Here is a 54,649-nt window from a genome sequence, read left to right on the forward strand (position 1 = left end):
TGTTTTAAGGCTTCTTGAGCTTTTCTGTACGCTTGAAAGGTCGTGCTTGGTGCGCCGACATAAACAGCGTGCAATTCCTCAACCAACGAATCACGCTCTTCTTGCAATGCCTCTAGAGGCTTCTCTCCAATAGCTAAGTCTGTAATCAAAGACAGGTATTTCTCTCGAATGAGCCATATGTCATTTGCGGATTGTTTATGCTTCTGTGCAAGTTCGCCTAGGTCATAATTCTTCGTATATGCATTTAATACAAGAAGACTCGTTGACACTAACACCCCGAACCCTGCACCAACTTCGCCCGCACCAAAAAATGCGGATACAAATCCGCCGGTTGTTATTGCTGATAAAACTATTTGCCATATTTTGATCGTAGAAAGGCGATCAAGAAGGATGTCTGCGCACTTCTCATGCGTTTTGTGTGAGTATACAACTTTACCAAATGACTCTCTGAGCTGGCCTTCAAGCACTCTTCGAGACTCTGGGGAGTCATTAGTCTGGGAATGACGTTCCAAAGATTTCTCTCCATTTCTGTTTCGCAGACCACTCCTTTTTAGGAGTGGCCGTTTCATAACCTATAGCATCGACTGAGATGTTGTAGCAACGTTTTGCTTTATACTGAAACAACCCCTTCCCATATACATACTGACTACTGCCCGGCGCCTTCCAATAAACTTGTTCGGCGCTTTGTTCAGACATCCATTTGAAAAAGTCTCTACACATAAAATCGTAGTACAAATACGATTTATCCCGGTGTTCGTAATTCTCTATAAACTGATAAGCGAGTGTATCTAAAAGTAGCCCGCCAATTGGCACTTCCCATTTTCGCTTCCATGCCCGCATCATTCGACAGAGTGGAATTAGATTTCTGTTGCATAAAATATTTCGGTTCTTTATTGCTTGGATCTCTGGCTTCGGATTTGTGGTTTTCCATGTACCGCCGCCATTTGAATCAGGGTATGTGTAACTACCTGCCTGATTGGTAAATACCGGTACCACCTCAAAAGTAATGCCATCTTGGAAGCTTACTACAACAACCTGCCCATCCCCACCGATGTTTGAAGTAGAGTAGGTTTTTTGCATTGACGTTCTGACTGCTTGAAGCAACGCAGATTGCCCGTTTCCGCTGTACGCATTGTATTGATGATAAAGAGCAGAAGGCAGCTCAAACACTATATCGAGATCGCTAAATCCACGAATCGCAGTGTTTCGGCCATAAGACCCAACATACAAGCTGTGCGATGTATCCGATGTAGTACTCCAAAAGTCGGTATTTAAACGGCGTGAGATCGCCTTATACCGAGTGGATATGGTGCCTCCGTCCTGAATCGTCAGGTTTGAGCAGAACCCACTAAACCAATCCGCTAATCCCACGTTTTCTCCTTATATGGCTAACGCCCAAGCTCACCGGCGCGCGCCTTTGGCGCGTCCGGTGTAGCGCCGTGTTAGGCGCAGATTCTTAATCATATGGACTATATATGTCTAGGCCTAGAGTTATGCCCCTTTTGCCTAGTGCTAGCATAGACCCAGGCGAAAGCTCCATTCCTTCATTGTAGCTCTCCATAGATAATGTACATATTATGTCTATATTGTATTGCTCTCTTAACATGTTCCAAACTTCAATGTCACTTGATACTCTATTAATGATGTAATAAACTTGCTTGTCTAGATTTTCTGGAGATTCGTCTTTCGCATCAAATCTCCACATTCCCTGCCTATAAATACTGCGTATCTCTTTGTTTTTTGTATGTCTAGTATCGCCTTTCCTACACGAAAACGTCGGATTGCACCCAAGCTGTTTTGTAATCTCGTCTGGTTGGACAGACTCACCAATGATCCTAAGGGCTGCCGTCGATTTACTTATTTGTGGCATAGCTATCTTCTGCGCCTAACGTTCAGGTTAACCGGCCCCGGACAGGCGGCGCGGATGAAGCGAAGCGGAACCGCGCCGCCTGGCCGGGGTCCGGTTGAACCTGCTGTTGGGCCAGGAGCCCAGGGGTAGACCGCGACTACTTCGGGTAGCCTCCCGGCGACTACGACGGGCGATCAACGCGCGTGCGGGCGCACGCCCGCGCGGTAGTCGTCGTCTTTGTCTTCTGTCTATAACCGTGTCTATTGTGGTGGGCCAGAATGGCCCTCCCCTCCCTGGGCCAAAACAGCCCACCCCCCCAGGGCCAAAACAGCCCAGGGCCGGAATAGCCCGCCCCGCGCTTCGCCGTCAACGGAGTGGGCGGGAGGGTAGTGCGAAGACGAGCACTACCCTGGGTAGCGGGAGGAACGAGCGCTACCCAGGGTAGTGGGAGGATGAACACTACCCGGAGCCCGCGGAGTAGGCGAGGCGCTCCCGGCGCATGGATGCGCCGCAGGGAAGGACCACGAAGGGGCGCATGGACGCGGCCCGGCCATCCGCCACAAATGAGCCCGGCGCGGGCTTTGCCGAGCGCCTGAGCTGCCCGCTGCTGAGGTGCTGATGCAAAGCCCGTGACGGGCGGACCCTGCTACAGCGACGAACGCCGGACTCTTCCGGGCCTTCCGCCACTTCCGGCCCCTCCACTGGCGCGGCGATTGCCGGGCGGGCGCTGGCCGTCTTTTGGCCTGCGCTCGACCTGCAAGCGACGTGACAGCATCACCGCCCCCTGAATCTCCCGCCCTCGATCTCCACTCCCGCCCCGGTGCGATCTCCACCACACAACCCGTACACAAGGGATTCTGACACTCCGGGTTGTTTTCTCGGTACTCCCGGTACTTAAACCCTCCCGAGTAACGAGCGTGAACCGAGGCCTCCAAGTGGGGGCCGTCACACACGGCACCCTAATCAACCAAAATACGGCGGCGACTGCGGGATCAAAGCCCGGCCAAATGACGCGCTGAGAAGCCGCTGAGCGCGTTTGGATGGCTACCCGGTAGTCAGGCATTCCCTAGCCCCTGATCCGCGCTCAGGTGGCGAGCCTGGGTGTGCCAGCCCAACGCCCCAAATGAGAGGTTTGAGAACCGCCCTGACAGCGGGCAACTCTGTTTGAGCTACCACAAGACCTTGACCGGAAGTACTTTGATAGCATTGCCACGCGGTTCTCAAATCCTTCTCCATTTGGATTGTTATCACGGCTTCTCTTTCCCCGTTATTTGTATCTTCTCACACAATAAACTTTGCTACGTTGACTTCATGCTTCAATTTTTCTAATTTATGAGTGATACCAAGAAGGTCAAAACGTTCTTTATACACGATTATTCAATATCCATGAGATAGGAGCGATAGGCAATTGAAAAGATTTCTTGTGAAACACGGTATCCTTTTTCCTTTTCGACAAAATTTTTATCATATTCATTGGCCTCATTTTCGTCAATATGATACACATCGCTCTCCTGATATATCCATGTATGTTCTGCTAAGATCCCGTCTTGTAACTCAAGAGCAAGCATCCCATAGGGATAATATCCCCTACTATCAGCAATATTGAAATCCTTTGCACTCTTAAATCCATGTTTACAATAATTATGGGGATCACCAAGTATGACGATGGCATGTCGCCCCTGTTCCCTTGCAAGCTCTTTGGAATGCTGAATTAAGGCACTTCCGACACCTTTTCTCTGATACGCGGGCAAGACGCTAATGGGGCCAAAGCTGACAATCTCTAATTGTTCTCCGCGTTCATTGTGCAACCACGCTTGGGTATACATGATATTGCCAACAATTGTCCCATTCTCTTCTGCAACAATATCCAGTTCTCGAATGAAATCTTGGTGATGCCGCATTTTGTGAACCAGATAGTGTTCAGTACAGCCAGGACAGTATAAATTCCAAAATGCTTCTCGTGTCAGATCTTCAACGATTTGATAATCCTTTTCTTCTTCGTTTCTCAAAATGATATTCATATTTTCCTCTTCCTGCTCGGTGATTTGATAGAGATGTGATAACAGTGAAATAGACTGACATCTTCCAGTATTGTGCTAGACTGCAATCAGTCTAGCATAGAATTTCGAGAGTATGACTAATTTCCACAAAACCTCGCCGACCACGCTTCCGGAACGCAGAGAAACGGGTCGGCCATCGAGTTGGGATCGGTATCTGTCGGTGCTGGAGGCGCAACGCATCCCTGAGAATCAGCGTCGCTGGTATATGGTGCGGGCAGAGGCCTTTGTGGCCTTCGTCAAACCGGCGCGGATGACGGAGGTGGAATCGGAACAGGTGGTGGCATTTTTCCATCGGCATTCCCTCGAACAGTCGTTGTCTGATTGGCAGTTTCGCCAAATGGTGGAGGCGGTGCAACTGTTGGTGATTGATTTGGCCGACAACAGGGCCTGTCGTTCGCTGGATTGGGATTATTGGAAGGAAGCGGGGCAGGCATTGGCGGTCGATCACCCCACGATGGCTCAGGCGGTGCACCCCGAGGCACTTGTTTCTGCTTTGCCCCGGTATCAGGCTTCTGCGGATCAACACGAACCGTTAAAAACGTTGGCCCATTCGTTGCGGGCGCGTCGCTATTCCCTTCGCACCGAGCAAACCTACGTCGATTGGTGCCATCGCTTTATCCTGTTTGTACGTCCAAAGAGGATGCAGGAGTCTTCGGCTCAGGATGTCGAGGCGTTTCTGGCGCATTTGGCGGTGGAACGACAGGTGGCGGCCAGTACCCAGAACCAGGCATTGAATGCACTGGTGTATCTATTTAAGGAGGTACTGGGGCGGCCCTTGGCGGATTTGCAGTTTGGCCGGGCCAAGCGTCCACCTCGGTTGCCGGTGGTGCTGAGTCGTGATGAGGTGCGCGCCCTGCTTGCAGAACTTTCAGGTGTCTATGGGCTGATGGCACGGTTGATGTACGGCACGGGAATGCGTTTGATGGAGTGCGTACGCCTGCGTGTTGGCGATGTGGATTTTGGCAATGGTCGAATTGTGGTGCGCGATGGCAAGGGTGGCAAGGATCGGGTCGTGCCTTTGCCGGAACGCTTGGTCGAGGACTTGAAGCGGCATCTGCAGGACGTGCGTGGGCTGCATGAGGGAGATCTAGCGGTTGGCGCGGGGACGGTTTATTTACCCGATGCCCTGGCGAGAAAGTACCCCAACGCGCCCCAGGAGTGGATTTGGCAGTATGTATTCCCCAGTTCACGGCTGTCCACAGACCCCAAGTTGGGCAAGCTGCGTCGCCATCACCTACATGAATCGGGTCTGCAGCGGGTGATCAAGGCGGCGGCTATGCAGGCGGGTATCGCCAAGCGGGTGAACAGCCACGCCTTGCGCCACTCGTTTGCGACCCATCTGTTGGAGGCCGGTTACGATATCCGTACCGTGCAGGAATTGTTGGGCCATGCCGATGTATCCACCACCATGATCTATACCCATGTGCTGAATCGGGGTGGGGTGCCGCCGGTGCGTAGCCCGGTGGATGAACTCTAGGAGCCCAAAAAAAGGCCCTCTCGCGAGGGCCTTCGATGATAGCGACGGGCGTTAAGGCTGTCGTTACTTGTTGGCGAGGTCATCCAGCTTCTTGGCGCGGATGATCTGGCCGTCGAGGGCGCTGTCTTTGGCGTTGCGGCCGAAGGCTACGTCCATCAGCTGGGCGTAATAGACCACCGGCATGTCGAACTTGGTGCCATAGGTCGCGTTGATCTGGTCTTGGTAGATCTCCACGTTGGCCTGACACAGGGGGCAGGGGGTGGCGATCATGTCGGCACCGTGGTCGTAGGCGGCCTCAATGATGCCCTTGATCATTTCCTGTGACTTTTGCGCCTCGGAGAAGGCCAGGGCGCCGCCGCAGCATTGCACCTTTTTTTCATAGGTGGGGATGGAGTCACCACCCAGGCTATCCACCAGGTGGTCCAGGTAGAGGGGGTTTTCGTAGGACTCGCCGGCGATGCCGAAGGGGCGGTTGGTCTGGCAGCCAACGTAGCCGGCGACCTTGATGCCGCTGAGCGGTTTCTTGACCTTGGCCTTGATGGCATCGTAGCCGATGTCTTCCACCAGAACCTCGGCCATGTGTTTGATCGGGGTCTGGTTGGTCAGCTTGAGGCCGGCCTCGGCCAGGGCGGTGTTGGCCTCGGCGAACAGGCTTTGATCGTCGTTTAGGCGTTCGTGCGCCTCACGGGTGGAGAGCCAGCAGGCGGCGCAGGTGGCGACTATGTCCTGACCGGCGTTGTGCTGCTCGGACAGGGCGATGTTACGCGCCGACAGGGTCAGGCGGGGCAACACACCCCCGCCGCCGTAGCCGATGGAGGCGGCGCAGCAGTTCCAGTCCGGGATCTCGTTGAGCTGGACGTCGAGTTCCTCGCACATGGTCTTGACCGAGACCATGAGGTTGGAGGAGGAGGCACCTGTCTGGGAGGAGCAACCGGGATAAAAAGAGTATTCACGCTTAGCCATTTGCTACCTCACTTGCCGTTTTTAAGGCGCGCTTCTTCCAGTTCCTGCGCCTTCTGGATCATTTTCTGGAAACCGCCAACGTCCTTGAGGCTGTGACCACCTAGGATTTCCATGGGGCTCATGCGCTTGGCCTTCATCATGTTCTGGCCCAGCTTCTGGTTGGCCAGGGCGTTTTTCACCCCTTGGCCGAAGCCGTCCTTGAAGTACAGGGACAGGCCCAGCTTGAGCTCGTTGACTCGGCCCTTTTTCATCATGTTGTCCCAGAACATCTGCGAGAACTGCTGGGTCGGCTGGCCCTTGGGCGAGAGGCCCAGGCGCTTGGCGTAGTGGGCCAGGCCGTGCATGATGTGGGTGATGGGCACCTCACGCGGGCAGCGCACGATGCAGTTGTAGCAGGAGGTACACATCCACATGGAGTCGGAGCCGAGCACCTCGTCACGCTGGCCGGCGCGGATCATCATGAAGATCTCCTGCGGCGGGTGCGACCAGTGCTTGCCCAGGGGGCAGGAGCCGGAGCAGACGCCGCACTGCATGCACATCTTCACCCATTCGCCTTCTTCCACGTTCGCTTCGACTTCCTTGAGAAAGTCGTTGCGGTACTTGTCGATCATTGCGGAATTCATGTCGCTCATGTCGATTCCCCCTTAGAACTTGAATGGACTTTGGCCGATCTTTTCGATCGTCGCGGCCATGTCGTTGATCAGTTGCGGTGCCCGCTGGATGTCGGTGATGGCGACATCGTAGTGGACCACGCGCTCGGGTTCGAGGTTGAGCGAGGAGAGGGTGTCGCCCACCTTGCTCATGCGCTCGGCGGCCATGGCGGAACCACGCACGAAGTGACACTGGTAGTCGTCATCGCGGCGGCAGCCCATGAGCACCACGCCATCGTAGCCCGAGTTCATCGAGTCGGTGATCCAGGACAGGCTTACCGAGCCCAGGCAGCGCACCGGGATGACGCGGGCCCAGGGGGTGATCTCGGTACCGGACAGGGCGGCCTGGTCCAGCGCCGGGTAGGCGTCGTTCTCGCAGGCGAGCACCAGGATGCGCGGCTTTTCGTCGAACTCGTCGGGGATTTCACAGTTCTTGATCTGCTGGTTGACCGTCTCCACCGAGTAGTTCTCGAAGGAGATGACGCGCACCGGGCAGGCCCCCATGCAGGTGCCGCAGCGACGGCAGCGGGCCTCGTTATACACCGGGAAGCCCTTTTCATCCTCGTTGATGGCACCGAAGGGGCATTCCACGGTACAGCGCTTGCACTGGGTGCAGCCCTCCTTGCGGAAGGTGGGGAAGCTGAGATCCCCGGAGCGCGGATGGGCAGCGCGACCCTGGGCGGCGTTTTCCGCCGCCTGAATCGCCTTCATGGCGGCACCCATGGCGTCATCCTTGGCCTGCTGTATGTCCATGGGACGACGCACGGGACCGGCGGCATAGATGCCGGTGCGGCGGCTCTCATAGGGGAAGCAGATGAAGTGCGAGTCGTTGAAACCATGCCTCAGGTGGGGCAGGTCGGTGCCCTGCCGGTACTGTAGATTGAGAATGGACGGCGGTGCCACTTCCAGGGCCTTGCGCAGGGTTTCCTTTTCCTCAGAGCCTTCCTCGGCTTCATCGAAGGCCAGCTGGGCGTAGGGATCGGGGCCGGAGTTGGCCACCATGCCGGTGGCCAGGACCACCAGATCGGCCTCCAGGCTGTCGTCCTGATCCAGGATCAGGTCGCGGATCTTGACCTTGTTGCCCTCCAAGCCGGACACCGTCGCCTTGCGGAAGGTGACCATCTTTTGCTGGCCGGCGCGGTAGAAGTCTTCACCGGCGGCACCTGGGGTGCGCAGGTCATCGAACAGTATGGTGGTCTCGCAATCCGGGTTCTGATCCTTGAAGTAGATCGCCTGTTTGATGCTGGTGGTACAGCAGAAGCCGGAGCAATAGGGCAGCTTGCCCTTTTCGCTGGAACGCTGACCGGCGCACTGGACGAAGGCTACGCTACTGACGGCCTTGCCGTCGGAGGGGCGCTTGATCGGGCCGCCCTCGGCCTGTTTGGCCAGGCGTTCAAGCTCCAGATTGGTGATTACGTCCGGGCTCTTGCCGTAGCCCAGTTCCGGCAGTTGGTTGGCGTCATAGGGGGTGAAGCCGGTGGCCTGAACAATAGCGCCAAACTCGGCGCTGCTGGTGGAGCCGGACTCGGTGGCGATCTCCACCTTGAAGCGACCGGGGGCACCGTCGGTGCTGGCCAGGGTGCTGTTCAGATGCACGCTGATCTGGTCGTTGGCCTCCACCTGGGCGATCAGTTCGGCCACGTCGTTGTCGATGGGCTGCGGCAGATCGGCAGTGCGGCTGTTGCTGGTGCCCAGGGGGGCGGCCCGGTAGGGTGTGCGCTTGTGCAACTGGGCCATGTGGCCGCCGAGGGTGCCGGATTTCTCCACGATGGTGGTGGGATAGCCCGCCGCCGCCGCCTCCAGGGCAGCAGTCATGCCAGCCACGCCGCCGCCGACCACCAGGATGTTTTTATTCAGGGATTGCTCGCCGGAGGGCTGGGGGATGTTCATCGCCTTTAGCTCGGCGCAGGCCATGCGGATGTAGTCATCGGCCATGTCCTGTGTGGTCTCGCGGTTTTCGTCGCTATCCGGTCGCAGCCAGATGACGCCTTCACGCAGGTTGGCGCGGGTCATGGCGACATCGGCAAAGCTGAAGGCCTCCACCTTGGCGCGGCGCGAGCAGGCACCAATCATGATGTGGGTGGCACCCTCGCCGATGTCATCCTGGATCATCTTCACGCCTTCGGCGTTGCACAGCATGGGGTGCTGCTTGGCCTCTTGCAGCTTGCCATCACGCTTGGCGGTGGTCTCCAGCTGAGCGGCATCCAGGCGCTCGCCGATGCCACAGCCGGTGCAGATATAACCTACTAGTTTTTTGTCAGCCATGGATTAACCCTCCATTCCAGCAACGCGGTTGACGACTTGTACGGCGCGCAGGGCGGCACCGGTGGCGTGTTGCACCGAACGGTTCACGTCCAGGGCATCCGAGGCGCAACCGGCGGCGAACACGCCGCCGTTTTCCGCCACCGGCTCGATGAAGCCCTCGCGGTTGAGGACGATCTCCACCGGGAAGCTGTCGGCACTCACGCTGGGTTCCATGCCGACCGCCAGCACCACCAGATCGTGGGCATTGGCGTAGCGCTTATAGCCCTCGGTATCCACGCCGTTGAGCACGGGGTTGCCGTCCTTGTCCTGGGTGACCGAGGCCACCTTGGACTTGATGAAGGTGACGTTGTCCTTGGCCTTGACCCTTTCGTAGAAGTCCTCGAAGCGGTCGATGGCGCGGATGTCGATGTAGTAGATGCTGACGGCGGCATCTTCATAGGCATCGGTGACGTAGTGGGTCTGCTTCAGCGAGGCCATGCAGCAGATGCGTGAGCAGTGGTAGAGATGATTGCGGTCACGGGAACCGGCGCACTGGATGAAGGCGACGTTCTTCGCCTCCTTGCCATCGCTTGGGCGAATCAGCTTGCCGCCGGTCGGCCCGGTGGGGTCGGCCATGCGCTCGAACTCGACGTTGGTGATGACGTTGGCGAAGCGGTCATAGCCATAGGGCTGAATCTTGGCAGCGTCATAGGGCTGCCAGCCGGTGGCCCAGACCACGGCCCCACAGGGGATGGTCAGTTCCTCTTCCTGCATGTCCAGCTCGATGGCGTCGTATTTGCAGGCGGCCTTGGCCTTGTCCGCATCCGGCGTGCCGATCATCTGCGGGTCGATGACATAGCGCATGGGGTGGGCCATCTTGTGCGGCAGATAGGCCCCCTTGTGCTTGCCCAGGCCGTAGTTGAATTCGTCATCGAATTCGGCCTCCACGGCGCGCTCGCAATCACCGCAGCCGGTGCAGTTGTCGTTGACGTAACGCGGGCTGAGCCGGATGGTGGCGCTGTAGTTACCGGCCTCACCGCTGAGGTTGGTCACCTCGGCCAGGGTCAGGATGGTCAGATTGGGGTTCATCTTGGCGCGACGCTGGTTGATCTCCAGTCCGCAAGTGGGGAAGCACAGCTTGGGAAAGTACTTGTGCAGTTGGCTAACACGGCCACCCAGATAGGGGCGCTTTTCAACCAGGACGACCTGCTTTCCGGTTTCAGCGGCTTCCAGAGCAGCGGTCATACCGCTGATGCCACCACCGACCACCAGAATGGTCTGATTGGTTGCGACTATATCCGTCATGGTGATCCTCCGTCGCGGATTATGGGATTCAAGGCTTGCGTTCCGGCGGCGGGGGAGTACAATCCCGACTAACTTGCTAAGTTATTATCCGCAGGGCCGCAAACGAACGGCTATTTCAAGAGCGGGCAAAGATACACGCCTTCGGGGTCCGCTGCCATAGCCAATTAGGGCTAGTGCCTATCGAATTTACCAATATGCGGATAGATGGGCCGTATTGCCAAATGCGGCTGGATCGTCTTTTTGTCTCTGTCAGAGGCCTCCCGGCGCGTCCCCTGCGACAAGCTCGGGATGGCACTCGGGCTTGCGCAGGACAGCCAAAGTCCATTTGATCAAGTAGAATAAGGTGTCTGATGACTGAACACGCTACCGCCTTTTCACCTGAATCCCACCTTATAGATGATGAGCCCTACTACGAGCCCCTGGCCAATGAGTTGGAGGTGTTCCAGGCGGCCTATGATAACCGCCTGCCGATCCTGCTCAAGGGCCCTACCGGCTGCGGCAAGACCCGCTTTGTGGAACACATGGCCTGGCGCTTGCGGCGGGCCCTGATCAGCGTCTCCTGCCATGATGATCTGACCTCTTCCGATCTGGTTGGCCGCTATCTGGTCAAGGGTGGCGAGACGGTGTGGATCGACGGCCCCCTGGCTAGTGCCGTGCGTCATGGCGGCATCTGCTATCTGGACGAGGTGGTGGAGGCGCGCAAGGACACCACGGTGGTGATCCACCCCCTGGCGGACGACCGCCGCGTGCTGCCGATTGAAAAGCTCGGTCAGGTGCTCAGGGCCGGGCCTGAGTTTTGCCTGGTGATGTCCTACAACCCCGGCTATCAGAGCGTGCTCAAGGACCTCAAGCAGTCCACCCGCCAACGCTTTGTCGCCCTGGAGTTCGACTACCCCAATGCCGAGCTGGAGCAGCGTATCGTCGAGAAGGAATCCGGCGTCGATGCCCAGACCGCCCGCCAGCTGGTCAAGTTCGCCCAGATGACGCGCAACCTGCGCGGCTCCGGCCTGGACGAGGGTGCCAGTACCCGCCTGCTGGTACACGCCGCCAAGCTCATCGCCAGCGACGTCGATCCGGTCAGCGCCTGTGCCAGCTGCATCGCCCAGGCGCTCACCGACGATGCGGAGATGCTCAGCGCGGTCAATGAGCTGTCGGCATCCCTGTTCTGAACAGCTTCAGGGCTCCCTGACCCGATTCAACCCAGGTAGAACGCACCGCGCCCGGCCTTTGCCCCAGGCCGGATTGGCCGCCTGCTTTGTTGCCTGATTAGGCGTTGACACACTCCTGAAACCTGCGTATAGTTCGCGCCTCTTGATCGACGCCAAATGTCGGCAGAGGCGTGCGCAGCGCCGTAATCATAAAGATTTTCCTGAGTGCTTGGCTTCCCAACGCGCTTTAGCAAGTTGGGTAGGGTCCTGCACTCTCTGTTTTTTATAGCATGTGGAAGCGTCCCTGGAGACGATTTAGATGGCAACAATCAATCAGCTGGTGCGCAAACCCCGCCAGCGCAAAATTGAAAAGAGCAACGTACCTGCCCTGGAGGCATGTCCGCAAAAGCGTGGCGTTTGCACCCGTGTTTACACCACTACGCCGAAAAAGCCCAACTCGGCCCTGCGTAAGGTGGCCCGAGTGCGCCTGACCAACGGCTATGAAGTGACCAGCTACATCGGTGGTGAGGGGCACAACCTGCAGGAGCACTCGGTGGTGCTGATCCGTGGCGGTCGCGTCAAGGACCTGCCCGGCGTGCGCTACCACACGGTACGCGGCACCCTGGATACCTCGGGTGTGGAAAAACGCCGCCAGGCACGCTCCAAGTACGGTGCCAAGCGCCCAAAGAGCTGATACCTATTAGGTTGATTGGATAAAGATTCAGATAGGCCCAGAGCAATGCCCAGAAGAAGAGTTGCACAAAAACGCGAAGTACTGCCCGATCCCAAGTTCGGCAGTCTGCAGGTGACCAAGTTCGTCAACATGGTCATGGTGGACGGCAAGAAATCCGTAGCCGAACACATTATCTATGGTGCCCTGAACAAGCTGACGCAGAAGTCCGGTGGCGACCCGCTGGAACTGCTGGAGCAGGCGCTGGAAAACGTGCGCCCCCTGGTAGAGGTCAAGTCCCGCCGGGTCGGTGGTGCCACCTATCAGGTGCCGGTCGAGGTGCGCATCAAGCGGCGCGACTCCCTGGCCATGCGCTGGCTGATCGACGCGGCGCGCAAACGCAGCGAAAAATCCATGGATCAGCGCCTGGCCGGTGAACTGATCGATGCCGTGGACTCCAAGGGCTCGGCGGTGAAGAAGAAGGAAGACACCCACCGCATGGCCGAGGCCAACAAGGCCTTCGCTCATTATCGCTGGTAGTTGGGCTGCGGGTCATTGGGAGAGATGAAATGGCTCGCGCCACACCCATCGAGCGTTATCGCAATATCGGCATCATGGCCCACATCGATGCCGGCAAGACGACCACCACGGAGCGGGTGCTGTACTACACCGGTGTATCCCACAAGATAGGTGAGGTACACGATGGGGCCGCCACCATGGACTGGATGGAGCAGGAGCAGGAGCGTGGCATCACCATCACCTCCGCCGCCACCACCGCCTTCTGGCGCGGCATGGCGCAACAGTTTGAAGATCACCGTATCAACATCATTGATACGCCCGGGCATGTGGACTTCACCATCGAGGTGGAGCGCTCCCTGAGGGTACTGGATGGCGCTGTCTTTGTACTCTGCGCCGTGGGTGGGGTGGAGCCCCAGTCAGAGACGGTCTGGCGGCAGGCAAACAAGTACCATGTGCCGAGGATGGCCTTCGTCAACAAGATGGACCGTATGGGGGCCGACTTCCTGCGCGTTGTCGAGCAACTCAAGACCCGGCTGGGGGCAACTCCGGTACCGATCCAGCTGCCGGTAGGCGCGGAGGAGGCATTCGGTGGGGTCATCGACCTGATCAAGATGAAGTCCATCGTCTGGTCGAACGAGAACATGGGCATAGACTTCCACTACGAGGAAGTGCCCAGCCAGATGCTGGAGACCTGTCAGCAACTGCGCGAAGAGATGGTCGAAGCGGCCGCCGAGGCCAACGAAGAATTGATGGACAGCTACCTGGAATCGGGCCAGCTGTCCGAGGCGCAGATCATCCAGGGGCTGCGCAAGCGCACCCTGGAGCTGGAAATAGTCCCGGTTACCTGCGGCTCCGCGTTCAAGAACAAGGGTGTGCAGGCCCTGCTGGACAAGGTGGTCGAGCTGATGCCCTCGCCGCTGGATGTGCCCTCCATCAAGGGCCACCTGCTGGATGCCGAGGAGACCCTGGCCGAGCGTCACCCGGCCGATGACGAGCCCTTTGCGGCGCTGGCGTTCAAGATTGCCACCGACCCCTACGTCGGCACACTGACCTTCTTTCGGGTCTATTCGGGGGTGATGAAGTCGGGCGATACGGTACTCAATCCGATCAAGGGCAAGAAGGAACGCATTGGCCGCATCCTGCAGATGCACGCCAACCATCGGGAAGAGATAAAAGAGGTACGGGCCGGCGAGATCGCCGCTGCGGTCGGCCTCAAGGACGTGGTCACGGGCGAGACCCTGTGCGCCATCGACCGGCCCATAGTGCTGGAGAAAATGGACTTCCCCGAGCCCGTGATCTCGGTCGCGGTAGAGCCCAGGACCCAGGCGGATCAGGAAAAGATGGGCCTGGCGCTCTCCAAGCTGGCGCAGGAAGACCCCTCGTTCCGGGTACATACCGACGAGGAATCGGGGCAGACCATCATCTCCGGCATGGGAGAGCTGCATCTGGACATCATCGTTGACCGGATGAAGCGTGAATTCAAGGTAGAGGCCAACGTGGGCGCGCCCCAGGTGTCCTATCGCGAGACCATCCGCAGCAGGGTGGAGAGTGAGGGAAAGTTTGTGCGCCAGTCCGGTGGACGCGGTCAATACGGCCATGTCTGGCTGCGCATCGAGCCTCTGGAAGACGCGGAAAAGGGCTACGAATTCGTCAACGCCATCGTCGGGGGGGCAGTGCCTCGGGAGTTTATTCCGGCGGTGGACAAGGGCATACAGGAGACCATGACCAGCGGCGTGCTGGCGGGGTATCCGGTGCAGGGGGTCAAAGTCACCCTGTTCGATGGCTCCTATCACGAGGTGGACTCATCCGAGCAGGCGTTCAAGATCGCCGGCTCCATGGGCTTCAGAAGCGGCGCAAAAGAGGCGCGGCCGGTCTTGCTGGAGCCGATGATGAAGGTGGAGGTAACCACCCCGGAGGAAAACATGGGCGACGTGGTGGGTGATCTCAACCGCCGTCGCGGCATGGTGCTGGGCATGGACGAAGGCCCGGCAGGCAAGGTAGTACGCGCCCAGGTGCCCCTGGCCGAGATGTTCGGCTACGCCACCGACCTGCGCGGGGCGACCCAGGGGCGGGCCGTCTATAGCATGGAATTCGAGAAATATACTGAGGTACCTGCGGCCGTAGCCGAGGCGATCATTAAGAAACAGTAAGTCATCCACGAGGGTAGAAGTCGTGTCCAAAGAAAAGTTTGAACGTAAGAAACCGCACGTAAACGTCGGCACCATAGGTCACGTTGACCACGGCAAGACCACCTTGACCGCGGCCATCACTACCCATCAGGCGAGCAAGTTCGGTGGCGAATCACGCGCCTACGACCAGATCGACAACGCCCCGGAAGAACGTGAGCGTGGCATCACCATCGCCACCGCCCACGTCGAATACGAAACCGACATGCGCCACTACGCCCATGTGGACTGCCCCGGACACGCCGACTATGTAAAGAACATGATCACCGGCGCGGCGCAGATGGACGGTGCCATCCTGGTGGTCTCCGCCGCCGACGGCCCCATGCCGCAGACCCGTGAGCACATCCTGCTGTCGCGTCAGGTGGGCGTGCCCTACATCATCGTCTATATGAACAAGGCCGACATGGTCGATGATGAAGAACTGCTGGAGCTGGTGGAAATGGAGATCCGCGAACTGCTCGACAGCTACGACTTCCCCGGAGACGACACCCCGATCGTGGTCGGATCCGCGCTCAAGGCCCTGGAGGGTGATGACAGCGACATCGGCACCAAATCCATCGACAAGCTGGTCGAGGCCCTGGACAGTTACATCCCCGAGCCCGAGCGGGCCATCGACGGTGCCTTCCTGATGCCCATCGAAGACGTCTTCTCCATCTCCGGGCGTGGCACCGTGGTCACCGGCCGGGTGGAGCGCGGCGTGGTCAAGGTGGGTGAAGAAATCGAAATCGTCGGCATCCGCGACACCCAGAAGACCACCTGTACCGGGGTGGAAATGTTCCGCAAGCTGCTCGACCAGGGCGAGGCCGGAGACAACGTCGGCGTGCTGCTGCGCGGCACCAAGCGCGAAGACGTCGAGCGTGGTCAGGTGCTGTGCAAGCCCGGCACGATCAAGCCGCACACCCACTTCGAGGCCGAGGTCTATGTGCTGAGCAAGGAAGAAGGCGGTCGTCACACCCCCTTCTTCAACGGCTATCGTCCGCAGTTCTACTTCCGCACCACCGATGTCACCGGTGCCTGCGACCTGCCGGAAGGGGTGGAGATGGTCATGCCCGGCGACAACGTCAAGATGACGGTCAAGCTGATCAACCCCATCGCCATGGAAGAGGGCCTGCGCTTCGCCATCCGCGAAGGCGGCCGCACCGTGGGTGCCGGTGTGGTATCCAAGATTATCGAGTGATTTGAGCCATGACTAATCAGAGAATCCGTATCCGTTTGAAGGCCTTCGATCACCGCATGATCGATCAGTCCGCACGGGAGATCGTAGAGACGGCCAAGCGCACCGGTGCCACGGTGCTCGGCCCCATCCCGCTGCCGACCAAGAAAGAGCGCTTCACCGTGCTGATCTCGCCACACGTCAACAAAGACGCCCGCGACCAGTATGAGATCCGCACCCATAACCGTCTGATGGATATAGTCGATCCCACAGACAAGACTGTTGATGCCTTGATGAAACTGGATCTCGCCGCCGGCGTGGATGTTCAGATCAAGCTGAACTGAGGTTAGAGCAATGGCAATTGGACTTATCGGACGCAAAGCGGGCATGACGCGCATCTTCACCGAAGAGGGCCGCTCCATCCCCGTAACCGTCATTGAGGTTGCACCCAATCGGGTAACCCAGCTGCGCACCGAAGAGCGTGATGGTTATCGCGCCATTCAGGTCACCAGTGGCGAAAAGAAGGCCTCGCGCCTGAACAAGGCCGAGACCGGCCACTTTGCCAAGGCCGGTGTAGAGGCAGGCCGCGGCCTGTGGGAATTCCGTGTCGGTGAAGGCGAGGCCGATGATATCCAGGTAGGCAGCGAGCTGAATGTGGGCCTGTTCGAACAGGGCCAGATCCTGGATGTACGCGGAACCAGCAAGGGCAAGGGCTTTGCCGGTGGCGTCAAGCGCCACAACTTCCGTATGCAGGATGCCACCCACGGTAACTCCCTGTCCCATCGCGCGCCGGGTTCCATCGGCCAGTGTCAGACCCCAGGTCGGGTGTTCAAGGGTAAGCGCATGGCAGGTCAGATGGGCAATGTACAGCGCTGCCAGCAGAACCTGGAGCTGGTACGGGTGGATGCCGAACGCAACCTGCTGCTGGTGAAGGGCTCAGTGCCCGGCTCCAGCAGTGGCGACCTGATCATCACCGCCGCCGCGAAGAAGACGAATAAGGGGTAATGACGATGGAATTGACAGTACAGGACGGCACCAGCCTGCAGGTTGCAGAGGCTGTATTCGCCGCCGATTACAACGAGGCGCTGATCCATCAGGTAGTCAATGCCTACCTGGCCGGTTCCCGCGCCGGAACCCGGGCGCAGAAGACCCGCGCCCAGGTCAGCGGTGGCGGGGCCAAGCCCTGGCGGCAGAAAGGCACCGGCCGCGCCCGTGCCGGTACTAGCCGCAGCCCGATCTGGCGCTCCGGTGGTGTAACCTTCGCCGCCCGGCCACAGAACTGGGCGCAGAAGGTCAACCGCAAGATGTACCGCGCCGCGCTGCGCTCTATCCTCTCCGAACTGCTGCGCCAGGAGCGCCTGCAGGTGGTGGAGAGCTTCCAGGTGGATGCCCCCAAGACCAAGGTGCTGGCCCAGCGTCTGCACGACATGGGGTTGAAGGATGTGCTGATCATTGATCAGGAACCCGATGAGAACCTCTATCTGTCCTCGCGCAACCTCTATCATGTGGGCGTGTGCGCAGTGGATGAGATCGATCCGGTCAGCCTGGTTGGCTTTGGCAAGGTGCTCATGACCAGCGCCGCCCTGAAATCCCTGGAGGAGCGACTGGCATGAACAAAGAACGCCTGATGAAGATCCTGCTGGCACCCCTGGTGTCGGAAAAAAGCACGCAGATGGCCGATGCCAGCCGCCACTTTGCCTTCAAGGTAGCGCCGGATGCCAGCAAACCCGAGATCAAGGCGGCGGTAAGCGAACTGTTCAAGGTGGAAGTGGACTCGGTTCGGGTACTCAACGTCAAGGGCAAAAAGAAACGGCACGGTGCCATCATGGGACGCCGCGCCGATTGGAAAAAGGCTTACGTAAAACTCAAGCCGGGCAACGACATCGACTTTGGCGCTGGTGCCTAAGCGGCCCGGCCCTATAGACGCAGGAACAGATTATGCCACTGGTTAAAGCTAACCCGACCTCACCCGGACGCCGCTTCGTGGTGACGGTGCATACCCCTGACCTCCACAAGGGCGCGCCCCACGGGCCGCTGTTGGAGAAGAAGACCAAGAAGGGCGGTCGCAACAATACCGGCCGCATCACGACCCGGCATCGGGGTGGTGGTGCCAAGCAACGCTATCGGGTAATCGATTTCAAGCGCAACAAGGATGGCATCAAGGCCAATGTAGAGCGCATCGAGTACGATCCCAATCGTACCGCGCACATTGCCCTGCTCAAGTACGAGGACGGCGAGCATCGCTACATCATCGCCCCGCGTGGGGTGAAGGCCGGCGATACCCTGCTGTCCGGTGCCAGCGCGCCGATCAGCGCGGGTAACTGTATGCCGTTGCGCAATATACCCTTGGGTAGCCTGATCCATTGCATCGAACTTAAGCCCGGCAAGGGTGCTCAGATAGCCCGCAGTGCCGGGGCCAGCGTACAGCTGGTGGCAAAGGACGGCTCCTACGCCACCCTGCGTCTGCGCTCCGGCGAGATGCGCAAGGTGCTGAGCAACTGCCGCGCCGTGATCGGCGAGGTGGGAAATAGCGAGCACAGCCTGCGCTCCCTGGGCAAGGCCGGTGCCAAACGCTGGCGCGGGGTACGTCCAACGGTGCGTGGCGTAGCCATGAACCCGGTGGATCACCCGCACGGTGGTGGTGAAGGGCGTACCTCGGGCGGCCGACATCCGGTCACCCCCTGGGGCGTTCCGACCAAGGGTTACAAGACGCGCACCAACAAGCGTACCGATAAGTACATTGTGCGCCGTCGCAACAAAAAATAATCAGTGAGGACATCAGCGTGCCACGTTCAGTAAAAAAAGGCCCATTCGTCGATCACCACCTGTGGAAGAAGATCGAGACCGCACTGGAAAACAACGACAAGCGCCCGATCAAGACCTGGTCGCGCCGCTCCGTCGTACTGCCGGACATGGTTGGTCTGACCATCGCCGTGCATAACGGCCGCCAGCATGTGCCTGTGCTTGTGTCGGAGAACATGGTCGGCCACAAGCTGGGCGAATTTGCCCTGACCCGTACCTATCGCGGTCATGCGGCAGACAAGAAATCGAAAAAGTAACAGGGTCTAGTCATGCAAACTTTTGCCAAATTGCGTTACGCCAAGATGTCTGCCCAGAAGGGCCGTCTTGTCGCCGACCAGGTACGCGGCATGCCGGTTGAACAGGCGCTCAATCTGCTCCAGTTCAGCAACAAGAAGGCGGCCGGCGTGGTCAAGAAGGTGCTCGACTCGGCCATTGCCAATGCCGAGCACAACGAAAATGCCGATATCGATGAATTGCGTATTTGCGCCATCTGCGTCGATGAAGGCCCCACCATGAAGCGCATGCATGCACGTGCCAAGGGACGGGGCAACCGTATCTTAAAGAGAACCTGTCACATTACCGTGACGGTTTCAGACAAGTAAGTAACAGAGAGAGGCCACGATGGGTCAAAAAGTACATCCGATCGGGATCCGTCTCGGTATCGTCAAGGACTGGACGTCCAAGTGGTATGCCGACACCAAGGATTACGCCAACATGCTCAACAGCGACCTGGAGACGCGCGCCTTCCTCAAGGACAAACTCTCCCAGGCCTCTGTCAGTCGGATTCAGATCGACCGACCGGCGAAGAATGTGAATATCACCATTCACACGGCGCGTCCCGGTCTGGTGATCGGCCAGAAGGGCAAGGACATAGATGAACTGCGGGCCGAGGTGGCCAAACGCATGGGTATGCCGGTGCATATCAGCATCGAGGAGATCCGCAAGCCGGAGATGGACGCCCAGCTGGTTGCCGAGAGCATTGCCCAGCAACTGGAGCGCCGCGTCATGTTCCGTCGCGCCATGAAGCGCGCCGTGCAGAACACCATGCGCCTGGGCGCAGGTGGCATCAAGGTAAATATCGCCGGCCGTCTCAACGGTGCCGAAATCGCCCGTGGGGAATGGTATCGCGAGGGCCGCGTGCCCCTGCACACCCTGCGTGCCGATATCGACTACGGCTTTGCCGAGGCGCATACCACCTACGGCGTGATTGGCACCAAGGTGTGGATTTTCAAGGGTGAGGTCTATGGCAACGAAGAGCCTGCCGAAGTGGCCGAACCGCGTAAATCGGGTAGAAAGGCATAATCATGTTACAGCCTAAGAGAACCAAGTACCGCAAGATGCACAAGGGCCGCAACCGTGGCCTGGCACAGTCGGGCAATCGCGTCAGCTTTGGTGAATACGGCCTGAAGGCAATCGGCCGCGGGCGCATCACCGCCCGTCAGATCGAGGCGGCGCGACGTACCATCACGCGCCATGTCAAGCGTGGCGGCAAGCTGTGGATTCGCATCTTCCCAGACAAACCGATCAGCAAAAAGCCCCTGGAAGTGCGTATGGGTAAGGGTAAGGGTAACGTCGAATACTGGGTGGCCCAGATTCAGCCCGGTCGCATGTTGTATGAGATCCAGGGCGTGAACGAAGAACTGGTACGCCAGGCCTTTGCTCTGGCTGCGGCCAAGCTGCCGGTGCAGACAACCATTGTTAAACGCCAGGTGTTGTGATGAAAGCGAGTGATATGCGTGGTAAGAGCCCAGCAGAGTTGAAGGAGCTGATGCTTGAGCTGCTCAAGGAGCAGTTCAATCTGCGTATGCAGAGAGGTACAGAGCAACTGGCGCGGCCTTCCGAGATGAAACGGGTGCGCCGAGAAATAGCGCGGATCAAGACCGTGATGAATGAACTCAAGTCAGGTAAAGCGTCATGAGTGAGGCAATAGAGGCACCCCAGAGCAACCGTACCCTGATCGGTCGGGTGGTCAGCGACAAGATGGACAAGACCGCCACCGTGTTGGTCGAGCGTCAGGTCAAGCACCCCCTGTATGGCAAGTTTATCCGCCGTTCGACCAAGCTGCATGCCCACGACGCGGACAATAGCTGCAAGGCCGGGGATACGGTACTGGTGGAACAGTGTCGGCCGATCTCCAAGAGCAAGTGCTGGCGCCTGGTCAAGATCATCGAGCGTCCGGCCTGAATTGGCTGAAGCAATTTACTAGAGTGGAATAAGACCATGATTCAGATGCAATCAACGCTGGGTATCGCGGACAACAGTGGTGCCAAGAGGGTCCAGTGCATCAAGGTACTGGGTGGTTCCCATCGGCGTTATGCCGGTATAGGCGACATCATCAAAGTCAGCGTCAAGGATGCCATACCCCGAGGCAAGGTGAAAAAGGGCGATGTATATAACGCCGTGGTGGTCCGCACGGCCAAGGGCGTGCGCCGTCCCGACGGCTCCCTGATTCGCTTTGACGGCAATGCCGCCGTGCTGCTGAACAACAACCTTCAGCCCATCGGTACCCGTATCTTCGGCCCGGTAACCCGCGAGCTGCGCAGTGAACGCTTCATGAAGATCATTTCGCTCGCCCCGGAAGTGTTGTAAGGCCAATCATCCGTCAGGCCAAAGGTATTTTGAGGAACAAGCGATGCGCAAGATTCGAAAGGGCGACGAGGTGATCGTCGTTGCAGGCAAAGACAAGGGCAAGCGGGGTACCGTAGCCCAGATGGTAAGCGAAGAGCGCCTGGTGGTGGAAAACATCAACCTGGTCAAGCGCCATACCAAACCCAACCCGGCCCGTGGCGAGCAGGGCGGCATTGTCGAGAAAGAGATGCCCCTGCACGTCTCCAACGTGGCCTTGTTCAATCCGGTTACCAACAAGGCCGATCGGGTTGGCTTCAAGACCCTGGAAGATGGCCGCAAGGTGCGGGTGTTCAAGTCCAACGGCGAAGTCGTTGACGTATAAGGCAGGCGAGATTATGACTACCTTGCAGACAGTATATCGGGAAGAGATCGTCGCCAAGCTGCGCGATCAGTTTGGTTACAAATCGGTCATGGAAGTGCCCCGAATCGAAAAGATCACCCTCAATATGGGGGTGGGAGAGGCCGTGGCGGACAAAAAGATCATGGATCACGCGGTGAATGACATGCGCGCCATCGCCGGTCAGCAGCCGGTGGTGACCAAGGCACGCAAGTCGGTGGCCGGGTTCAAGATTCGTGAGGGCTGGCCGATCGGCTGCAAGGTGACCTTGCGCCGCGAACGCATGTATGAGTTCCTGGAGCGTCTGATCCATATCGCCATCCCGCGTATCCGTGACTTCCGTGGCCTCAACCCCAAGTCCTTCGATGGTCGGGGTAACTTCAGCATGGGGGTCAAGGAACAGATCATGTTCCCTGAGATCGACTACGACAAGGTGGACAGCCTGCGTGGCCTGGACATCATCATCACCACATCGGCCAAGACCGATGACGAAGGCCGCGCCCTGTTGGCCGCCTTCAAGTTTCCGTTCAAAGGCTGAGAAATCCTATGGCAAAGAAAAGTATGCTGGCGCGTGAGGTAAAGCGCACCAAGACCGCACTGAGGTTCGCCACCAAGCGCACGGAGTTGAAGGCGATCATCAACAGCCCGGCAAGCAGCCCGGAGGCAGTGGATGAGGCCGTTCTCAAGTTGCAGAAGCTGCCGCGTGATGCCTCGCCAACCCGCCAGATGAAACGCTGCCGGGTCAGTGGCCGTCCCCATGGGGTGTACCGCAAGTTTGGCCTGGGCCGTAACAAGCTGCGTGAAGCGGCCATGCGCGGCGACGTGCCCGGATTGGTCAAGGCCAGCTGGTAGATCAGAAGTTGGCTTTTGGTCGGGCAGGGCGCTTGGCCGTGGTTTTTGCCTGAAAAACCGATACGAGCAAAAAAACGCTTTCTTGTTTTGACGTTGCGAAGTACCATGCTCGGCTTTCTCGACGTCCACCAGTGGGTATCGCGGCAAACGGCCGGACTGACCCGAGGAGTAGCACCCGATGAGTATGTCTGATCCCATCGCGGATATGCTGACGCGCATCCGCAATGGCCAACAGGCCGGCAAGGCGTCCATCAGCCTGCCCGGTTCCAAACTGAAGGCCGCCATAGCCAAGGTCCTCAAGGACGAAGGCTATATTTCCGATTTCAGCCTGAGCAGCAGCGACGGCAAGCAGCAGATGCAGATCGACCTGAAGTACTTTCAGGGCGGCCCTGTGATCGAGATGATCAAGCGGGTCAGTCGCCCCGGTCTGCGCATCTACAAGGGCAGCACCGAGTTGCCCAGTGTGCGCAGCGGCCTGGGCGTGGCCATCATTTCAACTTCCAAGGGCGTGATGACCGATCGCGCTGCCCGGGCCGCAGGCCAGGGTGGCGAAGTCATCGCCTACATAGCCTAAGGGGGTTAGCCATGTCACGCATAGCAAAGGCACCGATCACCCTGCCCAAGGGGGTGGAGATCAAGCAAAGCGGCAGCGCCATCAACATCAAGGGCAGCAAAGGCAATCTTGACCTGGAGATCCATCCCCTGGTCAGGCTCAGCATCGACGACCAGCAGATCAGCTTTGCCCCGGCCAAAGAGGGCGATCAGGATGCCTGGGCCATGGCCGGCACCATGCGCGCCCTGGTCAACAACATGGTGTTGGGCGTATCCAATGGCTGGAGCAAGAAGCTGCAACTGGTTGGGGTCGGTTATCGCGCCCAGGCCAAGGGCAAGACCCTGGGCCTGAGTCTGGGCTTCTCCCATCCGGTGGAATATGCCGTACCCGAGGGTATCAGCATTGAAACGCCATCGCAGACCGAGATCCTGGTAAGCGGCTTTGACAAGCAACAGGTGGGGCAGGTGGCCGCAGAGATTCGCGCCTACCGGCCGCCGGAGCCCTATAAGGGCAAGGGTGTACGTTATTCCGACGAACATGTGGTTCGTAAGGAAGCCAAGAAAAAGTAAGGTATAGATGATGGATAAGAAGTCTTCTCGAATTCGTCGCGCTACGCGCGCACGGGCGAAGATCCGTGAACTACGGGTGCATCGTCTCAGCGTACATCGTACCCCGCGGCATATATATGCTCAGGTAATCGCCCCGGATGGCGAGACCGTGGTGACCTCCGCCTCCACCCTGGAAAAGGCCCTGCGTGACGAGCTGAACGGTCATGCCGGCAATGTGGATGCCGCCGGCAAGGTAGGCAAGGCGATTGCCGAACGCGCCAAGGCCGCAGGCATAGAGCGGGTGGCATTTGACCGCTCCGGTTTCAAGTACCACGGCCGCGTTAAGGCTCTGGCCGATGCAGCGCGTGAAAACGGCCTGCAGTTCTAAGGGGAATAATGATGTCTAATTTCAATGCCAAAGCAGATGGCGATGATCTCATTGAGAAACTGATCGGCGTCAATCGCGTCTCCAAGACCGTCAAGGGTGGTCGCCAGTTTGCATTTGCCGCCCTCACCGTGGAGGGCGATGGCAACGGCAAGATAGGATTCGGTACCGGCAAGGCGCGTGAGGTACCTGTCGCCATTCAGAAGGCGATGGAGTCGGCGCGGCGCAACATGAAGGACGTAAAGCTGAAGAACAACACCCTGCAATATCCCATTGTCGGGCGTCATGGCGCGGCCAAGGTATTCATGCAGCCCGCCTCCGAGGGTACCGGGATTATCGCAGGTGGTGCCATGCGCGCCGTGTTCGAGGTGGTAGGGGTACATGACGTGCTGGCCAAGTGCATAGGCACCAACAACCCGACCAACGTGGTGCGCGCCACCCTCAACGGCCTGCACGACATGACCGATGCCGAGGCCGTAGCGGCCAAACGCGGCAAGACCGTTGAAGAAATCCTGGGGTAATGGCCATGGCTGACAAGAAAATGATGCGAGTGACCCTCGTCAAGAGTAAGTACGGTCGTCTCAAGACGCACCGGGATTGCGTTCGTGGATTGGGTCTAAGGCGTATGCACCACTGCGTAGAGGTAGAGGACACCCCCTCGACCCGTGGCATGGTCAACAAGGTCTCCTACATGGTCAAGGTAGAGGAAGTCTGATGCATCTGAATACACTGAGTCCTGGCGCAGGCGCCAAGCAGCAGAAAAAGCGCGTCGGTCGCGGCATAGGCAGCGGCCTGGGCAAGACCTGTGGCCGTGGCCACAAGGGTCAGACCTCGCGCTCCGGCGGTTACCATAAGGTTGGCTTTGAAGGCGGTCAGATGCCGCTGCAACGCCGCCTGCCGAAGATCGGCTTCAGCTCCCGCGTATCCCGGGTCAGCGCCCAGGTGCGCCTGAGCGAGTTGGCCAAGGTGCAGGGCGATCTGGTGGATCTGCCCAGCCTGCAAGCGGCCAGGGTGATCAATCGCTCCATCAAACAGGTAAAAATCTTCCTTTCCGGGACCATTGATCGCGCCCTGACTGTCAAGGGTCTTGGGGTGAGCAAGGGGGCTCGGGCGGCCATAGAGGCGGCCGGCGGCAAGGTGGAAGAGTAATTTCGCATGGCAGGCTTGGGGGCTAATGCCGGGGCACTTGCGGGGGCAGGTCAGCTGAAAGAGCTGCGTAATCGCCTGCTGTTTGTGCTGGGGGCACTGATCGTGTTCCGCATCGGCACCTTTATCCCGGTGCCTGGGGTCAACCCGGCGGCCCTGGCGGCCCTGTTCGAACAGCAGGCCGGTACTATACTGGACATGTTCAACATGTTCTCCGGTGGTGCCCTGGAGCGCGCCTCCCTGTTTGCCCTGGGCATCATGCCCTACATCTCTGCATCCATCATCATGCAGTTGATGACAGCGGTGATACCCAAGCTGGAGCAGATGAAGAAGGAAGGTGAGGCCGGGCGGCGCAAGATCACCCAATACACCCGCTACGGCACCGTGGTGCTGGCCACCTTCCAGGCAATCGGCATCTCCATGGCCCTGCAAAGCCAGCAGGTGGGCGGAGATTCCGTAGTGGTACAGCAGGGCTTTGGCTTTATCTTCACCGCTACCGTATCCCTGGTTACCGGCACCCTGTTCCTGATGTGGCTGGGTGAGCAGATCACCGAGCGCGGCATCGGCAACGGTATCTCGCTGATCATCTTTGCCGGCATTGTCGCGGGCCTGCCCTCGGCCATCGGCGGCACCCTGGAGCTGGTGCGCAATGGTGAGATGCACTTTATTACCGTGCTTACCCTGTTCATCCTGGCCATTGCGGTGACCGCCTTTGTGGTGTTTGTCGAGCGTGGTCAGCGGCGGGTAACGGTGAACTACGCCAAGCGTCAGCAGGGACGCAAGATGTACGCGGCGCAAAGCAGCCACCTGCCGTTGAAGCTGAACATGGCCGGGGTCATCCCGCCTATCTTCGCCTCCAGCATCATCCTCTTCCCCTCTACCCTGGGGCAGTGGTTTGGTACCGGTGAAAACATGCGCTGGATGCAGGACATAGTGGCAAAGCTCTCCCCTGGCGAGCCGGTGTATGTGATCTTCTATGCCCTGGCGATTATCTTCTTTTGCTTTTTCTATACGGCCTTGGTGTTCAACTCCAAGGAGACGGCAGACAACCTGAAGCGCTCCGGTGCTTTTATCCCTGGGATCAGGCCAGGGGAGCAGACGGCAAAGTATATCGACGGGGTGATGAGTAAGCTCACCTTCTGGGGGGCGATCTACATCACCGCCGTGTGCCTGTTACCCGAGTTCCTGATCGTAGGCTGGAATGTACCCTTCTACTTTGGGGGTACCTCCCTGCTGATCATCGTCGTGGTGGTGATGGATTTCATGGCGCAGATTCAGGCGCACATGATGTCACATCAGTATGAAGGCCTGATGCGTAAGGCCAATCTCAAAGGTTCTAAGCCCGGTCAGCGTTGATTTGGCCTGGGCAGTACGTTGGAGTAAACAATGAAAGTTCGTGCATCGGTAAAAAAGATCTGCCGTAACTGCAAGGTGGTGCGGCGAAATGGCGTGGTGCGAGTCATCTGCAAGGATGGACGCCACAAGCAGCGCCAGGGTTAAAGAGATGCCTGGCTTGTGCTGGGCCTTGTTCTAGGTTAAAATTCCGCGCTTTCGCTCGGCAAAAGACATTTTTCAGGAGTTATTCATGGCCCGTATTGCTGGAGTCAATATTCCGGATAAAAAGCACGCAGTGATAGCCCTGACGTCCATTTATGGCGTCGGCAGGACGCGCGCTGGCCTGATCTGCGCTGCTGTGGGTATTGAGCCACATCGCAAGATCCAGGAGCTGAATGAAGAGGACCTCGACCGGATCCGTGGCGAGGTCGCCAAGTTCGCCGTAGAGGGTGATCTGCGCCGAGAGGTGTCCATGAACATCAAGCGGCTGATGGACCTGGGCTGTAATCGCGGCATCCGCCATCGCCGGGGCCTGCCCCTGCGCGGTCAGCGCACCCGTACCAATGCGCGTACCCGCAAGGGTCCACGCCGCCCGATCAAGCGTTGATGGCTTGGCCGCATCCCAATCCCAGTTAAGCGTTACACAGTTAAGGTATTTCAAAGATGGCAAAACCCACTCGTGGCCGGAAGAAGGTCAAGAAGGTCGTCACGGATGGAGTGGCGCATGTGCATGCGTCCTTCAACAACACCATAGTGACCATTTCCGATCGTCAGGGCAATGCCCTGTGCTGGGCCACCGCTGGCGGCTCCGGCTTCCGTGGTTCGCGCAAGAGCACCCCTTTTGCCGCCCAGGTTGCCGCCGACCGCGCCGGTCAGGTGGCCAAGGAGTTTGGCCTGAAGAATCTGGATGTGAACATCAAGGGTCCGGGTCCGGGTCGTGAGTCCGCCGTGCGCGCCCTCAACTCCGCAGGCTTCAAGATCACCAGCATCACCGATGTGACTCCAATCCCGCACAACGGTTGCCGTCCCCCAAAGAAACGGCGCGTTTAAGAGGTACTCAGCGAAATGGCAAGGTATATAGGTCCCAAGTGCAAGCTCAGTCGCCGCGAAGGCAGCGATATGATGCTCAAGAGCCGTGTGCGCACGCTCGAGTCCAAATGCAAGCTGGACAAGGTCCCCGGCCAGCATGGCGAACGTCAGCGTCGCCTGTCGGATTACGGCACCCAGCTGCGCGAGAAGCAGAAGCTGCGTCGCACCTACGGCGTGCTGGAAAAGCAGTTCCGCAACTACTACAAGAAATCGGCGCAGATGAAGGGTGCCACCGGTGAGAACCTGCTGCAACTGCTCGAATCCCGGCTGGACAACGTGGTCTATCGCATGGGCTTCGGCTCCACTCGTTCCGAGGCGCGCCAGCTGGTCAGCCACAAGGCCATAGAGGTGAATGGCGCTGTGGTCAACGTAGCCTCCTATCAGGTCAGCGCTGAGGACAAGGTCAGTGTGCGCGAGAAGAGCCGCAAGCAACTGCGCATCCAGAGCGCCCTGGCCCTGGCCGAACAGCATGGCTTCGTCGATTGGATCGAGGTCGATGTGAAGGGGATGAGCGGCGTGTACAAGCGCATCCCGGAACGCACCGATCTGCCGGCGGATATTCAGGAACACCTGGTTGTCGAGCTTTATTCCAAGTAAGTCCCTGACATAGAAGAGTAATTGCATGACTGGATCAGTCTACGAGTTTCTAACGCCCAAGATCGTCAAGGTGGATCAGATCAGCGAGACCAAGGCCAAGGTCTCGCTGGAACCGCTGGAGCGTGGCTTTGGCCATACCCTGGGTAATGCCCTGCGCCGGATCCTGCTCTCCTCTATGCCGGGGGCCGCCTTTACCGAGGCTCATATCGATGGGGTAGAGCACGAATACAGCGCCATTGAAGGGGTGCAGGAGGATGTGCTTGAGGTCCTGCTCAACCTGAAGTCCGTCGCCCTGGAGATGCCCGACCGTGAAGAGGCCGAGGTAAGTCTGAACATCAAGGGCCCGGCCAAGGTCACCGCAGCCGATCTCAAGGTTGGCCACGGCATCACCATCGCCAACCCGGATTGCGTGATTGCCCATCTGACCGACAAGGGTGCCCTGAACATGAAGTTGCAGGTGCGCCGAGGGCGGGGCTATGAGCCCTCCACCCAACGCGACAGCGCCGCCGGAGAGGATCGCCCCATAGGTCAGCTGCAACTGGACGCCTCCTTCAGCCCGGTGCTGCGTATCGCCTATGCGGTGGAGTCGGCCCGAGTGGAACAGCGTACCGACCTGGACCGGCTGGTGATCGAGATCGAGACCAACGGCACCATTGACCCGGAACAGGCCATTCGGCGCGGTGCCAGCATACTGCGCGATCAGTTGCAGGCCTTTGTCCTGCTGGAGAGCACCACCATTCAGGAGAGCGAAGAGGTCAAGGAGACCAGTGCCGCCGAAACCTTTGACCCGGTGCTGCTACGCCCGGTGGACGATCTGGAGTTGACCGTGCGTTCGGCCAACTGCCTCAAGGCCGAGAATATCTTTCTTATCGGTGATCTGATCCAGCGTACCGAGGTGGAACTGCTGAAGACCCCCAACCTGGGCAAGAAGTCGCTCACCGAGATCAAGGATGTACTGGCCACCCGTGGCCTGTCGCTGGGCATGCGCCTGGAGAACTGGCCGCCGGAAGGGTTCGAAGAGGCCTCCTGATTTCACCCATTTGAATAAGAATCTAGATAGGAATTTGTGTCATGCGTCACCGCAAATCCGGACGTCAACTCAATCGTAACAGCAGTCACCGCAAGGCCATGTTTCGCAACATGACCAACTCGCTGATCCGGCATGAGTTGATCAAGACCACATTGCCCAAGGCCAAGGAACTGCGCCGCGTGGCCGAGCCCCTGATTACCCTGTCCAAGGTGGATTCAGTGGCCAAGCGTCGGCTGGCGTTTGACCGCCTGCGCGACAAGGAAAGCGTGGGCAAGCTGTTCACCGACCTGGGACCCCGCTATCAGGAGCGCAACGGCGGTTATATCCGCATCCTCAAGTGCGGCTTCCGCTCCGGCGACAGCGCCCCCATGGCCTATGTCGAGCTGGTCGATCGCCCTGCGGTGGAAGAGATCGATGATGATGACGCAGAAGACATGGCGGAATAAGACGCCCTGTCCTGCGCCAGCAACCAGCCGGGCCTTGCCCGGCTTTTTGTTGGTTGGATGAAGGTGCCCAGGGTGCTGCGTGGCATAGGCCTGTTCACCGATTTTGGTGCCGAAGACCCCTATCAGGGGGCGATCAAGGCGGTACTGCTCAGCGCTGCCCCCGGCCTGCCCCTGTATGACCTGATGAGCGCCGCGCCCAGGTTCGACCCTCGGGCCTCGGCCTACCTGTTGGCGGCCCTGCTGGAAACCCTGCCGCCCGGCCAGTTGCTGATCTGCGTGATCGATCCGGGGGTCGGCTCCAACCGCATGGCCTTGCGGGTGAAGACCGCCGAACACCTGCTGATCGGCCCGGACAATGGCCTGTTCGCCCCCCTGATCCAGCGCCAGAATGCCCAGGTAGAGGAGATCGGTTGGCGGCCGGCACAGCTATCGGCCAGCTTTCATGGGCGTGATCTGTTTGCCCCGGCGGCGCTGCGCCACCTGGCAGGCCAGGACCTGGTCCTGCGCCCCCTGGCTGCGGGACAATGGCAGGGGGCAGACTGGCCAGAGGATCTGCTCGAGGTCATCCACGTGGACAGCTACGGCAATCTGATCACCGGCCAGCGTGCCGTCGAAGGGTCAGAGGATCGGCTGCTGGAGCTGGGCGGGCGGCAGATCGCGGCGGCGCGTACCTTCAGCGAGCGGCCACCGGGCGGGCTGTTCTGGTACGCCAATTCCTTCGGCCTGGTAGAGATCGCCGCCAACCAGGCATCCGCCGCTGAACAGCTACAGGCAGACCGAGGGACCGCCTGCCGCTGGCTGGGTCCTTGAACCTATATTCCTCAGTTAAGCCACAGAGACACAGACGACTCCAGGGACGGAGGAGGTAGAGCGAAGCCTGGAGCCAGAGCCGACGACTCCAGGGCCACCGATGATCCAGTCATCGGTTTGGCATGACCTACCTCCCTGTAGGCCCGATGGAGGAGGTAGAGCGAAGCCTGGAGCCAGAGCCGACGACTCCAGGGCCACCGATGATCCAGTCATCGGTTTGGCATGACCTACCTCCCTGTAGGCCCGACGGAGGAGGTAGAGCGAAGCCTGGAGCCAGAGCCGACGACTCCAGGGACGGAGGAGGTAGAGCGAAGCCTGGAGCCAGAGCCGAGATCACAGAGTTGTTTCAATGAGTTACCTATCAGACTCGGCTCACCTAGAAGGTGTTGAATGTTCGTTTTCCAATACATTGATTTTTCTCTGTGTACTCTGTGGCTCTGTGGCCAAATGATCTTTTTAGGTTGATCCAATGTAGGGCTCTAGGTCATTGCACTCTTGTATGTTCGACTGTGGGTATTGCCTCTTCTCCCGACCATTCGAGTGCCCGGCCCTTGCCTTGGATCTTTGCCTGGTACATGGCCATGTCGGCATGGCGCAGCAGTGCTTCCCCGTCCCTGGCATGGTCTGGGTAAAAGCTGATGCCGATGCTGGCAGAGATAGCGCAGTTGGTGTTGCCAATCAGGTAGGGCTGGCTCAGTAGGTTGACCAGATCATTAGCCACGCCGTTCGCCATCTCGCGTTCGGCCAGGTCGTAGAGGATCACCGCAAATTCGTCGCCACCCATGCGGGCCAGGGTGTCGCTGGCGCGCATGCGTCCCTTCATGCGTCGGGCGACTTCTTGCAGCAGAATGTCGCCAGCGCTGTGGCCGAGGGTGTCGTTGACTGCCTTAAAACCGTCGAGGTCGATCCATAGGATCGCCAGCACATCCCCGTTTCGATGTGCCCGCGCCAGGCATTGGCTGAGGCTTTCCATAAAAAATTGCCGGTTTGGTGGCTCAGTCAGGCTATCGAAATTGGCCTGGTTCCAGAGTCGCTGTTCCCGATCATAACGGTCGGTGATGTCAACAAAGATCAGGATCGAGCCGACGAGGGCGTGAGCGGAAGGCGTCACGCTGATCCAGTCGGTTACCAACCAGCGGTCCGAGTTGTTGAAGCAAAATTCGACCCGACCATCGTCCCACTCCTCTTTGCTGGCCAGGATCAGTTGCTCGAGTTTTTTGCGGTGATCGCAATGCACCAAATCGATAAAGGGTCGTCCGAGCACGTCCTCCAGGTTGGCCCGGGCCATCTTCAGTCCCGTGGGATTGAGGTAGTTACAGTGTCCCTCGGGGTCGAGTTGAGCGATGCCGACCGGGGCCGCCTCGATCAGGGCACTGAGGCGCTGTTCTGTAATGGCGGATTCCAGATAGAGCTTACGCAATGTCTGGTCCTTGATAGCAAGCCGGTCCTCCAGGCGCAGGGCACGCTCCCTCAACTGTATCTGCAGGCGGTTACGGTTCTCCACCAGAATGCCCAGCAGCAGACCGGTCAGGGCAACGGCAGCCATGATCAATTGGTAGGGGATGATGTTGTCTTGTTGGCCGAACAATACGGCCGCCACTACCAGGCCGCTGCTGATCATCACACTTCCAGTGACGGCGCTTTCCAGGCCCCATTGCAGGGCCACCCAGGCGAGAGGCATAAGCAGAAATAGGGCGAAGAAGGGCGAATGTTCAGCATATCCGAACAGCGATGGCAGACTCAGCATAAGCATGGGCGTGACTGCCAACAGAATCATGCTGGTCAGGCCTGGAGGGGTTGCCGAGACCGCTTCGGTGCCTATACCCAGGTCGGTCGATAATTGGGGGGCAAGGCGCGGCAGCAATACCAGCAGGAATAGCGGGGTGAAGATGAGGATGCCGATGAAATCCCCCATCAGCCAGGCCCGCCCGATATCCACCAAGGAATCCGGCGCTGCCCGGCCCAGTGCCAACATGCGCACGATGCCCACGGCAGCGGCGGCAGTGGCGGTAAGCAAGGCGGCGATGAGAAAGATTCCGACGGTTCGTCCGGGCTGGCGGATGAATTCGGCCTGCTGCAACCACTTGCGCAGGGGCATCAGCACCAACCCGTAGGCCAGTGGATGCAGAAAGGCGCTGGAGACCAGTGATTCAAGCGTAGGCGGCTTGCCCTGCAAAGGGGAGATCAACATGGGGGACAAGAAGTTGGCCAGTCCATCCAAGACCACACCTGCCCATCCGAAGGCCAAGATACCGAAGACAGACAGGCCGGCCGGCGGGTACCAGAGGCTGGCGATGAAACCGCCCTGATCCAATAATGCCGCCGATGCGAACAACACCAGATAAAGTCCAAGATAAACCGCGATCAGCAGCGGTTTGGTTAGCACCAGGGCGGGGTTGACAGCCTGTTCAGCAGGCTTTGAATTCTTAACGCCTATCAAGAGAGTCTCCATTATTCCGTTGCATGTAAAGGTCCACTTTCGGCACTGACTCTGGACTTTAACCAACAACAACCTTCACGAACAAGTCAAACTTTCGTTGGAGTCAACTTGGCCTTCAGAACAGAAGAACAGAGAAAAGAAGAACAGGGTCAGGTGTCAGGTCTAGAATTATGGCCAGTTCCAGCTTTGGAGGAAAGAACAGGGTCTATAGTCTCAAATCTAGCCCCAGCCGTTTTATCGTCACCTGGCCGATTAAAGGCCTCTATTCTCGACCTGACCCCAATTTTTCTCACATGGGTACGAGGAAAGGAATCCGCGAACCAAAAGACTTGCAACTTCGCTGGTTTAGAGGGTGCCTGGGGGTGCTTGAGAGGGGTGTTTGGTAGCAGTGCCCGGAGTCGAACCGGGATGCCCGAGGGCGCAGCATTTTGAGTGCTGTGTGTCTACCAATTCCACCACACTGCCATGAGGGGGTTGGCCGGTCTGGCCGCTGGGATCAAGCCGGGCATGTTCTCAGTGGCTTGCTTCGCTGTCAAGGTCTTGATCATCCAATAATCATTCAGGGGGAGCTGTGCGGTGTAGTTCGGCGGCCTGGAAGGTGTTTTCCAGCAGTGTGGCTATGGTCATCGGGCCTACACCACCGGGGACCGGGGTGATCCAGCCGGCCTTTTTTACCACCGCCGCGTAGTCCACGTCGCCGCACAGCTTGCCGTCGTCCAGGCGGTTGATGCCTACATCTATGACCAGGGCACCGGGCTTGACCCAGTCGGCCTGGACGAAGTTGGGGCGACCCACGGCGGCTACGACCAGGTCGGCACCGCGCACCTTGTCGGCCAGATTCTTGGTGCGGCTGTGGCAGACGCTGATGGTGCAGCGGGCGGCCAGAAGCTCCAACGCCATGGGTCGGCCAACGATGTTGGATTGGCCGATGATCACCGCATCAAGGCCTTCCAGGGTGACACCTGTGTGCTCTAACAGGGTCATAATGCCCTTGGGGGTGCAGGGGCGCAGCAGGGGTTGGCGTAGCGCCAGGCGGCCGATGTTGTAGGGGTGGAAGCCGTCCACGTCCTTGGTGGGTAGGATGGCCTCGGTGATCTGCTCTTCATTCATCTGCGCGGGCAGCGGCAGCTGTACCAGGATGCCGTCGATCTGTTCGCGTTGATTGAGTCGGTCGATCAGCTCAAGCAGTTCACTCTGTGGCGTTTCGGCGGGCAGTTGGTGCATCTCGGAGTGGAAACCGACCGCCTCGCAGGCCTTTTGTTTGTTGCGCACGTAGATCTGGGATGCCGGGTTTTCCCCCACCAGCACCACGGCCAGTCCAGGTGCCCGGTGGCCCTGATCGAGGCGTTGCTGTACCTGGTGTTTGACCGCTTCTCGGCGTTCTGCGGCAATGGCCTTGCCGTCGATGATGGTTGCGCTCATGCTGGCTTCCGCTGGGTTAGTGTGAAACATCCATGGTAAATATCGAGTCCCGAACCCCGAGTGCCGAAGCGGCCAAGAGGCGTGTCACGATCCGGGGTGTCGCTGCTCGCTCCATGATCGTTAGGAGAGGACATGGTAAACCAAAGTGGGTTTTCAGGCGAGATCGTGCCGCGCTGCCATTGCCCCGGCTGGCTCAGAGGATGAAGCGGCTCAGGTCTTCGTTGTCGGCCAGTTCACCCAGGTAGCGATCGACGTAGGCGGCGTCTATGCTGACCAGTTCGCCCTGGCGTTCGCTGGCGCTGAAGGAGACATCCTCCAGCAGGCGCTCCATGACTGTATGCAGGCGGCGGGCACCGATGTTCTCGGTGGTCTCGTTGACCTGATAGGCGATCTCGGCAATGCGGGCTATGCCCTGGTCGCTGAACTCCAGATCCAGCCCCTCGGTGGCCATCAGGGCCTGGTATTGCTCGGTCAGTGAGGCATCCGGTTCGGTCAGGATGCGCACAAAGTCCTCGCTGGTCAGTGCCTTGAGCTCGACACGGATGGGTAGGCGGCCCTGTAGTTCGGGGATCAGGTCCGAGGGCTTGGCCAGGTGGAAGGCACCGGAGCAGATGAACAGGATATGGTCTGTGCGCACCATGCCGTGCTTGGTCGATACGGTGCAGCCCTCCACCAGGGGCAGCAGGTCGCGCTGCACCCCCTCGCGGGAGACATCGGCCGCGCCGTGCTCGGAGCGGCTGGTGACCTTGTCGATCTCGTCGATGAAGACTATGCCCTGCTGTTGCACGTTATCCAGGGCGCGCAGTTTCAGTTCTTCCTCGTTGACGCGCTTGGCCGCCTCTTCGTCGGCAAGCATGCCCAGGGCGTCGGCCACGCGCAGCTTGCGGCGTTTTTTGCGCTCGCCGCCCAGGTTCTGGAACAGCCCCTGCAGCTGGCTGGTCATCTCCTCCATGCCCGGCGGGGCCATGATCTCCACGCCGAGTTGGGGCGCGCTGACCTCGATCTCGATCTCCCTGTCATCCAGTTCACCGGCACGCAGCTTGGCGCGGAATTTCTCTCGGGTGGCGCTGCTGACACCGCTGCTGGCGCGGCTTTCCTGCTCGAAGCTGCTCGGCGTGGCGGGCGGCAGCAGGGCATCGAGCACACGCTCTTCGGCGGCCTCGGTGGCCACTTCCTTGAGCTTGGCCATCTCCTGCTCGCGGGCCATGCTGACGGCCGCATCGGCCAGGTCGCGGATGATGGAATCCACCTCCTTGCCGACATAGCCCACCTCGGTGAACTTGGTCGCCTCCACCTTGATGAAGGGGGCATTGGCCAGGCGCGCCAGGCGCCGGGCGATCTCGGTCTTGCCCACCCCGGTGGGGCCGATCATGAGGATGTTCTTCGGCGTGATCTCGCTGCGCAGGGGCTCCTCGACCCGGGTACGGCGACGGCGATTGCTCAGGGCAATGGCCACGGCGCGCTTGGCCGCCAGCTGGCCGATGATGTGCTTGTCCAGCTCCTGGACGATCTCGCGGGGGCTTAAATCAGTCATGGGTTACCTCGAAATGGCCACAGAGACACAGCGCACACAGAAGATGAGCTAAGCCTGTTCTCTGTGATCTCTGTGACTCTGTGGCAACTAGATTCACTCGCAATCCAACTCTTCGATGGTGCGGTTGTGGTTGGTATAGACGCAGATGTCGGCGGCTATGGCCAGGCCCTTTTCGACGATGTCGCGGGCGCTCAGTTCGGTGTTCTCCAGCAGGGCACGGGCGGCGGACTGGGCGAAGGCACCGCCTGAGCCTATGGCCATCAGGCCGTCCTCGGGCTCGACCACATCGCCGTTACCGGAGAGGATCAGCGAGGCCTTGCTGTCGGCCACCAGCAGCATGGCCTCCAGTCGGCGCAGCATGCGGTCGGTGCGCCAGTCCTTGGCCAGTTCCACGGCCGAGCGGGTGATGTGGCCCTGGTGCTTCTCCAGCTTGGCCTCGAAGCGTTCGAACAGGGTGAAGGCATCGGCGGTGGCACCGGCGAAGCCGGCCAGCACCTGATCCTTGTACAGGCGGCGCACCTTGCGGGCATTGCCTTTCATCACCGTGTTGCCAAGCGAGACCTGACCGTCCCCGCCTACGACCACCTTGCCGTAGCGGCGAATCGACAGGATGGTGGTGCCGTGCAATTGCTCCATGGGTCGCTCCTCAGCGGGCTTGGGTGGTGACAAGGGGCGGATTCTAGCAAAATTTCTGCCCTGGGGTTTGGCGCTTGGGCGAGGCGCTTGGCACGAGGTGCCACCAGCAGGCCCAAGGATGCAGGAGCGGCCTTGGCCGCGAAGGGGGCTGGAGTCGCGGGCAAGCCCGTTCCCACTCAGTCGAGCACTGGCAGCTGGCGGCCGAAAGCTCAGTTTACGGCCTGCTGGCGTTTGATTTACCGGTGGATATGCCTATACAAAGGTAATCCCCACCTGAAACAGGCGCACCACTTCGTTGACCTTGCTTTTGTTTACCAGGAACAGGATGACGTGGTCTTCGGCCTCGATGCGGGTGTCGTGGTGGGCGATGATGACCTCCTCGCCGCGGACTATGGCACCTATGCTGACCCCTTCGGGCAGGTGCAGCTCGTCGATGCGCCGACCGACCACCCGGGATGAATTGGAGTCACCGTGGGCCACGGCCTCTATGGCCTCGGCGGCACCCTTGCGCAGGGAGTGCACGGCGCTGACATCGACCTGACGGACATGGGTGAGCAGGCTGCCGATGGTGGCCTGCTGGGGCGAGATGGCGATGTCGATCTGGCCGGTATCCTCTACCAGATCCACATAGGCCGGGCGGTTGATCAGGGACATGACCTTGCGCGCCCCCAGGCGCTTGGCGAGCATGGCGGAGAGGATATTGGCCTCTTCGTCGTTGGTCACGGCGATGAACACATCGGTGTTCTCGATGTTCTCCTCCAGCAGCAGGTCGCCATCGGCGGCATCGCCGTGCAGCACTATGGTCTGGGTCAGTCGCTCGGAGACGCGCTGGGCGATTTTCTGCTCACGCTCTATGACCTTGACCCGGTAGTTGTCCTGCAGGGCGCGGGCCAGGCGCATGCCGATGTTGCCGCCACCGGCGATGATGATGCGTCTGTAGGTCTTTTCGCTGCGCCGCAGCTCGCTCATCACCCGGCGGATATTGCGGCTGGCGGCGATGAAAAAGACCTCGTCCTCGGCCTCGATCACCGTCTCGCCCTCGGGCTTGATCGCCCGGCCCTTGCGGTAGATGGCCGCCACCCTGGCATCGGCCCCCTTCATGCGCTGGCGCAGTTCGCGCAGCTGGTGCGATACCAGCGGCCCACCGTAGTAGGCGCGCAGGCCCACCAGGCGTACCTTGCCCTCGGCGAAGTCGAGCACCTGCAGGGCGCCGGGGTGTTCGATCACCCGCAGTATGTAGTCGGAGACGATCTGCTCCGGGCTGATGAGCACGTCGATAGGCAGGGCGCTGGGGCTGAACAGCCCCGGCTCCTGCAGGTATTCCACCGAGCGTACCCGGGCGATGCGGGTGGGGGTGCGGAACAGGGTGTACATCACCTGGCAGGCGACCATGTTGGTCTCGTCGCTGTTGGTCACCGCCACCACCAGCTCGGTATCCTCGGCCCCGGCCTGGCGCAGCACCTCGGGGTTGGCGGCATGGCCGTGTACCGTGCGTATGTCCAGCCGGTCCTGCATCTCGGCCAGCAGCTTGGTGTTACGGTCGATGACGGTAATATCGTTGGCCTCGCCGGCCAGCTGCTGGGCCACGGAAAAGCCCACCTGGCCTGCCCCCAGAATCAGGATCTTCACTTGCGGTCCTTGATCTCTATGCCCAGGGCGCGGATCTTGCGGTACAGGTGGGTGCGTTCCATGCCCGCCTCCTGCGCCGCCTTGGTGACATTGCCGCTGTGCTTGTTTAGCTGGTATTCCAGGTAGAGCCGTTCGAACTCTTCGCGCGCCTCGCGCAGGGGCTGGTCGAGGTTGATCGCCAGGCCGGGCGCGGGGCCTGCCTGGGCCTGCTCCGGCGGTGCCGACATGAGGGCCTTTTCCACCTCCTGTTGGCCGATCTCCTCGCCGTTGCCGAGGATCATCAAGCGCTGCACCAGGTTCTTCAACTCACGGATGTTGCCCGGCCAGGGGTAGTGGCGCAGGTAGTTCTGCGCGCCCATGTCGAAGTGGCGGTAGCTGAGGCGCTCGTGCATGACGTGGTGATCGACGTAATAGGCCAGTAGCTCGGAGATGTCCTCCGGGTGCTCACGCAGGGGCGGGATCTGCAGCGGTACCACATTGAGGTGGAAGAACAGCTCCTCGCGGAACTGGCCGGCGCGGACCCGTTCGGCCAGGTCGTGCTGGCTGGCGGCGATGATGCGGGCGTCGATGGCGACAGGCTCGCTGCCGCCAACGCGTACGAAGGAGCCGTTTTCGAAGGCGCCCAGCAGCTGGCCCTGGGCGTCCAGGCCCATGTCCGCCACCTCGTCGAGAAACAGCAGGCCGCCACGGGCCTGCTCGAAGATACCGTACTGGATGTTGCCGCCCTCCTCGCTGCCGAACAGTTCGCGGGCGGCATTTTCGGCGGCGATGGCGGACACCGCCACCTTGACGAAGGGATTGTCGCGCCGGTTGCTCTGGCCGTGCAGGTAGCGGGCGAAGGTCTCGCGGCCGCTGCCGGGCTCACCGGTGATCAGCACCCAGGTGTCGTGTACGGCGATGCGCTTGATCTGTTCGCGCAGGCGCTGCATGTCCGCGCTCTTGCCCACCGGCTCCTGGGGTTGCGCCGCCTGGCTGCGCAGGCCCTTGTTTTCCTGCTGCAGGCGGTCGCTCTCCAGGGCGCGCTCCACGGTGAGCAGCAGCTTGGCCAGGGATAGGGGCTTTTCCAGGAAATCATAGGCCCCCAGGCGGGTCGCCTCTACCGCCGTTTCCACCGTGCCGTGGCCGGACATCATGATGATCGGGCAGGGCAGCTCGGCCGTCTCGCTCCACTCCTTGAGCAGGCTGATGCCGTCCACGTCGGGCATCCAGATATCCAGCAGCACCAGGTCGGGGCGGCGGTGGCGCATGGCCTCCCGCGCCTTGGCACCGTTCTCTGCGGTATCTACCCGGTAGCCTTCGTCTTGCAGGATCTCCTGCACCAGGCCGCGGATGTCCGGCTCGTCATCGACGACCAGGATATAGGCATTGCTCATGGCTGATGTTCCCCCTTGTCTGCCAGCAGCGGCAGGTTGATGACAATCCGGGCACCGCCGTCTTGCCGGTTTTCCGCCCGGATGACGCCGCCATGTTCCTCGATGATCTTCTTCACTATGGCCAGGCCCAGCCCGGTGCCCTTGACCTTGGTGGTCATGTAGGGCTCGAACAGGTGTTCCAGCACCTGCTCGGAGAAACCGGGGCCATTATCCCGCACTTCCAATTCGACCACAGCGCTTTCGCTTTGTTCGGCCAGACGGGTGAGCACCTGAACGCGGCCATCGGCGGCCTGTTCCAGGGCCTCCATGGCATTCTTCACCAGGTTCACCAGCACCTGACGCAGGCGGTTGGGGTCGGCCTCAATACGCGCCGCGCCGGCCTTCAGCCGCACCTCCAGGGGCGGACCGCTGTCGGCCAGGCGATAGAGGTCCAGGGCCTCGTTGACAAAGCGGTCGAAGTCGATCGGCTCGGCCTGCATCTTCGGCGGCCGGGCATAATCGGAAAAGGCGTTGACCATCTCTTTCATCGACTCCACTTGCTGGGTAATGGTGCGGGTGGCGCGATCCAGGATCTGCCCCTCGTCCTCCGACAGCTTGCCCAGCAGCTTGTGGCGCAGGCGCTCGGCGGAGAGCTGGATGGGGGTGAGCGGGTTCTTGATCTCATGGGCCAGACGCCGCGCCACCCCGCCCCAGGCGGCATCCTTTTGCGCCTGCAACAGGGTGGTGACCTCGTCGAACACCAGTACGTGACCGGCAGCGGCGTCATCGGCCATGGCCAGGGGCGAGATACTGCAGAGCAGAACCTGACGGCCTTCGCTGCCGAACAGGGTGACCTCGTCGCGCCACTCGCCGTGGGGTCGGCTGAGCGGCTCGGCCAATGCCTCCACCAGGGAGTGCAGGGCCGGCCGCTCCTCGATCAGCTGATTCAGTGGTGCCCCGTAGAGGGGTTCCAGGTCCACCTTGAGGATCTGCCGCGCCGCTGGGTTGGCGGTGCGCAGGCACAGGCCGGAGTCGAAGGTCATGACCCCGGAGGAAAGTCTGCCCAATACCGTCTGCAGATAGCTTCTCTGGGCTTCAACCTCCTGTTGGCTGCGTTCGGCCATGTCCCGCGCCAGGGCGATGCTGCGCGTCATGGCATTGAAGCTGGCCACCAGAAAACCCAGCTCATCGCGGCTGGAGGGCAGCGGCAGCTGCTGGCCGTAGTTGCCCAGGGCCACGGCGCGGGTGCCCTCGGCGATCTGCGCCAGGGGGGCCACCAGCCTCCTGGCGGAGAAAAATCCGGCCCAGATGGCGGTGACCAGGGCGTAGATCAGCACCAGCAACAGGGTCAGGCCGAAGCTGAACTTGAGCGAGTCGCGCAGGTATTCCAGCTCGCGATAGCGGCGGAAGGCGTCCTGCACCTGGTCCGACAACTTGCCGATCTGCTCGCTGGTGTGGTAGCGCGCCTGTAACAGCAGGGGTCGGTTCTTGGGGTCGGCCACCACTACCCGCACCATCAGTTCGGAGCCATCGGCGCTGGGGTCGAGGGCGACAAAGGGCTGGCCGCTGCGCGCCTGGCGTACCACCTCGTTCTCCGGCGGGGTGACCAGGATTTGGGTTGGGTTGGCGCTGCTGGAGGCGATGATGTTGTTGCCGAAGTCCATCAGCAACAGCTCCTGGGCATCGAAGCTGTTGCGCAGCTCGTCCAGGCTCAGGGCCAGGGCGGTCTGCGAGCTGTCTTGCAGGCCCTGCCAGAGGTAGTTGGTCAGGCGCAGCTTCTCCTTCTTGTGCAGGTCCATGGAGGCCTGGCTCAGGGCCAGGCTTTGTTCCACCGCCGCGCCTACATCGACGTCGAACCAGCGGTCTATGCCCTCCAGCAAGATGTCCACCGAATAGTAATAGACCACAGTCACCGGCGGCAGGGAGAGCAGCAGGAAGATCACCAGCATACGCAGGGTCAGGCGCGAGCCGGCGGCAGCACGGCGGTATTCCCGCCACAGCCGCCAGCCGTTGACCAGGATCAGCAGCACCATCAGCGCCAGGCCGCCGAGGGTGAAGATCAGCAGGGGTACGAACAGGCGGCTGAGGCCCTCGGCCTCCTGCACCGCGTTGCTCATCAGGTGCAGGGCCACCAGAAGGGCGACCAGCAGCCCCACCACGGCCCAGGCACCGCGCATGGGTTTCAGGGTTGCAGGGGCCATCGGCGGGTCTCCTGATGGATGGACCAGTCCTGGGATAGATAGGCCAGGGGGCGGAGGGGGGCGGGTAGTGATTCTATGTCCAGCCTGGCCTCCATGCGCAGTTCATAGGCCTGTCCGGCATCCAGGTGGGCCAGGGGCACCAGGCGCATGGGCTCCAATGTACCCAGGGCGCGCAGGGCCGCAGCCAGGGTGGCAAAGCGCAGAACCTGGGCGGCCTCGGGCTTGATCAGCTCATACACCGAGGCCAGGGCGTGGTAGCGCAGCTGATAGGGCAGACGCCGCTCCAGGATGGGGTACTGCCAGAAGCGCGCCTGGCTTGGCTGCACCTGCAGATAGACCTGAAACACCATGGCCACGCCGGAGTGCAGGGCCTCCAGCACGGCCTGGCTGAGGCGGTAGTCGATGAAGGCCTCCAGCAGATAAAAGCCCTGCTGGATTTTGACCTCGATCTCCTGGATCTCGATCCCCGGTCTGGGGCCCTCGTCGGGGCGGGGCTCGGCGGGGGTGCCTGTATGGGAATCCACATCGGTGCCAGCATCGGTTTCGGAGCGGGGCGCGGCCAGCGGCACGCTCAAGGCCGGAGTCAGGCCCAGCATTAGACCCAGCAGCAGACCGGACAGGGGCAGCCGTCGGCTCATGTCGCCGTCTTCTCCAGCAGGGCATAGTAGAAGCCATCCATATCCGCCTCGCCGGGCAGGATCTGGCGGCCATGGGCCAGCGCCTGGCCCCAGTCGGCCTGAATCGGCACCTCGCGGGCGTTCTGCTGGCTGGCCAGAAAGCGGGCGATCTGCTGCTCATTCTCCTCCGGCAGGATGGAGCAGGTGGCATAGAGCAGGTGCCCGCCCGGTTGCAGCAGGGGCCAGAGGGCGCGCAGGGCCTGCTGCTGCACCCCGGCCAGCTGGGCGATGTCGGCATCACGGCGCAGGCGCTTGATGTCGGGATGGCGACGGATCACCCCGCTGGCGGAGCAGGGGGCATCCAGCAGGATCTTGGCGTACTGCCGCTCGGCCCAGGCACCGGCCGGGGCGGTGACATCGCCGGTGCGGCACTGGGCGCTCAGGCCCAGGCGTTTGAGGTTGTCCTCCACCCGCGCCAGGCGCTTAGGCGCCAGGTCCAACGCGGTCAACTCCAGCCCGGCTTCCGCCAGTTCCAATAGATGACAGGCCTTGCCGCCGGGGGCGGCGCAGGCGTCCAAAATCACCTCGCCGGGCTGGGGGTCGAGCAGGGGCGCGGCCAGCTGGGCACCGGCGTCTTGCACCGAAACCAGGCCCTCGGCAAAGCCCGGCAGGCGCTCCACCGCCACCGCCCGCTCCAGCAGGATGGCATCCGGGGCGCAGGGATGCAGTCGCGCCGCCAGTTCCGCGTAGGGGCCTTCCGCCTGCAACAACTGGAAATAGCCCTTGCGTTCGATCTGTTGCCGATTGACCCGCAGGCACAGCGGCCCCTGCTCGGCGCTGGCGGCGGCTATGGCTTGCCAGTGCTCCGGCCAGGCCCGTTGCAGGCGCTGGAGCAACCAGCCCGGCAGGGCATGGGCGAACTCAGGGTTGGCCTGCAGCGCGGCCTGTAGGCTTTTGGCCTCACGCTGATAGCGGCGCAGCACCGCGTTGACCAGGCCGGCGGCCCATTTCTTGTTCAGCGCGTGAGTGGCCTGGACCGATTCGTTGATCGCGGCGTGGGCCGGTACGCGCATCTGTTCCAGCTGAAACAGGGCGCTCTCCAGCAGGGCCTGGATGTCGGCATCGGCGGGCTTGAGGGGTTTGGCCAGGAGTCGCTGCAGGATCAGTGGATAGCGCGGGTACTGGCGCAGGACCCCGTAGCACAGGGCCTGGACAAAGCTGGGGTCGGTCTGGGCCACGCAGGGCACCTGCAGGGCCTCGGTGAGGGAACGGCCACCGACCACCTCCGCCAGCACCCGGGCGGCACAGCTGCGCGAATCAAGCGCCAAGGAAGCGGCCTTGCAGCTGCTGGGCGTTGACGAAATCAGCCACCGCCATGGCGCGCTTGCCCGGCATCTGCAACTCGGTGATGCGCAGCACGCCCTGGCCACAGGCCACGTCCAGGCCCTGTTTGTCACAGCGCAGTATGCTGCCGGGGGGCTGATTGCTTTGATCATCCAGCGGGGTGGCGCGCCAGAGGCGAATCACCTGATCCCCATGCCGGGTCTGCGCCACCGGCCAGGGGTTGAAGGCGCGGATCAGCCGATCGATCTGCGCGGCGGACTGGCTCCAGTCGATCTGCGCCTCCTCCTTGCTCAGCTTGTGGGCATAGACCGCCTCGGCGTCGTTCTGCAGCTCGGGGCTGTGGCCCGGCTGCTCCAGCAGGGGCAGGGCCTCGATCAGCCCCTTGGCGCCCAGTTGGGCCAGGCGATCGTGCAGGTCCTGGGCGGTATCGCTGGGCAGGATCGGGCAGGTCTTGCGCAGATGCACCGGCCCGGTGTCCAGCCCCGCCTCCATTTGCATGATGCACACGCCGCTTTGTGTATCGCCGGCGGCGATGGCGCGCTGGATCGGCGCGGCACCACGCCAGCGCGGCAGCAGGGAGGCGTGGATATTGACGCAGCCCAGCCGCGGCGCATCCAGCACCGCCTGGGGCAGCAACAGGCCGTAGGCCACCACCACCATCAGATCGGCATTGAGCGCCGCCAGGGCGGTCCGATCTTCTTCGGCCTTGAAATTCAGCGGTTGATAGACCGGGATGCCTTGCTCCAGCGCCCGCTGCTTCACCGGGCTGGGGGTCAGCTTGCGGCCGCGCCCGGCGGGGCGGTCGGGCTGGGTATAGACGGCAAGGATCTGGTGCTCGCTGGCAAGCAGGGCATCCAGGGGGCTAACGGAGAACTCGGGGGTACCGGCAAAGAGGATACGCATGGTCTGACCTGGCAATGGCAGTTAAACAAGGCAAGCCCGAGATTGTCCCAGAAAGCGCACTGGATCGCAGGGGGAGATTGAAAAAAAATGCCTACCGCTCGTTGAGCGAGGCCGAAGCAGGGAAAAAAGCGAGGCCGCCGCAGCCGATGGCCGAGGTCTTCAGATGCCCAGTCTGGTGGGCTGGGCCGGTCGGATGTTGCTTAGAGGGAGGCGGCAAACCCGCAGCGGAGCCTGCTTGAGGAAGCGGGCAAAGGACAGGTCATCACTGGCCAGATGGCCGATAAACCAGTGCTCCAGCGCCACCAGGTCGCTGGGTTTGAGGCAGGCCTCACCGGCGCAAATGGAGCGGAAGAGGCCCATGAACTCGGCCAGCATCAGGCGGTGCTCCAGGCGGTGGTTCTGGGTATCCGGGTAGCCGCATTGCGCCATCATGCCCTCTTCGGTGCAGAAGTGTTGATCGATCTGGCGGGCCAGCCCTTGCATCAGCCGTCGTACCTGCCGACAGCAGGCCGGAGCGGTCTCGGCCCGGGCGGCGGCAGACCCTTCCTGGTGGCGCTGGATCTCGCCCTGAATGGCGTTGACCAGTTCCGCTATGCGTTCGTGCTGGGCATCCAGTTCGGGGATACCCAGAAGCAGGGGGGTACCAAGGCGTATCATGGCCGCTACCTCTCAAAACGATGCGGAAAGCAGGTGGCTCTGTCCGGCAAAGGGCCGCGCTCTTGCTGCCCGCCTATCTCCATGAGCCTAGACCATGGGGCGTCAATGGCTAATTGGTAAATTTGATGACAGCTTGGTTAAAATCAGAAAACCTATTGAATTTGCATAATAAATCAGCCATAACCCGATAAACATCAAGTGTTTGATCCGTGGATTTCAGCCAAGCGGTTGGTTTGCGGCTTGGATACGCATAAATATTATTTATGAAGAAAGGTGGGGCAGAGGACCGAGGACTGAAGTAAACCCGAACGCCTCCGTCCCTGGAGGCGTCTGTATTTCTGTGGCTTAACTGAGGAATATAGGGTGAAACATCCGTGGCAACTGACGAGTCCCGAGTCCCGAGTCCCGAGTCCCGAAGCCATCAAGAGATCTTTCATGTTCCGGGGTGGTGCTTCCCACTTCATGATCGTCAGGACAGCAAACTCCGTCTCCGTCAGGCTATATTCTTATTGAGAACGATTAGCGATACGGGTATATTGCCGCCCCTGCACAGAAATCATGACCCCAGTTCCATCACCAGAGGTATCGATGAGCTATCTGCAAAACCTGCTGGAAATCTGCCTGGAGGCCGCCCCCTGGCTGTTGCTGGGCTTTGTCGCCGCTGGCCTGATCAAGGCCTGGGTACCGGAGCACGCGCTGAACCGCTGGCTGGGTGGTCGCGGGCTTTGGCCGGTGACCAAGGCGGCCTTGATTGGCGCGCCCTTGCCGCTGTGTTCCTGCGGGGTGCTGCCCGCCGCCCTGGGGTTGCGCCGGAGCGGGGCCTCCAAGGGCTCGACCCTATCCTTCATGATCGCCACACCGGAGACCGGGGTGGACTCCGTGGCCCTGTCCTACGTCATGCTTGGCCCATTGATGGCGCTGATCCGGCCCATTGCGGCGGTATTCAGCGCCATTGCCACCGGCCTGCTGGTCGGTTACCTGGATGAGCGGGAAAAACCCCAGCCCCACGCGGGCGCTGTCAGCGGGCCGGGGCTGATGCCGCAGATACAGATAGGCGGTGCGGACAGTTGTGTCGGCGATGGCTGCTGCGCGCCCCCCAGCGGCAGTCAGCTGAGCGCCTGGCAGCGGACCCGCTTTGGTCTGCGCTACGCCCTGGTGGATATGCTTGATGATCTGCTCGTCTGGTTGCTGCTGGGCCTGGGACTGGCGGCCCTGATCCTGACCCTGGTGGAGCCCATGGCCCTGGCCCAGTGGGGCAGTGGCTTGCCAGCCATGCTCCTTATGCTGCTGATCGGCATCCCCATGTACATCTGCGCCACCGCCTCCACCCCGGTGGCGGCGGCCATGCTGTTCGCCGGGGTATCGCCGGGTACCGCGCTGGTGTTCCTGCTGGCCGGCCCGGCCACCAATATCGCCACCATAGGGGTGCTCCACAAGGAGATGGGCTGGCGTAGCCTGTGGGCCTATCTGCTGGGCATCTCGGTCAGCAGTATCCTTCTGGGGCTGCTCACCGATCAGTTGGTGGCCGCCCAGGGCTGGGATATCCAGGGCCAGATCAGCGATGCAGGGGAATGGCTGCCGCCCTGGTTGGCACATGCCTCGGCCCTGATCCTGCTGGCGGCCTCGCTAAATCTGCTGTGGGCGCGTCTGCGCCAGCATCTGAATAGGCATCTTGATCGAGGATAAACATGCATACAGAAACCCTGCATCACTGGCAGCACAGCCATGAATTCACCAGCCACAACAGCACCGGGGAGCGGCGCACCCGCTATGTGCTGGCCTTGACCGCCGTGACCATGCTGGTGGAGATCATCGCCGGCAGCCTGTTTGGCTCCATGGCCCTGCTGGCCGATGGCTGGCACATGGGCACCCATGTAGCGGCCTTCATGATCACCCTGTTTGCCTACAGCTATGCCCGCAAACATGCCAGTGACCCGGCGTTTAGCTTTGGTACCGGCAAGGTCGGCGTGCTTGGCGGCTTCTCCAGCGCCATCGCCCTGGCCACCGTGGCCCTGGTGATGGTGGTGGAGTCGCTGATGCGCCTGCTTGAACCCCAGGCCATAGTCTTCAATGCCGCCATCGGCGTGGCCCTGATCGGTCTGGCGGTGAATCTGGTCAGCGCCCTGCTGCTCAAGGATCACCATCACCACCACCATCACGCAGATCACGCCGACCATGGCGGGCACCATGGGCACGAACATGACCACAATCTGCGTGCCGCCTATCTGCACGTACTGGCCGATGCCCTCACCTCGGTACTGGCCATTGTCGCCCTGCTGTCGGGCAAATATTTCGGCTGGAACTGGATGGATGCAGCCATGGGCATGGTCGGCGCGGCCATTATCCTGCATTGGTCCTTTGGCCTGCTGCGTCAGACCGGCCCCATACTGCTGGATGCCAGTATGCCAGAGGCCCAGCGCCTGGCGATTGTGCGCAGCATCGAGGGGGATAGCGACAACCGGGTTGCCGATCTGCACCTGTGGCGTCTGAGCGCCGATCACTATGCCGCCATCATCTCGGTGGTGAGCCATGAACCCCGGCCGGCCGAGCACTACAAGCAACTGCTGCGCCAGTACCACCAGCTCAAGCACATCAGTATCGAGGTACATGGCTGCGTTACAGAGGACAGATGACAGAGGATAGATGCGCTTTATGCCAGGTTTATTGATCTGTCGCGTAGCGACGCAAGGTTCTGTCTTCAGACAGGGGACAGAGGATAAAGAATAGGGTTGTTCGATCCCCTACTCCTCCAGCGGGCTGAGTTGGGCCTGGCCTGTGCGGCGATCTATGCGCAGGCGCAGGGGGCATTGTTCTGCTGTGGTGGCCTGTTGCGGGGAGGGGTCGTCGGCGCAATTGCAGCCGGCGATGACGCCCTGAAACAACAGATTGAGGCGCAGCTCGGCCCGTTCGGGCTCCAAGGTCAGGCCTTGCAGCAGCACCTGCAGGCTCTCATCCAGGGCCTGGCTGCCGTGACGCAGGGCAGCTTGCAGTAGATCTTGCAGTGGTGGTTGGTGGGCTGCGGATTGCAGCTCTGCTTGCAGGATGCGGGGCAGGTCAGGGTGCTCCAGGGCGGCCAGGGTATTGGGTAGTTTCACACTGTGCTGGAATGGCCTGCGACGATCAGAAAAAGTCGTCGATCATCTGGCCTTTGTCGTTACCGGCGGCGTAGCCGGGTACCGAGGGGGCGTCGTTGTCACGGGCACGCATTTCCTGTTCCAGGGAGCGTATATCCAGCTTCAGACCTTGATTTTCTGAGCGCAGTTGTCGGTTGCTGTTTTCCAGCTGGTTGTTTTCATTGGATAGAGAGCGATTTTTGGCCGCAAGGGACTGCTCTCGGGCATTGAGCTGAGAGGACATTTCCCGACTGATGTCGGGCAGGGCATTGGACAGATCGACGTTGATTCTGCTCTGTGGCCCGTCCACCTGATATTCTCCTCGGGCGACTGATTGGATTTTCAGTCTTAAGCATAGCCCTGAACCCCTTGTTTTTCAAGGCGCAGGCCCAGGGCGCGGCCCAGGGCCTCGGCTTTTGAGCCAGGCGCTGGGCCGCAGCCGGGGCTCCTAGCGACCTTGGAAGTGGCTGCGGAAGTACATTACCGCCGAGCTGTTGAAGGCAATGACGTCGAAGATCTTCCAGCCCTGCTCGCCCAGGTAGAAGCGGAATTTCATGTTTGTCGGTGGGCCGTTGCGGCGCAGCACCCGCAGGCCGACCTGGACCTCCTTGTTGCTCACCGGCCGGGCGTTGGTGATGAACAGGCGCGAGTCGGCGTAGCTGCCACCCAGGCCCTTGGCCAGGGCGGAGAGGAACAGGCGCTTGATCTCGCCCTGCATGGCGGATTTTTCCTTGTCGGACAGGTCGGCATAGCGCTGGCCGGCGGCCCACTGGGCCATGTAGGCAAAGTCGAATAGGGGGCTGATCTCGGTTTCCAGAAACACCGCCATCTTCATCTCGTCGGCGGAGTCGTTTTGCGCCATGAAGGCGCGCAGACCGTCCACGGCGTTGCGCAGCAAGGCCCTCGGACCCTGTTGCCAGGGGGCCATCTGGCGGTGGTGCCGACCGGGACCGGGCTGCCAGCCGCTGGGCGCGGCACCGGGGTAGCCGGGGCCATAGGCCTGGCCGATGGCGGGCAGGCAGAGGCAGAGGGCGGTGAGGGCAATGAGGGTCTTCTTCATGGACATGCTCCTGGTTTGGCGGATGGGTTGATCGTGCGGTTGGCAAGGCAACTGCAAGCCAGGCAAGACAAACCGCTGTGCTCGGCTAGTCTCGGTTTTGTTGCGCTACCAGCTCGGCACTGTCTGGGTCCTGGGCGGGGATGCGGTGGCCTTCGTCGAACCACTCGCCCAGGTCAATCAGGCGACAGCGCTCACTGCAGAAGGGCCGCCAGGGTGAGTCCGGACCCCAGGCCACCGGGCTGGCGCAGTTGGGGCAGAGCACCTGCTTCATATAATGGACAGCCCCAGCCGGAAGCCAAGATCGTCGGTGTGGGTGCTGATGCCCAGGCGCTCGGCATCCACCTGGCGGAAGCGGATACTCATGCGGTGCCGGTTGCCGCTGACCTCGGGGAATACGTTCAGCTCGGCGGCCAGTTCGACGCTCACCAGCTGGGTGGTGTGGCCGGGGTCAAAGCCCTGTTGAAAATAGCCCTGCTCGGCAAGCTCCTCACTGTATTCATAGCTGCCGCGATAGATGGACAGCAGCAGGCGGACGGTGTCGTTGATGCCGCTGAACTCGTCGAACCAGCGCGTCAGGGTCTTGGTGCGTTGTTCGCCGTCCTTGCTCAGCCAGAGGTGGAACTGGGGCAGGTCAAAGGCGCAGGTGCCGCCGGGGATGGCGCTGCGCTGCATGATGGTCTTGAAGAAGTCGTCCTCGCGCAGCTCCAGGCCGATCTGTTTGCTGTGGCCAAGCAGCAGGGCCTGGGCCGAGGTGAGCTGTTCCACGGTCTCTTGCAGGCGCTCCGGGTCCACCCCTGGGATGCGGTTAAGGCGCTTCATCGAGCCCAGATTGCGATCGATCTCCTTGAGCAGCTCGGATTTCAGATCGGTGCGGCTGAACAGGTTGGCCGCCTCCACCAGACCGGCGATGGCGGCCTGGCTGTCCCAGGTCACCGGCGAGGGTAGGTAATGCAGGATACGGGCGAAGATATATTCCAGGCGCAGCAGAATACGGCTTCTTTCATTGAGGGGGTATTCAAAGCAGGCCATAGGGTTTGCGTGGGTGAGGGGGATACCGGCGTATTCTGTTACATATTCGGCGGTGATGCAAAGCAGGGCCGCTATTTTTCGGCCGCCGCCAGCCGCGCATAGCCGAGGTGCAGCTGCTCGACCCGGTGCGGCAGTTGCCGACGGTCGGCCTCGCTGGCGTTGGCCAGGATGTCATCGGCGATCCGGCGGCGTTGGTCAGGGTCGGCCTGGCTGGCGATCAGGGCGTCGGCCAGTTCCGCGCTGAGGCCATCACGCCGCATCAGGCGCTGTCGCTGCACCGGTTCAGGGCAGTCCACCAGCAGCACCCGGTCCACCTGATCCCGCTGGCCGGTCTCCTGCAGCAGGGGGATGACGAACAGCAGATAGGGCGCGGGCGGGGCTTGGCGGGCCTGCTCCTGCATGGCGGCGAGGATGCGCGGGTGCAGCAGGGCCTCCAGCTGGCGACGGCGCTGCGGGTTCTGAAAGATATGACGGCGCAGGGCGGCGCGGTCCAGCCGACCCTCATGGGTGAGAAAATCGTCTCCGAACAGCTCGATGATGGCGGCCAGACCCGGTGTGCCGGGCTCCACCAGCTGGCGGGCCAGCACGTCGGCATCGATCACCGGCACCCCAAGCCCGGCGAACAGGGCGGAGACGCTGGACTTGCCTGCCGCCACGCCGCCGGTCAGGCCGATGATCAAAGGCTCAGCCAAGGCCGGCGAACTGTAGGTAGTTGCGCGTGATCTCATCCCCCCAGAGCAGGGTCACCCAACCGGCGATGGCCAGGTAGGGGCCGAAGGGGATGGGGGTGCGGCGGTCATGCCCGCGCAGCAGGATCAGGCCGATGCCAAAGGCCGCGCCCACCACCGAGGACAGCAGGATGATGAGAAACACATCGGCCCAGCCGGCCCAGGCACCGAACAGGGCGAGCAGCTTGAAGTCGCCATAGCCCATGCCCTCCTTGCCGGTGAGCAACTTGAACAGCCAATAGAAGCTCCACAGGGACAGGTAGCCCACGGCGGCACCCAGGATGGCCTGCTCGGCACCGATAAACAGCCCAGGGATGGCCAGCAGCAGGCCCAGCCAGATAAAGGGCTGGGTGAGACTATCGGGCAGCAGCTGATGATCGATGTCGATCAGGCTCATGGCGATCAGCGCCCAGGTCAGCAGCAGCAGGGCGGCGGCCTGTAGGGTCGGCCCCAGCTGCCAGACCACCACCAGGGAGAGCAGGGCGCTGAGCCCCTCCACCAGGGGGTAACGCAGGCCGATGGGCTTGGCACAGGCGGAACAGCGGCCGCGCAGCAGCAGCCAGCCGAGCAGGGGAATGTTCTCCCACCAGCGGATGGCGTGATTGCAGTGCGGGCAGCGGGAGCCGGGTACCAGCAGGTTGTAGCGCGGTGGATCGGCCTCGGCGGGCAACTCCAACAGCTCGCGGCACTGCCCCTTCCAGTCCTGCTCCATCATCTGCGGCAGGCGGTGGATGACGACATTGAGGAAGCTGCCCACCAGCAGGGCCAGAAGCCCGGTGAGCAGATAGAGCAGCCAGGGCTCCTGGGTGATCAGTTGGACAAGCTCGGTCATGGGTTTCCGGGTTTACCGTGAAAGTCACAAAGCGAAAGGCGGGCCATGGGCTAATCCAAAGAAGACATGACGCTAAGCGTCCTCCGTCTTCTGTCCTCTGTTAAACCACCGATGCCATCTTGAAGATGGGCAGGTACATGGCTACGATCAGGGTGCCGATAAGACCGCCGAGCACCACCATGATCAGGGGTTCCATCAGGCTGCTGAGGGCATCCACGGCGTTGTCCACCTCTTCCTCGTAGAAGTCGGCCACCTTGGCCAGCATGGAGTCCAGGGAGCCGGACTCTTCACCGATGGCGATCATCTGCAGCATCATGTTGGGGAAGATGGGGAACTGCTTCATCGCCAGTTGCAGGGATTGGCCGGTGGCCACGTCGTCCTTGATCTTCATCACCGCATCGGTATAGACGATATTGCCGGTGGCACCGGCAACCGATTCCAGGGCCTCCACCAGGGGCACGCCGGCGGCAAACATGGTGGAGAGGGTGCGGGCGTAGCGGGCCAGGGCGGCCTTGTTCAGAATCGGGCCTATGATGGGGATCTTCAGGGAGAAGCGGTCCATGCCCCGCTGCATATTGATGGAACGCTTATAGAAATTGAGGAAGGCCCAGATGGCAAGGCCAATGCTGCCGAAGATCAGCCACCACTTTTCCTGCATGATGATGGACAGCTCGATCACCCCCTTGGTCAGGCCGGGCAGCTCGGCACCGAAGCTGGAGAACAGCTCTTGGAACTGGGGGATAACAAAGATCAGGATCACCGCGGTGACGATCACCGCCACCACCAGTACCGAGGCGGGGTAGAACATGGCCTTTTTGATCTTGCCCTTGAGGGATTCGGTCTTTTCCTTGTAGGTGGCGATCTTATCGAGGATGTTCTCTAGGATACCGGCCTGCTCGCCGGCATTGACCAGGTTGATGTAGAGGGTGTCGAAATACAGCGGGTGCTTGGCCAGGGAGCCGGTCAGGGAGGTGCCGCCCTCGATCTCCTGCTTGATGGTGAGCAGCAGCTCCTGCATGGCCGGGTTGTCATGGCCACGGCCGACGATATCGAAGGACTGCATCAGGGGCACGCCGGAGCTCATCATGGTGGCCAGCTGGCGGCTGAATACGGCTATGTCCTTGGGGGTGATCTTGGCGGAGCCGCCGAACAGGGGCTTGGCCTTCTTTCTCACCTTGACCGGGGTCACCCCCAGGCGGCGCAGCTCGGCCTTGACCATCTCCGGGGTATCGGCGCGGCTCTCCCCCTTGACCTTGTTGCCCTTTCGGTCCAGCCCCTGCCAGTCAAATACATTGGCTTGCGGCTTTTTGGTCTTGGCTTGCGCTTTGGCTCTGGCTTTGGTGATATTGGCCATGGCTTAATCCTTGGTCACTCGGTTGACTTCTTCCAGACTGGTGAGACCCATGCGCACCTTGTTCAGCCCTGAGGCGCGCAGGTCGTTGATGCCTTCCTTGGCGGCCTGGGCGGCCAATTCAATGGAGTTGCCCTCTTCCATGATGATGCGTTCCATCTCGCTGGAGATGGGCATGACCTGATAGATGCCCACCCGGCCCTTGTAGCCCTTGGTGCACTTGTCACAGCCATGGGCGCGGTAGATGGTCAGGTCATTGAGTTCGTCGTCGCGAAAGCCCTCTTTGATCAGGGCCTCATGGGGCACATCATCCACTACCTTGCAGTGCTTGCAGAGCCGCCGGGCAAGACGCTGCGCCATGATCAGATTGACCGCGCCGGCGATGTTATAGGGCGGTATGCCCATGTTGGCCAGACGGGTGAGGGTCTGAGGGGCGTCGTTGGTGTGCAGGGTGGAGAGTACCAGGTGACCGGTTTGGGCCGCCTTGATGGCGATGGAGGCGGTCTCCAGGTCGCGGATTTCGCCCACCATGACGATGTCCGGGTCCTGTCGCAGAAAGGCCTTGAGGGCCTCGGCGAAGGTCAGCCCCTGGGCGGGGTTGACGTTGACCTGATTGATGCCCATGACCTGGATTTCTACCGGGTCCTCGGCGGTGGAGATGTTTACCGTGGGCTCGTTGAGGATGTTCAGACAGGTGTAGAGGGATACGGTCTTGCCGCTGCCGGTGGGGCCGGTGACCAGGATCATGCCATAGGGGTTTTTGATCGCCTCCATCAGGTCGTTCATCTGCTGTTCTTCAAAGCCCAGGGCCTCTATGCCCATCTGGGCGCTGGTGGGGTCGAGGATACGCAGACAGATCTTTTCCCCGTAGATGGTGGGGCAGGTGTTGACGCGGAAGTCGATGGAACGGGTCTTGGATAGGGTCAGCTTGATGCGGCCGTCCTGGGGCACGCGCTTCTCCGCAATGTTCATGCGCGACATGACCTTGATGCGCGAGGTGATGCGCGGGGCCATGGCGT

Annotated in this window: 65 protein-coding genes and 1 tRNA gene (2 of these 66 only partly in view); 37 read left to right on the top strand and 29 right to left on the bottom strand. The window is 60.7% G+C overall.

Features of this window, described 5'->3' with window-relative positions; translation table 11 throughout:
* The 4 genes from D5125_11365 to D5125_11380 form a co-directional block, all read right to left on the bottom strand.
* Positions 1–569 carry the 5' portion of an SLATT domain-containing protein gene (locus D5125_11365; GenBank protein QFY90032.1) on the bottom strand. Its footprint begins 70 nt before the window's first position, so only the first 569 of its 639 coding nucleotides appear in the window; it begins with the start codon at positions 567–569; its stop codon lies beyond the left edge, outside the window.
* On the bottom strand, positions 490–1,371 hold the full coding sequence (locus D5125_11370; protein QFY90033.1) for a nucleotidyltransferase: 882 nt from the start codon (positions 1,369–1,371) through the stop codon (positions 490–492). Before D5125_11370 ends, D5125_11365 begins: the two co-directional genes overlap by 80 nt.
* Positions 1,372–1,456: 85 nt before the next feature.
* Complete coding sequence (locus D5125_11375; protein ID QFY90034.1) at positions 1,457–1,870, bottom strand: DUF4279 domain-containing protein; 414 nt, start codon at positions 1,868–1,870, stop codon at positions 1,457–1,459.
* Between the two features lie 1,352 nt (positions 1,871–3,222).
* The gene (locus D5125_11380) at positions 3,223–3,870 is read right to left on the bottom strand and encodes an N-acetyltransferase (protein ID QFY90035.1); all 648 of its coding nucleotides are present in this window, start codon (positions 3,868–3,870) and stop codon (positions 3,223–3,225) included.
* A 244-nt stretch (positions 3,871–4,114) separates the two neighbouring features.
* Here D5125_11380 and D5125_11385 point away from each other — a divergent pair, with 244 nt between their 5' ends.
* Positions 4,115–5,386, top strand: coding sequence for an integron integrase (locus D5125_11385; GenBank protein ID QFY91140.1), 1,272 nt, complete (start codon positions 4,115–4,117; stop codon positions 5,384–5,386).
* A gap of 63 nt (positions 5,387–5,449) precedes the next feature.
* Here the strand turns inward: D5125_11385 and D5125_11390 are convergent, their stop codons facing one another.
* From D5125_11390 to D5125_11405, 4 genes are all read right to left on the bottom strand, one after another.
* Positions 5,450–6,349 carry a CoB--CoM heterodisulfide reductase iron-sulfur subunit B family protein gene (locus D5125_11390; GenBank protein QFY90036.1) on the bottom strand — a complete coding sequence of 300 codons (900 nt, stop codon included), beginning with the start codon at positions 6,347–6,349 and terminating at the stop codon, positions 5,450–5,452.
* A gap of 8 nt (positions 6,350–6,357) precedes the next feature.
* Positions 6,358–6,981, bottom strand: a complete 624-nt coding sequence (locus D5125_11395; protein ID QFY90037.1) for a 4Fe-4S dicluster domain-containing protein — start codon at positions 6,979–6,981, stop codon at positions 6,358–6,360.
* Positions 6,982–6,993: 12 nt separating this feature from the next.
* The gene (locus D5125_11400; protein ID QFY90038.2) at positions 6,994–8,856 is read right to left on the bottom strand and encodes a hydrogenase iron-sulfur subunit; all 1,863 of its coding nucleotides are present in this window, start codon (positions 8,854–8,856) and stop codon (positions 6,994–6,996) included.
* A 411-nt stretch (positions 8,857–9,267) separates the two neighbouring features.
* Positions 9,268–10,548 carry a CoB--CoM heterodisulfide reductase iron-sulfur subunit A family protein gene (locus D5125_11405; GenBank protein QFY90039.1) on the bottom strand — a complete coding sequence of 427 codons (1,281 nt, stop codon included), beginning with the start codon at positions 10,546–10,548 and terminating at the stop codon, positions 9,268–9,270.
* A 350-nt stretch (positions 10,549–10,898) separates the two neighbouring features.
* On the opposite strand from D5125_11405, the gene D5125_11410 reads away from it, so the two are divergent.
* The 34 genes from D5125_11410 to D5125_11575 all read left to right on the top strand — a co-directional run bounded on the left by D5125_11410 (position 10,899) and on the right by D5125_11575 (position 30,782).
* Positions 10,899–11,717: a CbbQ/NirQ/NorQ/GpvN family protein gene (locus D5125_11410; GenBank protein QFY90040.1), complete on the top strand. Its 819-nt coding sequence runs from the start codon at positions 10,899–10,901 to the stop codon at positions 11,715–11,717.
* A 298-nt stretch (positions 11,718–12,015) separates the two neighbouring features.
* Positions 12,016–12,390 carry a 30S ribosomal protein S12 gene (rpsL, locus tag D5125_11415; GenBank protein ID QFY90041.1) on the top strand — a complete coding sequence of 125 codons (375 nt, stop codon included), beginning with the start codon at positions 12,016–12,018 and terminating at the stop codon, positions 12,388–12,390.
* Between the two features lie 45 nt (positions 12,391–12,435).
* The gene (rpsG, locus tag D5125_11420) at positions 12,436–12,906 is read left to right on the top strand and encodes a 30S ribosomal protein S7 (GenBank protein ID QFY90042.1); all 471 of its coding nucleotides are present in this window, start codon (positions 12,436–12,438) and stop codon (positions 12,904–12,906) included.
* Between the two features lie 29 nt (positions 12,907–12,935).
* Positions 12,936–15,035: an elongation factor G gene (gene fusA, locus D5125_11425; GenBank protein QFY90043.1), complete on the top strand. Its 2,100-nt coding sequence runs from the start codon at positions 12,936–12,938 to the stop codon at positions 15,033–15,035.
* Positions 15,036–15,057: 22 nt separating this feature from the next.
* The gene (tuf, locus tag D5125_11430) at positions 15,058–16,248 is read left to right on the top strand and encodes an elongation factor Tu (protein QFY90044.1); all 1,191 of its coding nucleotides are present in this window, start codon (positions 15,058–15,060) and stop codon (positions 16,246–16,248) included.
* A gap of 8 nt (positions 16,249–16,256) precedes the next feature.
* A complete protein-coding gene (gene rpsJ / locus D5125_11435; protein QFY90045.1) occupies positions 16,257–16,568 on the top strand; it encodes a 30S ribosomal protein S10 in 312 nt (103 codons plus the stop codon).
* 10 nt (positions 16,569–16,578) lie between these two features.
* On the top strand, positions 16,579–17,229 hold the full coding sequence (gene rplC / locus D5125_11440) for a 50S ribosomal protein L3 (GenBank protein ID QFY90046.1): 651 nt from the start codon (positions 16,579–16,581) through the stop codon (positions 17,227–17,229).
* Between the two features lie 5 nt (positions 17,230–17,234).
* Positions 17,235–17,837, top strand: a complete 603-nt coding sequence (gene rplD / locus D5125_11445) for a 50S ribosomal protein L4 (protein QFY91141.1) — start codon at positions 17,235–17,237, stop codon at positions 17,835–17,837.
* Positions 17,834–18,130: a 50S ribosomal protein L23 gene (rplW, locus tag D5125_11450; GenBank protein QFY90047.1), complete on the top strand. Its 297-nt coding sequence runs from the start codon at positions 17,834–17,836 to the stop codon at positions 18,128–18,130. The genes rplD and rplW overlap by 4 nt, the downstream gene beginning before the upstream one ends.
* Positions 18,131–18,162: 32 nt before the next feature.
* Positions 18,163–18,990 (top strand): 50S ribosomal protein L2, encoded by an 828-nt coding sequence (rplB, locus tag D5125_11455; protein QFY90048.1) that lies wholly within the window; start codon positions 18,163–18,165, stop codon positions 18,988–18,990.
* Positions 18,991–19,007: 17 nt separating this feature from the next.
* Positions 19,008–19,283, top strand: a complete 276-nt coding sequence (gene rpsS, locus D5125_11460) for a 30S ribosomal protein S19 (protein QFY90049.1) — start codon at positions 19,008–19,010, stop codon at positions 19,281–19,283.
* A 12-nt stretch (positions 19,284–19,295) separates the two neighbouring features.
* Entirely contained in the window at positions 19,296–19,628 is a 333-nt protein-coding gene (gene rplV, locus D5125_11465) for a 50S ribosomal protein L22 (GenBank protein ID QFY90050.1), read from the top strand.
* A gap of 19 nt (positions 19,629–19,647) precedes the next feature.
* On the top strand, positions 19,648–20,328 hold the full coding sequence (rpsC, locus tag D5125_11470) for a 30S ribosomal protein S3 (GenBank protein QFY90051.1): 681 nt from the start codon (positions 19,648–19,650) through the stop codon (positions 20,326–20,328).
* A 2-nt stretch (positions 20,329–20,330) separates the two neighbouring features.
* Positions 20,331–20,744, top strand: a complete 414-nt coding sequence (rplP, locus tag D5125_11475) for a 50S ribosomal protein L16 (protein ID QFY90052.1) — start codon at positions 20,331–20,333, stop codon at positions 20,742–20,744.
* Positions 20,744–20,944 carry a 50S ribosomal protein L29 gene (gene rpmC, locus D5125_11480; GenBank protein ID QFY90053.1) on the top strand — a complete coding sequence of 67 codons (201 nt, stop codon included), beginning with the start codon at positions 20,744–20,746 and terminating at the stop codon, positions 20,942–20,944. The genes rplP and rpmC overlap by 1 nt, the downstream gene beginning before the upstream one ends.
* A complete protein-coding gene (rpsQ, locus tag D5125_11485; GenBank protein QFY90054.1) occupies positions 20,941–21,210 on the top strand; it encodes a 30S ribosomal protein S17 in 270 nt (89 codons plus the stop codon). The genes rpmC and rpsQ overlap by 4 nt, the downstream gene beginning before the upstream one ends.
* Before the next feature lie 36 nt (positions 21,211–21,246).
* A complete protein-coding gene (gene rplN / locus D5125_11490) occupies positions 21,247–21,615 on the top strand; it encodes a 50S ribosomal protein L14 (GenBank protein QFY90055.1) in 369 nt (122 codons plus the stop codon).
* 43 nt (positions 21,616–21,658) lie between these two features.
* The gene (gene rplX / locus D5125_11495; protein QFY90056.1) at positions 21,659–21,976 is read left to right on the top strand and encodes a 50S ribosomal protein L24; all 318 of its coding nucleotides are present in this window, start codon (positions 21,659–21,661) and stop codon (positions 21,974–21,976) included.
* 13 nt (positions 21,977–21,989) lie between these two features.
* Positions 21,990–22,529: a 50S ribosomal protein L5 gene (rplE, locus tag D5125_11500; protein QFY90057.1), complete on the top strand. Its 540-nt coding sequence runs from the start codon at positions 21,990–21,992 to the stop codon at positions 22,527–22,529.
* 8 nt (positions 22,530–22,537) lie between these two features.
* Entirely contained in the window at positions 22,538–22,843 is a 306-nt protein-coding gene (gene rpsN, locus D5125_11505; GenBank protein ID QFY90058.1) for a 30S ribosomal protein S14, read from the top strand.
* 178 nt (positions 22,844–23,021) lie between these two features.
* The gene (gene rpsH, locus D5125_11510; protein QFY90059.1) at positions 23,022–23,417 is read left to right on the top strand and encodes a 30S ribosomal protein S8; all 396 of its coding nucleotides are present in this window, start codon (positions 23,022–23,024) and stop codon (positions 23,415–23,417) included.
* An 11-nt stretch (positions 23,418–23,428) separates the two neighbouring features.
* Positions 23,429–23,965: a 50S ribosomal protein L6 gene (gene rplF, locus D5125_11515; GenBank protein ID QFY90060.1), complete on the top strand. Its 537-nt coding sequence runs from the start codon at positions 23,429–23,431 to the stop codon at positions 23,963–23,965.
* Positions 23,966–23,975: 10 nt separating this feature from the next.
* The gene (rplR, locus tag D5125_11520; protein QFY91142.1) at positions 23,976–24,332 is read left to right on the top strand and encodes a 50S ribosomal protein L18; all 357 of its coding nucleotides are present in this window, start codon (positions 23,976–23,978) and stop codon (positions 24,330–24,332) included.
* Between the two features lie 11 nt (positions 24,333–24,343).
* Positions 24,344–24,850 (top strand): 30S ribosomal protein S5, encoded by a 507-nt coding sequence (gene rpsE / locus D5125_11525; protein ID QFY90061.1) that lies wholly within the window; start codon positions 24,344–24,346, stop codon positions 24,848–24,850.
* Between the two features lie 5 nt (positions 24,851–24,855).
* Positions 24,856–25,044, top strand: a complete 189-nt coding sequence (gene rpmD, locus D5125_11530; protein ID QFY91143.1) for a 50S ribosomal protein L30 — start codon at positions 24,856–24,858, stop codon at positions 25,042–25,044.
* Complete coding sequence (rplO, locus tag D5125_11535; GenBank protein QFY90062.1) at positions 25,044–25,478, top strand: 50S ribosomal protein L15; 435 nt, start codon at positions 25,044–25,046, stop codon at positions 25,476–25,478. Before rpmD ends, rplO begins: the two co-directional genes overlap by 1 nt.
* A gap of 6 nt (positions 25,479–25,484) precedes the next feature.
* Entirely contained in the window at positions 25,485–26,831 is a 1,347-nt protein-coding gene (gene secY / locus D5125_11540; protein ID QFY90063.1) for a preprotein translocase subunit SecY, read from the top strand.
* Positions 26,832–26,861: 30 nt separating this feature from the next.
* Positions 26,862–26,975: a 50S ribosomal protein L36 gene (gene rpmJ / locus D5125_11545; protein ID QFY90064.1), complete on the top strand. Its 114-nt coding sequence runs from the start codon at positions 26,862–26,864 to the stop codon at positions 26,973–26,975.
* An 85-nt stretch (positions 26,976–27,060) separates the two neighbouring features.
* The gene (rpsM, locus tag D5125_11550) at positions 27,061–27,417 is read left to right on the top strand and encodes a 30S ribosomal protein S13 (GenBank protein QFY90065.1); all 357 of its coding nucleotides are present in this window, start codon (positions 27,061–27,063) and stop codon (positions 27,415–27,417) included.
* 56 nt (positions 27,418–27,473) lie between these two features.
* Positions 27,474–27,860 carry a 30S ribosomal protein S11 gene (gene rpsK, locus D5125_11555; protein ID QFY90066.1) on the top strand — a complete coding sequence of 129 codons (387 nt, stop codon included), beginning with the start codon at positions 27,474–27,476 and terminating at the stop codon, positions 27,858–27,860.
* 15 nt (positions 27,861–27,875) lie between these two features.
* Positions 27,876–28,496 carry a 30S ribosomal protein S4 gene (gene rpsD / locus D5125_11560; GenBank protein QFY90067.1) on the top strand — a complete coding sequence of 207 codons (621 nt, stop codon included), beginning with the start codon at positions 27,876–27,878 and terminating at the stop codon, positions 28,494–28,496.
* A gap of 25 nt (positions 28,497–28,521) precedes the next feature.
* Positions 28,522–29,526: a DNA-directed RNA polymerase subunit alpha gene (gene rpoA / locus D5125_11565; protein QFY90068.1), complete on the top strand. Its 1,005-nt coding sequence runs from the start codon at positions 28,522–28,524 to the stop codon at positions 29,524–29,526.
* A gap of 41 nt (positions 29,527–29,567) precedes the next feature.
* Positions 29,568–29,972 (top strand): 50S ribosomal protein L17, encoded by a 405-nt coding sequence (gene rplQ / locus D5125_11570; protein ID QFY90069.1) that lies wholly within the window; start codon positions 29,568–29,570, stop codon positions 29,970–29,972.
* A gap of 57 nt (positions 29,973–30,029) precedes the next feature.
* Positions 30,030–30,782, top strand: coding sequence for an SAM-dependent chlorinase/fluorinase (locus tag D5125_11575; protein QFY90070.1), 753 nt, complete (start codon positions 30,030–30,032; stop codon positions 30,780–30,782).
* A 484-nt stretch (positions 30,783–31,266) separates the two neighbouring features.
* Here D5125_11575 and D5125_11580 read toward each other — a convergent pair whose 3' ends face one another.
* The 12 genes from D5125_11580 to D5125_11635 form a co-directional block, all read right to left on the bottom strand.
* Entirely contained in the window at positions 31,267–33,291 is a 2,025-nt protein-coding gene (locus tag D5125_11580) for a diguanylate cyclase (protein ID QFY90071.2), read from the bottom strand.
* 311 nt (positions 33,292–33,602) lie between these two features.
* Positions 33,603–33,687: transfer RNA gene (locus D5125_11585), tRNA-Leu, on the bottom strand.
* A 90-nt stretch (positions 33,688–33,777) separates the two neighbouring features.
* Positions 33,778–34,644 carry a bifunctional methylenetetrahydrofolate dehydrogenase/methenyltetrahydrofolate cyclohydrolase FolD gene (gene folD / locus D5125_11590; GenBank protein QFY90072.1) on the bottom strand — a complete coding sequence of 289 codons (867 nt, stop codon included), beginning with the start codon at positions 34,642–34,644 and terminating at the stop codon, positions 33,778–33,780.
* Between the two features lie 193 nt (positions 34,645–34,837).
* Positions 34,838–36,178 (bottom strand): ATP-dependent protease ATPase subunit HslU, encoded by a 1,341-nt coding sequence (hslU, locus tag D5125_11595; GenBank protein ID QFY90073.1) that lies wholly within the window; start codon positions 36,176–36,178, stop codon positions 34,838–34,840.
* 93 nt (positions 36,179–36,271) lie between these two features.
* A complete protein-coding gene (hslV, locus tag D5125_11600; protein ID QFY90074.1) occupies positions 36,272–36,814 on the bottom strand; it encodes an ATP-dependent protease subunit HslV in 543 nt (180 codons plus the stop codon).
* A 252-nt stretch (positions 36,815–37,066) separates the two neighbouring features.
* Positions 37,067–38,443 (bottom strand): Trk system potassium transporter TrkA, encoded by a 1,377-nt coding sequence (gene trkA / locus D5125_11605; GenBank protein QFY90075.1) that lies wholly within the window; start codon positions 38,441–38,443, stop codon positions 37,067–37,069.
* Positions 38,440–39,816 (bottom strand): sigma-54-dependent Fis family transcriptional regulator, encoded by a 1,377-nt coding sequence (locus tag D5125_11610; GenBank protein ID QFY90076.1) that lies wholly within the window; start codon positions 39,814–39,816, stop codon positions 38,440–38,442. The genes trkA and D5125_11610 overlap by 4 nt, the downstream gene beginning before the upstream one ends.
* Positions 39,813–41,996, bottom strand: coding sequence for a HAMP domain-containing protein (locus tag D5125_11615; protein QFY90077.1), 2,184 nt, complete (start codon positions 41,994–41,996; stop codon positions 39,813–39,815). The genes D5125_11610 and D5125_11615 overlap by 4 nt, the downstream gene beginning before the upstream one ends.
* On the bottom strand, positions 41,978–42,634 hold the full coding sequence (locus D5125_11620; GenBank protein QFY90078.1) for a DUF4390 domain-containing protein: 657 nt from the start codon (positions 42,632–42,634) through the stop codon (positions 41,978–41,980). The genes D5125_11615 and D5125_11620 overlap by 19 nt, the downstream gene beginning before the upstream one ends.
* Positions 42,631–43,941, bottom strand: coding sequence for a 16S rRNA (cytosine(967)-C(5))-methyltransferase RsmB (rsmB, locus tag D5125_11625; GenBank protein ID QFY90079.1), 1,311 nt, complete (start codon positions 43,939–43,941; stop codon positions 42,631–42,633). The genes D5125_11620 and rsmB overlap by 4 nt, the downstream gene beginning before the upstream one ends.
* On the bottom strand, positions 43,931–44,860 hold the full coding sequence (fmt, locus tag D5125_11630; GenBank protein ID QFY90080.1) for a methionyl-tRNA formyltransferase: 930 nt from the start codon (positions 44,858–44,860) through the stop codon (positions 43,931–43,933). The genes rsmB and fmt overlap by 11 nt, the downstream gene beginning before the upstream one ends.
* A 159-nt stretch (positions 44,861–45,019) precedes the next feature.
* Positions 45,020–45,517 carry a hemerythrin family protein gene (locus D5125_11635; protein ID QFY90081.1) on the bottom strand — a complete coding sequence of 166 codons (498 nt, stop codon included), beginning with the start codon at positions 45,515–45,517 and terminating at the stop codon, positions 45,020–45,022.
* 588 nt (positions 45,518–46,105) lie between these two features.
* Between D5125_11635 and D5125_11640 the strand changes: the two genes are divergently transcribed.
* Positions 46,106–47,203: an SO_0444 family Cu/Zn efflux transporter gene (locus tag D5125_11640; protein ID QFY90082.1), complete on the top strand. Its 1,098-nt coding sequence runs from the start codon at positions 46,106–46,108 to the stop codon at positions 47,201–47,203.
* Positions 47,204–47,205: 2 nt separating this feature from the next.
* Complete coding sequence (gene dmeF / locus D5125_11645) at positions 47,206–48,150, top strand: CDF family Co(II)/Ni(II) efflux transporter DmeF (GenBank protein QFY90083.1); 945 nt, start codon at positions 47,206–47,208, stop codon at positions 48,148–48,150.
* A 108-nt stretch (positions 48,151–48,258) separates the two neighbouring features.
* Here dmeF and D5125_11650 read toward each other — a convergent pair whose 3' ends face one another.
* The 9 genes from D5125_11650 to pilB all read right to left on the bottom strand — a co-directional run.
* Positions 48,259–48,612, bottom strand: coding sequence for a hypothetical protein (locus D5125_11650; protein ID QFY90084.1), 354 nt, complete (start codon positions 48,610–48,612; stop codon positions 48,259–48,261).
* A 25-nt stretch (positions 48,613–48,637) separates the two neighbouring features.
* Positions 48,638–48,940, bottom strand: coding sequence for a hypothetical protein (locus tag D5125_11655; protein ID QFY90085.1), 303 nt, complete (start codon positions 48,938–48,940; stop codon positions 48,638–48,640).
* A 138-nt stretch (positions 48,941–49,078) separates the two neighbouring features.
* Entirely contained in the window at positions 49,079–49,690 is a 612-nt protein-coding gene (locus D5125_11660) for an ABC transporter substrate-binding protein (GenBank protein ID QFY90086.2), read from the bottom strand.
* A gap of 85 nt (positions 49,691–49,775) precedes the next feature.
* Positions 49,776–49,961 carry a DNA gyrase inhibitor YacG gene (locus D5125_11665; GenBank protein ID QFY90087.1) on the bottom strand — a complete coding sequence of 62 codons (186 nt, stop codon included), beginning with the start codon at positions 49,959–49,961 and terminating at the stop codon, positions 49,776–49,778.
* Positions 49,958–50,719, bottom strand: a complete 762-nt coding sequence (zapD, locus tag D5125_11670) for a cell division protein ZapD (GenBank protein ID QFY90088.1) — start codon at positions 50,717–50,719, stop codon at positions 49,958–49,960. Before zapD ends, D5125_11665 begins: the two co-directional genes overlap by 4 nt.
* A gap of 71 nt (positions 50,720–50,790) precedes the next feature.
* Positions 50,791–51,447, bottom strand: coding sequence for a dephospho-CoA kinase (locus tag D5125_11675; GenBank protein ID QFY90089.1), 657 nt, complete (start codon positions 51,445–51,447; stop codon positions 50,791–50,793).
* Positions 51,404–52,279: a prepilin peptidase gene (locus D5125_11680; protein ID QFY90090.1), complete on the bottom strand. Its 876-nt coding sequence runs from the start codon at positions 52,277–52,279 to the stop codon at positions 51,404–51,406. The genes D5125_11675 and D5125_11680 overlap by 44 nt, the downstream gene beginning before the upstream one ends.
* A gap of 100 nt (positions 52,280–52,379) precedes the next feature.
* Positions 52,380–53,633, bottom strand: coding sequence for a type II secretion system F family protein (locus tag D5125_11685; GenBank protein QFY90091.1), 1,254 nt, complete (start codon positions 53,631–53,633; stop codon positions 52,380–52,382).
* A gap of 3 nt (positions 53,634–53,636) precedes the next feature.
* Positions 53,637–54,649, bottom strand: the 3' portion of a protein-coding gene (gene pilB / locus D5125_11690) for a type IV-A pilus assembly ATPase PilB (GenBank protein ID QFY90092.1). Its footprint extends 697 nt past the window's final position; 1,013 of the gene's 1,710 nt are visible here — the last part of the coding sequence; its start codon lies off the right edge, out of view; the stop codon is at positions 53,637–53,639.

It is taken from the genome of gamma proteobacterium SS-5, from assembly GCA_009497875.2.
Taxonomy (GTDB): Bacteria; Pseudomonadota; Gammaproteobacteria; order Chromatiales; family Chromatiaceae; genus Magnetovirga; species Magnetovirga frankeli.

What these genes read in the sequence shown, in the direction of transcription:
- rpsM (QFY90065.1), top strand. Translation starts at nt 27,061, where the DNA reads ATGGCCCGTATTGCTGGAGTCAATATTCCGGATAAAAAGCACGCAGTG.
- D5125_11615 (QFY90077.1), bottom strand. Translation starts at nt 41,996, where the DNA reads ATGGCCCCTGCAACCCTGAAACCCATGCGCGGTGCCTGGGCCGTGGTG.
- rplQ (QFY90069.1), top strand. Translation starts at nt 29,568, where the DNA reads ATGCGTCACCGCAAATCCGGACGTCAACTCAATCGTAACAGCAGTCAC.
- D5125_11610 (QFY90076.1), bottom strand. Translation starts at nt 39,816, where the DNA reads ATGAGCAATGCCTATATCCTGGTCGTCGATGACGAGCCGGACATCCGC.
- rpsK (QFY90066.1), top strand. Translation starts at nt 27,474, where the DNA reads ATGGCAAAACCCACTCGTGGCCGGAAGAAGGTCAAGAAGGTCGTCACG.
- rpsD (QFY90067.1), top strand. Translation starts at nt 27,876, where the DNA reads ATGGCAAGGTATATAGGTCCCAAGTGCAAGCTCAGTCGCCGCGAAGGC.
- D5125_11635 (QFY90081.1), bottom strand. Translation starts at nt 45,517, where the DNA reads ATGATACGCCTTGGTACCCCCCTGCTTCTGGGTATCCCCGAACTGGAT.
- D5125_11385 (QFY91140.1), top strand. Translation starts at nt 4,115, where the DNA reads ATGGTGCGGGCAGAGGCCTTTGTGGCCTTCGTCAAACCGGCGCGGATG.
- fusA (QFY90043.1), top strand. Translation starts at nt 12,936, where the DNA reads ATGGCTCGCGCCACACCCATCGAGCGTTATCGCAATATCGGCATCATG.
- D5125_11575 (QFY90070.1), top strand. Translation starts at nt 30,030, where the DNA reads ATGAAGGTGCCCAGGGTGCTGCGTGGCATAGGCCTGTTCACCGATTTT.
- rplP (QFY90052.1), top strand. Translation starts at nt 20,331, where the DNA reads ATGTTACAGCCTAAGAGAACCAAGTACCGCAAGATGCACAAGGGCCGC.
- rpsG (QFY90042.1), top strand. Translation starts at nt 12,436, where the DNA reads ATGCCCAGAAGAAGAGTTGCACAAAAACGCGAAGTACTGCCCGATCCC.
- zapD (QFY90088.1), bottom strand. Translation starts at nt 50,719, where the DNA reads ATGGCCTGCTTTGAATACCCCCTCAATGAAAGAAGCCGTATTCTGCTG.
- D5125_11405 (QFY90039.1), bottom strand. Translation starts at nt 10,548, where the DNA reads ATGACGGATATAGTCGCAACCAATCAGACCATTCTGGTGGTCGGTGGT.
- D5125_11665 (QFY90087.1), bottom strand. Translation starts at nt 49,961, where the DNA reads ATGAAGCAGGTGCTCTGCCCCAACTGCGCCAGCCCGGTGGCCTGGGGT.
- folD (QFY90072.1), bottom strand. Translation starts at nt 34,644, where the DNA reads ATGAGCGCAACCATCATCGACGGCAAGGCCATTGCCGCAGAACGCCGA.
- rplN (QFY90055.1), top strand. Translation starts at nt 21,247, where the DNA reads ATGATTCAGATGCAATCAACGCTGGGTATCGCGGACAACAGTGGTGCC.
- rpmD (QFY91143.1), top strand. Translation starts at nt 24,856, where the DNA reads ATGGCTGACAAGAAAATGATGCGAGTGACCCTCGTCAAGAGTAAGTAC.
- rpmJ (QFY90064.1), top strand. Translation starts at nt 26,862, where the DNA reads ATGAAAGTTCGTGCATCGGTAAAAAAGATCTGCCGTAACTGCAAGGTG.
- hslU (QFY90073.1), bottom strand. Translation starts at nt 36,178, where the DNA reads ATGACTGATTTAAGCCCCCGCGAGATCGTCCAGGAGCTGGACAAGCAC.
- D5125_11390 (QFY90036.1), bottom strand. Translation starts at nt 6,349, where the DNA reads ATGGCTAAGCGTGAATACTCTTTTTATCCCGGTTGCTCCTCCCAGACA.
- D5125_11685 (QFY90091.1), bottom strand. Translation starts at nt 53,633, where the DNA reads ATGGCCAATATCACCAAAGCCAGAGCCAAAGCGCAAGCCAAGACCAAA.
- D5125_11620 (QFY90078.1), bottom strand. Translation starts at nt 42,634, where the DNA reads ATGAGCCGACGGCTGCCCCTGTCCGGTCTGCTGCTGGGTCTAATGCTG.
- rpsN (QFY90058.1), top strand. Translation starts at nt 22,538, where the DNA reads ATGGCAAAGAAAAGTATGCTGGCGCGTGAGGTAAAGCGCACCAAGACC.
- rplW (QFY90047.1), top strand. Translation starts at nt 17,834, where the DNA reads ATGAACAAAGAACGCCTGATGAAGATCCTGCTGGCACCCCTGGTGTCG.
- rplO (QFY90062.1), top strand. Translation starts at nt 25,044, where the DNA reads ATGCATCTGAATACACTGAGTCCTGGCGCAGGCGCCAAGCAGCAGAAA.
- rpsE (QFY90061.1), top strand. Translation starts at nt 24,344, where the DNA reads ATGTCTAATTTCAATGCCAAAGCAGATGGCGATGATCTCATTGAGAAA.
- D5125_11380 (QFY90035.1), bottom strand. Translation starts at nt 3,870, where the DNA reads ATGAATATCATTTTGAGAAACGAAGAAGAAAAGGATTATCAAATCGTT.
- rplV (QFY90050.1), top strand. Translation starts at nt 19,296, where the DNA reads ATGCAAACTTTTGCCAAATTGCGTTACGCCAAGATGTCTGCCCAGAAG.
- rpoA (QFY90068.1), top strand. Translation starts at nt 28,522, where the DNA reads ATGACTGGATCAGTCTACGAGTTTCTAACGCCCAAGATCGTCAAGGTG.
- D5125_11640 (QFY90082.1), top strand. Translation starts at nt 46,106, where the DNA reads ATGAGCTATCTGCAAAACCTGCTGGAAATCTGCCTGGAGGCCGCCCCC.
- rplB (QFY90048.1), top strand. Translation starts at nt 18,163, where the DNA reads ATGCCACTGGTTAAAGCTAACCCGACCTCACCCGGACGCCGCTTCGTG.
- rpsJ (QFY90045.1), top strand. Translation starts at nt 16,257, where the DNA reads ATGACTAATCAGAGAATCCGTATCCGTTTGAAGGCCTTCGATCACCGC.
- rpsH (QFY90059.1), top strand. Translation starts at nt 23,022, where the DNA reads ATGAGTATGTCTGATCCCATCGCGGATATGCTGACGCGCATCCGCAAT.
- rplX (QFY90056.1), top strand. Translation starts at nt 21,659, where the DNA reads ATGCGCAAGATTCGAAAGGGCGACGAGGTGATCGTCGTTGCAGGCAAA.
- dmeF (QFY90083.1), top strand. Translation starts at nt 47,206, where the DNA reads ATGCATACAGAAACCCTGCATCACTGGCAGCACAGCCATGAATTCACC.
- rpsC (QFY90051.1), top strand. Translation starts at nt 19,648, where the DNA reads ATGGGTCAAAAAGTACATCCGATCGGGATCCGTCTCGGTATCGTCAAG.
- rplF (QFY90060.1), top strand. Translation starts at nt 23,429, where the DNA reads ATGTCACGCATAGCAAAGGCACCGATCACCCTGCCCAAGGGGGTGGAG.
- D5125_11660 (QFY90086.2), bottom strand. Translation starts at nt 49,690, where the DNA reads ATGAAGAAGACCCTCATTGCCCTCACCGCCCTCTGCCTCTGCCTGCCC.
- D5125_11680 (QFY90090.1), bottom strand. Translation starts at nt 52,279, where the DNA reads ATGACCGAGCTTGTCCAACTGATCACCCAGGAGCCCTGGCTGCTCTAT.
- hslV (QFY90074.1), bottom strand. Translation starts at nt 36,814, where the DNA reads ATGGAGCAATTGCACGGCACCACCATCCTGTCGATTCGCCGCTACGGC.
- rplR (QFY91142.1), top strand. Translation starts at nt 23,976, where the DNA reads ATGGATAAGAAGTCTTCTCGAATTCGTCGCGCTACGCGCGCACGGGCG.
- D5125_11410 (QFY90040.1), top strand. Translation starts at nt 10,899, where the DNA reads ATGACTGAACACGCTACCGCCTTTTCACCTGAATCCCACCTTATAGAT.
- D5125_11395 (QFY90037.1), bottom strand. Translation starts at nt 6,981, where the DNA reads ATGAGCGACATGAATTCCGCAATGATCGACAAGTACCGCAACGACTTT.
- D5125_11375 (QFY90034.1), bottom strand. Translation starts at nt 1,870, where the DNA reads ATGCCACAAATAAGTAAATCGACGGCAGCCCTTAGGATCATTGGTGAG.
- D5125_11675 (QFY90089.1), bottom strand. Translation starts at nt 51,447, where the DNA reads ATGAGATCACGCGCAACTACCTACAGTTCGCCGGCCTTGGCTGAGCCT.
- rplE (QFY90057.1), top strand. Translation starts at nt 21,990, where the DNA reads ATGACTACCTTGCAGACAGTATATCGGGAAGAGATCGTCGCCAAGCTG.
- fmt (QFY90080.1), bottom strand. Translation starts at nt 44,860, where the DNA reads ATGCGTATCCTCTTTGCCGGTACCCCCGAGTTCTCCGTTAGCCCCCTG.
- rplD (QFY91141.1), top strand. Translation starts at nt 17,235, where the DNA reads ATGGAATTGACAGTACAGGACGGCACCAGCCTGCAGGTTGCAGAGGCT.
- secY (QFY90063.1), top strand. Translation starts at nt 25,485, where the DNA reads ATGGCAGGCTTGGGGGCTAATGCCGGGGCACTTGCGGGGGCAGGTCAG.
- rpsQ (QFY90054.1), top strand. Translation starts at nt 20,941, where the DNA reads ATGAGTGAGGCAATAGAGGCACCCCAGAGCAACCGTACCCTGATCGGT.
- rplC (QFY90046.1), top strand. Translation starts at nt 16,579, where the DNA reads ATGGCAATTGGACTTATCGGACGCAAAGCGGGCATGACGCGCATCTTC.
- rpsL (QFY90041.1), top strand. Translation starts at nt 12,016, where the DNA reads ATGGCAACAATCAATCAGCTGGTGCGCAAACCCCGCCAGCGCAAAATT.
- rpmC (QFY90053.1), top strand. Translation starts at nt 20,744, where the DNA reads ATGAAAGCGAGTGATATGCGTGGTAAGAGCCCAGCAGAGTTGAAGGAG.